The sequence below is a fragment of the Aeromicrobium sp. 50.2.37 genome, assembly GCF_024655735.1.
GTDB lineage: Bacteria > Actinomycetota > Actinomycetes > Propionibacteriales > Nocardioidaceae > Aeromicrobium.
This window is the reverse complement of sequence record NZ_JANLGG010000021.1, coordinates 1-57671: the sequence shown is the minus strand read 5'-3', so window position 1 is coordinate 57671 and position 57671 is coordinate 1. Positions and strand designations below refer to the sequence as shown.

Genomic DNA, 57671 nt, shown 5'->3' with positions numbered 1-57671 from the left:
TTCGTCTCGACGTCCTTGATGTTCTGCTCGATCTCGAACGCGGCGGCGTCCTCGGCGGCCTTCTGCACGACGGCCTGGTCCTCCGAGGAGATGGAGTCCCAGATCTTGGCGTTGATGACGTAGCCCACCGCGCTGTAGGAGTGGTTGGTGACGGTCATGTGCTTCTGCACGTCCCCGAAGCCGAAGCTCGCCGTCAGGTTGATCCCGTTCTCCTGACCGTCGACCAGGCCCTGCTGCAGAGCGGTGAGCACCTCGGTGATGGGCAGTGGCGTGACCTTGGCACCCAGCGCCTCGAAGAAGTCGACCAGCACCGGGACGGGGGTGACCCGGAGGTTCAGGCCCTTGATGTCGTCAGCGCCGGTGACGGGGCGCTTGCTGTTGCTGAGCGCGCGGAAGCTGTTGTCGCCCCAGGCGAGCACCTTGATGTCCTTCTTCGCGAGCTGCTCCGTGTTGTACTCCCCGATGAAGCCGCCGTAGTAGTGCTCCTTCACCTCGTCCATGTCCCGGAAGAGGTAGGGCAGGCCGGCGACGGAGATCTTGGGCTCGACGGCACTGAGGCCGAAGTCGGAGATGATCCCCGCCTCGAGCGTGCCGCGCTGCACGGCCTCCGACATCGTCGCCTCGTCACCGACGACGCCGTTGAGCTGCAGGACGACCTTGACGCGACCGGCCGTGCCCTCCTCGACGTCCTTCTTGAACTGCTCGGCGGACGGGGTCATGGCGTTGGTGGGCGCAGCAGCGGAGCCGAGCGACAGCTCCACGCTGTCACCGTCCTGCGCACCCCCTCCGCAGGCGGCGAGCGTGAGGGCCGAGGCGATGACGAGGACGAAGATGCGTCGTTTCACGGGTCTTCCTTACTGTTGGGGGGGAACTGCTGGGGACTGGTCACGTACGACGCGGCGCAAGATCTTGCCCGTCGGATTCTTGGGAAGCTCGTCGACGAACTCGACGACCCTCGGGATCTTGTAGGCGGCGAGCTCGCGGCGGCAGTGCGCCTGGATCTCCTCGACGGTCGTCTCGCGACCGGGCCGCAGCGAGACGACCGCCCGGACGATCTCCCCCCAGCGCTCGTCAGGGTGGCCGACGACGGCGGACTCGGCCACCGCGTCGTGCGTGAGCAGGACCCCTTCGACCTCGGAGGGGTACACGTTCTCGCCACCGGAGATGATGAGGTCGTTCTTTCGGTCGGCCAGGAACAGGTAGCCGTCCTCGTCCACGCGGCCCATGTCGCCGACCGAGCACCAGCCGGACTTCTCCAACGTCGAGGCCGTGGCCGCCGGGTTGCGCCAGTACTCCGAGAGCAAGATCGTCTCGCCGCGGATCCACACCTCGCCGACCTGGCCGGCGGGCAGCACCCGACCGAGCGGGCCGCGGATCTCGACCTCTGCCCCGACGACGGGACGTCCGACGGACGCCTTCTTCTCCGGGGGGTCCTCGGTGCGGAGCGAGGAGACGATACCGGTCTCGGTGGCCCCGTATCCCTCACCGACCTCGCAGCCGAGCAGCTCCTCTACCGATCGCTTCAGGTTCACCGAGATGGGAGCGCTGCCGCAGAGGAAGTGACGCAGGTGCGACAGGTCGCGTCCGGCGACGGCGTCGGGGCCGAGGTCGACGAGCAGCTTGAGCATCGTCGGCACGACGGACGTGTGGGTGATGCGCTCGCTCTCGAGGAGCGCCAGGACTCGGCTCGCGTCGAAGCTGAGGTCCGGGCTGATGACGTTCGTAGCGCCGGCCATTGCACACGTGACGCCGAACCACGTGCTGTTGGAGTGGAACATCGGCATCAGGGTCAGGAAGCGGTCGTTGCGCTCGCTCGGGGCCCGGTACTCGAGCATGAGCGACAGGCTGTTGCGCACCAGGCTGCGGTGCGGCACGACGGCACCCTTCGGTCGCCCCGTGGTGCCCGAGGTGTAGCCGATGAAGAACGGGGACTCCGGGTCGACCGTGCGCGCGTCGATCGGCGACCCGGACCCGGCCGCGAGCCAGTCGTCGTAGGTGTCGGCCCACTCGGGCGTCTCCTCCGGCGTGCCGAGGACCACGAAGCGCACGTCCAGCTCGGGGTCGCGCTCGCGCGCGGCGGCGGCGACCGGCAGGAGGGCGGGCTCGACGAGCAGCAGGCGCGGCTCCGCGTCGTGCAGCACGTGTGAGAGCTCGCGCTCGACCGACCGGAAGTTCACCGGCACCGCGACGACGCCAACCCGGGCCACGCCGAACCACAGGTCGACGACCTCGCCCCGGTTGCGCAGCAGGAATGCGCACCGGTCGCCCTTGTCGAGCCCTGACATGAGCAGGGCCCGTGCGACGGCGGCAGCCCGATCGACGAGCTCCAGGTAGGTGACCGCGCGGGCACCGTGGACCCACGCCTGGCCCTCGGGGTTCTTGGTGGCCGACTGGTCGAGGTGGTCCGACAGCGTCAGGAGCACGACCCACTTCCTTCCTCAGACACTTCAGGCAGTCTCGAACAAACGGAACGATCGTTCGGCGTCGCTACAGAGTGCCCCGCGCGTCGTGGTGATGTCAATCACTTTCCCTTAGAGGATCCCCTGTGTATGGTGCCGAGTAGGAGGCGCCACGCGGTGGCGACCGATTCAACATTCGCTCGCGAGTGTTCAAAAAACCTGAACAAAGCGAGCGCCGTGTTCACCGCCCTGCGAGGTGCGGGGCGGCTGACGAAGGGACTGCACGATGAAGAGGTACTGGCCGGCCGAGCTCGCCGCGCAGGCACTCCGGCGCGAGGACGTGACCGCGATGTTCGGCCTTCTCGGTGGACATATCAACCCGATCCAGGACTTCGCGTACCGCACCGGCATCGAGATCTTCCAGGTCCGCCACGAACAGGCCGCTGTCCACGCCGCCGACGGCTACGCACGCGTCACCGGACGCCCCGGCGTGGCCTTCGCCACCGCCGGTCCCGGCATGACGAACACCGTGACCGCCATGCACATGGCGTACGGGGCTCACAGCCCCGTCGTCCTCCTGCTCGGTGGGCACAAGCTCCGCGAGGAGGGCCGTGACACCGCCCAGGAGGCCGACGCGCAGTCCGTCCTCGCCTCGGTCACCAAGTCCTTCCGCCGCGTCACGATGCCCGAACAGGCGGACCTGTTCATCAAGCAGGCGTTCCGAGAGGCCATGACCTACCCCTACGGGCCGGTCGCGATCGAGTTCCCCGTCGACACCTTCAACTTCGAACCCATCGCCGCCACGGACCAGCTCGGCTACGTCGACCGCGGCGCACCCGTGGGTCGCCCCCCGCGCTCGGCCGGGGACGCGGAGGGCGTCGCGAAGGCGTTCCGCATCTTGAGCGAGGCCGAGCGGCCGGTGGTCATCGGCGGTGACGGCGTGCACTGGGATGGGGCCGCGGAGGAGCTGCAGAGGTTCGTCGAGCGGTTCGCCGTGCCCACCAACCTGCGACGCCACGCCCGCGGCGCGATTCCCGAGAGCCACCCGCTCGCGGTGCCGTCGGCCGTGCGCAAGGGCGTGCTCGCCGACGCCGACGCGGTCATGCTGCTGGGGCTGCACCTGAACTACTTCGAGGGCTTCGGCGACTGGAAGTCCGACGCCCGGTTCATCCAGGTGAGCCGACACCCCAGCGACGTCGGCGTGAACCTGCCGACCGACGTCGAGATCACGGGCGACGTGCGCTCGGTGCTCGGCCAGCTCAACGCGCTCGCGCAGGACCTCCCCGCCCGCGGGTCCACGCCGTGGTCGACGGAGGTCGGGGCGCGGACGGCGGCGTGGCGCGAGCAACGTGACGCCGAGACCGAGAAGCACCGAGACCCGGAGCGGCGCATCCACCCGACGGTGTTCTCCGAGGAGCTGTGCGCGGCCCTTCCGCAGGGCATGCCCGTGGTCCTGGACTCCTTCACCGCGTCCGGCTACGTCGTCCAGCACATCGACCCCGTCCAGACCGGGCAGGTCATGGACGCCGGCCTATCCGCAGCCTTCGGCCACGGTGTCGGCATGGCCATCGGCGCATCGGTGGGGCGGGGGTACACCCCCGTCGTCTCCGTCCTGGGCGATGGTGGTGCAGGTCTCGGCGGCGGCGACATCGAGACCGCCGTGCGCTACGGCGTGCCGGCCGTGTTCATCGTGTACAACAACAGCGCCCTCTGCGGCGGGCTCGAGAAGTACGCCTACGGCGAGGACTACGCCGTGCTCGGACCGAACGCCCGTGGCGGCTTCGACGTCACCCGCGACATGCCCTACGAGAAGATGTGGGAGCTCATCGGCTGCCACGCCGAGCTCGTGACGGCCCCGGGCGAGCTGCCCGCGGCCCTCGAGCGGGCCCTCGCGTCGGGGCGGACCGCGGTCGTCAACGTCCTCTCCGACCGCGACGCGACGCCTGGCCTGTACGAGACGCACCACGCCCGGGACATGTTCTGGCACCTCCCGGCCGACGAGGTGCAGGCGCCGGCGCGCAGCCGTCACCACGAACAGCTCTACGAGCGCTTCCACGACGGGCGCAAGCTCGCCGAGGACCTCCTGGGCGGCGAGGGGTGAGGGTCCCGTGCGCATCGCGCTGCTGACGACCTGCCTGGCGGACGCGATGCACCCGCGCGTGCCCGAGGCGGTGCAGACCCTCCTGCGTCGCCTCGGGCACGACGTCGTGGTGCCCCCCGGGCAGACGTGCTGCGGGCAGATGCACCTCAACACCGGCTACGCCCGCCAGGCCGTGCCCGTCGTTCGTCACCACGTCGAGACCTTCGAGTCCGCGAGCTACGACGTCGCCGTCGTCCCGTCCGGATCCTGCGTCGGCTCGATCCGGCACCAGCACGGCAGCGCGCTCCGCCGCCTCGGCCACGAGGGCCTCGCCGACCGGGCGGACGCGGTCGCCGGCCGGACGTTCGAGCTGTCCGAGCTGCTCGTCGACGTGCTCGGCCTCGACGACGTCGGCGCCTGGTTTCCCCATCGCGTCACGTACCACCCCACCTGCCACTCCCTGCGGATGATCCGCGTCGGGGACAAGCCGACCACCCTGCTGCGCGCGGTCGACGACCTCGAGCTCGTCGAGCTCCCCGGCCAGGACCAGTGCTGCGGCTTCGGTGGCACCTTCGCGCTGAAGAACTCCGGCACCTCCACGGCGATGCTCGAGGACAAGGTCGCGGCCGTCTCCTCGACGCGCAGCGTCGTCTGCACCGCCGGTGACTCCTCCTGCCTGATGCAGATCGGCGGAGGACTCTCTCGGGCCGGCGACCCCACGCGCACGGTCCACCTCGCCGAGATCCTGGCGAGCACGCGCGAGCGGCCGTGGTCACCGTGAGTGCCGTCTTCCTCGGCCTGCCCGGCGGCCTCGGCAACATCTCCGCCGAGCGCGCCTTCCCCGCGGCGGCGGAGGACGCCCTGGCCGACAGCCAGCTGCGCGCGAACCTCGCGCACGCCACCGGGACCATCCGCGAGCGGAGGCTTGCCGCCGTCGCCGAGGTCGCCGACTGGGAGGATCTGAGACGCGCGGGCGAGGCCATCAAGACCGACGCCATGCGCCGCCTGCCCGAGCTGCTCCAGCAGCTGGAACGCTCCGTCGTCGCCCGAGGCGGCCATGTCCACTGGGCTCGGGACGCCGACGAGGCCAACCGGATCGTCACCGACCTCGTCCGAGCCGCCGGCGCGGACGAGGTGGTCAAGGTGAAGTCGATGGCGACGCAGGAGATCGGCCTGAACGAGCACCTCGAGACCGAGGGCATCCGGGCGGTCGAGACCGACCTGGCCGAGCTCATCGTCCAGCTCGGCGACGACAGGCCGAGCCACATCTTGGTGCCCGCGATCCACCGCAACCGACACGAGATCCGCGACATCTTCGCCGCCCGGATGCCGGGCATCCCGCACGACCTCGGCGACGACCCGCACGAGCTCGCGATGGCGGCCCGGCGGTACCTGCGCGAGAAATTCATGACCGCGCGGGTCGCGGTCAGCGGCGCGAACTTCGCCGCCGCCGACACGGGCACGCTCGCCGTGGTCGAGTCGGAGGGAAACGGGCGGATGTGCCTGACCCTCCCGCAGACGCTCATCTCGGTGATGGGCATCGAGAAGGTCCTGCCCTCGCTCACGGACCTCGAGGTCTTCCTGCAGCTGTTGCCGCGCTCGTCGACCGCCGAGCGGATGAACCCGTACACATCGCTCTGGACGGGCGTGCACCCCGGGGACGGACCGCAGGACGTGCACCTGGTGCTGCTGGACAACGGGCGCAGCCGGGTCCTGGCCGACGAGGTGGGTCGCGCCGCCCTCAACTGCATCCGCTGCAGCGCCTGCCTCAACGTGTGCCCGGTCTACGAGCGCACCGGTGGACACGCGTACGGCTCGGTCTATCCAGGACCGATCGGAGCGATCCTCTCCCCCATGCTCACGGGGATGCAGCCGGGCGACGTCACGAGCACCCTGCCGTTCGCGTCGACCCTGTGCGGCGCCTGCTACGACGCGTGCCCGGTGCGCATCGACATCCCGTCGATCCTCGTGCACCTGCGCACCGAAGCGGTGGAGAGCGGTGCCGGGGCACCGCACCGCGGGCAGGACCTCGCGATGGCAGCGGCCTCCTGGACCATGAGTGGTTCGCGGCGCTGGCAGCTCGCGCTGCGCCTCGCGTCCTGGGGCCGGTTCCTGGCCCGCGCCGGACGGTTTCGACGGCTTCCGGGCCCGCTCGCGGCATGGACGCGCTCGCGCGACCTCCCGGCGCCCGCCCACCGTCCCCGCCGCCGCGACCGAAGGACGTCCCGATGACCCCCACCGCCCGCGACGTCGTGCTTGCCCGGCTCCGCACGGCGCTCGACGGCGCTACGCCCCTGCCGCCTCACCCGCGGACGTACGACCGGGCCGAGCTCGTCGGCGCCAGCGACGTCAACAGGTTCGCCTCCGCGGTGGAGGAGTACCGCGCGCGCGTGCACAGGACGAATCCCGAGGACGTGCGGGCCACGATCGAGTCCCTCGTGGGTGGCCGGGCGCACGTCGTGCCCCACGACCTGCCGACCGACTGGCTGCCGGTCGGACACGTGGTCGATCCTCCGCTCGCGCCGCTCGCGCCGCTCGAGCTCGACGCGCTGGAGGCCGTCGTGACCGGCGCACTGCTCGGGATCGCCGCCACCGGCACGATCGTGCTGGACGCCGGGCCGGGTCAGGGTCGCCGGGCCCTGACCCTCGTGCCGGACCACCACGTCTGCGTCCTCACCGAGGAGCAGGTCGTCGACACCGTGCCCCAGGCCGTGGCCCGGCTGGACCCGGGACGCCCGATCACCTTCGTGAGCGGGCCCAGCGCCACCAGCGACATCGAGCTGCAGCGCGTCGAGGGCGTCCACGGTCCACGCCGACTGGACGTCGTCCTGGTCGGGCGACGCCGTTGAGGGTCGGTCAGCCGGCCGCCCCCGGTGCGCGGTGGACGCAGAGCGCCTCGACCTCGGCGAGGACCATCCCGTCGGTGGTGACCTCTCCGCGGACGAACCGCTTGCGTCCCTCGACGCGCTCGAGACGCAGCGTGTAGTCGAGCCATTCATCGACCGGCGTCAGCCGCCGGTAGTCGACGTGCAGGTAGGCCGTCCGCGCGAAGATGCCCTCCGGCGCGTTGGCCAGCCGACCCACCATGTCGTCCAGGAACAGGGCCAGGGACCCGCCGTGGACCGATCCCACGCCGGCGAAGTGCGGACGGAACCTGACGTCGCCGCTCAGGACTGAGCCGTCCTCCTGCCGCACGCGGAACGGCGGCTGCAGTGAGCGGTCCCGCACACCCGTCCTGGGGTCGGCGCCGGCCGCCGCCACGGGGTCGCCGGTGCCGGTGTCGGCCACCGGGAGCGAGGAGGACATGGCTTCCACCGCGCGCTCGAGGCGCTCGGCGTGGGCCTCGAGCTCGCCGGCGTCCCCTCCGCACCAGACCAGGACGTCCTCGAGCCGGGCGCACACCGCCACGAGCCGTCCGTAGGCGGCCCGGGTCGCGGCTGTCGTCGCGGCCATCAGTTCACCGCCCGGTCCGCGCCGGCCCAGTGCGGGGCACGGATCGCCTTCTTGTCGACCTTCCCGTACGGGGTGAGCGGGAGCGACTCGACGATCGCGTAGTCCTTGGGACGCTTGTAGGCCGCGAGGTGCTGCCGGCAGTGGTCCTCGAGCTCGGCGATCTCCACCTGGCCCCGTGGGACGACCACGGCGTGCACCCGCTCGCCCCACTCGTCGTCCGGCACCCCGATCACGGCCGCCTGCGCGACGCCCGGATGGAGCGAGAGTGCCGCCTCCACCTCGATGCCGAAGACGTTCATGCCCCCGCTCACCACCATGTCGGCGAGCCGGTCGACGAGGAACAGGTACTCGTCGGCATCGAGCCGCCCGATGTCACCGGTGCGCAGCCAGTCGCCGTGGAACCGCTCCGAGAACCCCTCGGGATCACGCCAGTAGCCGACCATGACGTAGGGGCTGCGCAGGCAGACCTCGCCCACCTCTCCGGCCGGCAGCGCGGCGCCGTCCGGTCCGCGGACGGAGACCTCGCACATCGTCGAGGCGCGGCCCGCCGACGCCAGCAGCTCCGGGCGGTCCGACGCCAGGACGTGGTCGCTCTTGCGCAGCAGCGTGGCGTACTGCGGGCACTCCGTCTGGGCGTAGAGCTGCTGGAGGACCGGGCCGAGGACGTCGAGCGCCCGGCGCAGCAGCCCGGGGGACATGGGGGCAGACCCGTACTGGAAGGTCCGCATCGAGGTCGGCGCCCACCCGTCACGCTCGGCGACGTCCAGGATCCGCTTCACCATCGTCGGCACCCCGTAGGACCAGGTGACCTCGTGCTCGTCGACGAGGGCGACCCAGCGCTCGGCGTCGAACCTGGGCTCCACGCGGACGTGGGCGCCGCCAAGCAGTGCGGCCTCGGTGAACAGGCCCGCGGAGTGCGGCAGGGGCGTCGTCAGGAGCAGGTGCGAATCGGCGTCGATGCCGGCGTCCAGAAGGTGCGCCCACAGGTTGTGCAGGACGGTGTCCTGCGAGTGGACGATGCCCTTGGGGCGCCCGGTGGTGCCGCTCGAGAGGTAGATGGCAGCAGGATCGGCGAGGGTGACGTCGACGGGTCCGGGCAGCACGTCGCCCGCCCCGACGTCGGCCACCCAGCCGGGCGCCAGCTCGACCACCGCCGTGCCGGCGGGGACGTCGCTGCAGCGCTCTCGTCCCTCGGCGTCCACCACGACGACGACCGGCTCGACGAAGGCCAGGGCACGCCCCACCTCAGCCGGAGCCATCATCATGTTCAGAGGCGTCTTGACGGCGCCTCTGGCCATGATGGCGAGGTCGGCCGCCACGAAGCCCGGCCCGTTGCCGAGCAGGAGGGCGACGCGGTCACCCGCCCCCACCCCGTGGGCCGCCAGCAGGCCGGCGACGTGTCCCGCGGCGGCTCCGAGCTCTCGGTGGCTCCAGGTGAGGCCGGGCGTGCTGAGGGCGGGGCGGTCACCGCCACGAGCCAGCGACCGGCGGAAGGCGCTCCACAGATTCATGTCATGACTCCTTGGTCGGTTCGATGTCGGTCTGTACCGAGCGGGCCCGGACGACGAGCACGACGCACGTCGCCAGGAACGGCAGCGCGGCGAGGACCAGGACCGCCGTGCCGGGCCCGAGGACGGGCCCCAGCCCGGCGATCGCAGCCCCCCCGCCTCCGCCGACGAAGAACACCAACGTGGCGATGCCCACCGCCGAGGAGCGCACGCGCGGCTGCGTCGAGGTCGCGACGGCGGCGCCGAGGGCCGGCTGCCCGATCGCGAAGGCCAGGTTCACCGGCACCATCGCGGCGATGAGCAGCACCTCCGCGTGCGAGGCGCCGATGGCGGCCATGGCCAGGCCTGCACAGGCGAGGCCCGTGGCGAGGCCGATCGCTCCCAAGGGGCCCGTGCGCCGGATCGCGTGCGCCGCCACCCGGGGCGCCAGGACCCCGACGAGGGCACTGGGCACGAGCGATGCGCCGATCGCCACGGCGCTCCACCCGCGGTCCGCGAGCCCACTGGGGATCACGACGAGCAGCCCGAACCAGGCCGCCGGGACCGTCGAGGCGGCCAGCGCGGGCCAGACGAACTCGCCGGTGCGCACCACGGCGAGCGGGACGAAGCCGTCGGGGCGACGCGACGTCCAGATCACGAGCAGCGGCGCGGCGAGGAGCATCGCGCCCACGGCAGCCCTGAGCAGGGCACCGGAGTCCGCGTCGAGCACGGTCTGCAGCACGACGACCACGGCGCCCGCCACGATCATCACGAGCGCGGCCCCCACGACGTCGATGCGCACGGGCGACCCGGTCGTGGGGAGTCCCGGCCAGAGCACGAGGAGGACCAGCGGCGCGAGGGCCGGCAAGCACATGACGAGCCGCCAGCCGCCGACGATCTCCAGCAGTCCCCCGAGCAGTGGACCGGTCGCACCCACGAGGATGGCCGTGCCGCTGAGCCGGGTGAGCCCCCGGGTCAGCACCTCCCCCTCGAACCGTGCGGTGACGAGTGCAACGACCAGGACCGGGACCGCCGCAGCCCCGACACCCTGGATCGCGCGAGCGGCGATGAGCAGCGGGAAGGTCGTGGCGAAGGCCGCGAGGACGGCGCCGGTCGCCATCATCCACACGCCGATCGCGAGGGTCCGGCGGATGCCCCACCGGTCGGCCATGCGCCCGTGCACCGCGGTGCCCATCGCGAGCGTCACGGCGTAGGTGCTGATGACCCAGGAACCAGCCGCCCCTCGGACCTCGAGGGCGTCGGTGATGGACGGCACGACCACTGCGACCGCGGCGCTGCCCGTTCCGGTCAGCCCGAACAGGATGCCGGCCAAGGTCGCGACCCGCAGAGCCCCACCGAGCTCGCCGTAGCGGTCAGCGCGCATCGCGCGGGACGTGCTCGACCATCCGTAGTGCAAGCTCCACGTACTGTCGGGCGATCACCTCGGGCGGCTCCGGACCGTCCACGCGGAACCAGTAGACGAGGCCGACGCACATCAGGATGACCGCGCGTCCCGCCACCCGGGGCGTCGACGTCGCGAAGGTCGCCTCGTCGCGACCCCGCTCGACGAGGTCGAGCAGGCCCTTCTCGACCCTGATCCGCTTGTCGCGGATCCGCACGGCGGCGTCTCCCTCGAGGCTGCGCTGCTCGCTGCGTCCGAGGAAGCCCCAGTCGCGCCGGAAGGTGTGGAAGAGCGCCAGGCACTCGACGGCGTGCACGAACTGTCCCTGGAGGTCGTCGGCCTCAGCGACGGCAGCGTCGAAGCGCCACAGCAGGTCGTCCATCGTGTGATCGAGGATCCGCACCAGCATCTCCTGCTTGCTGGCGTAGTGGTGATAGATGCCGGGCACCGAGAGCTGGGCGCGGCGCGCGATGTCACGCATCGTCGAGCCGTGGTACCCGACCTCCATGAACGCCTCGAGGGCGGCCTGGAGCGGTCCGTCGAAGGGAGCGGGCTCGAAGACCCGCCAGTCCCACGCGGTGTCGTCCGGCGCGTTCGCCGCCCCTGCCTCATCGCGCTCGTCGCCTGTGAGGAGCCGGTCCACCGGCACGTCGAGAAGGGCCGCGATCTCGGTGAGACGGACGGCGCTGACGCTCGTCCGTCCGTTCTCCACGGCGCTCATCGTGGCCGGCGAGACTCCCAGCTCGGCCGCGAGCTCGCGCAGCGTCACCCCGCGGGCGTTGCGGGCCTGTCGAATCCGTCCGCCGAGTGCCACCGCCAGGTCGTCCTGGTCCCGCACCCGCCCCCGCAGCGCCTCAGACATTTCGTGCTCTTTCCTCGCTTCACGACTCTCGTCGTCGTGAAATGTTTGGTTGGGTCGAACAAAGCATACCACCGCTCGGTTTTCTGCAGCGTCATCCTTCTGACCGTTCTGCCCTCCCAATTGGCGCAATTCATCCTGCGCTTGTGATTGACATCACCACGAGAACCCTGCATATTGCAGATGTTGAACTTTGCCGAACGATCGCTCTGTCTACACCGAGGACGACCATGTCGCTACTCCACGAACGCGCGGAGGACCTGCCCCCCGCCTGTCGGGCCCCGCGGCTCGATCGCGTGCTGGCCGTGGTCAGCGGAGCCATCGCTGCGGCGTGCACGTGGCTCGTCGCCGCGATGCTCACGATCATGCTGGTGTGCGTGCTCCTGCAGGTCCTGAGCCGCTACTGGTTGCACTTCCTCGGGGGCGGACCTGAGGAGATCGCCCGGCTCTGCATGGTCGGCGCCGTCTTCCTCGCCCTGCCGGCTCTCGCGCAGTACTCCGAGAACATCCGCCTCGACGTGGCTCAAGAGCTCCTGAGCAGCGCGGCGGCACGCGAATGGCTCACCCGCCTGGCCCTCGCCGCCGAGGTCGTCTTCCTGACCGTGCTGAGCGTGCTGGCGATCGACTTCGTCCAGACCCTCTCGTTGTCCTCCCAACGCAGCCCGTCACTCGAGCTGCGTCTGTACTGGAGCCGCATGCCTGTACCGGTCGGAGCCGGCCTCGGCGCGCTCGTCAGCGCGTGCGTCCTCGTCCGGCGCTTCCTCGTGCGTGGACTCCTCCCCGCCTCGGCCCCCGCGCCCGCCTCCACGGATCGGAGCACCCTCGCATGATCGTCGCCGTCCCCCTCGTGCTGGTCGTCGTGCTGCTGCTCGTCGGCGTGGCCGTCGCGGCCGCGTTCGGGCTGGGCTCGATCGTCGGGCTCGAGATGCTCGGCCAGGACCTCGCCGCTGCGCCGGCGATCATGTTCGCCGGCGTCGACTCGTTTCCCCTGATGGCCGTCCCGTTCTTCCTTCTCGCGGGCACGCTCATGAAGGACGGCGGAATCTCCACCCGACTGGTGCGCTTCATCGGGTCGATCATCGGTCGCGTCCGCGGCAGCGCCGGGCTCACCGTCATCTATGCGAGCGCCTTCTTCGGCGCCATCTCCGGCTCCTCCGTCGCCACCGTCTCAGCCATGGGCTCGATCCTCTCCCCGGAGATGCGTCGCGACGGCTACCCGAGCCACTACATCGGCGCACTCACCGCCGTGTCGGGGACGCTGGGGATCCTGATCCCACCGAGCATCCCGATGATCGTCTTCGGCATCGCGACGGGCACGTCGATCGGGGACCTGTTCCTCGCGGGCATCAGCGCCGGCGTCCTCCTGATCATCGCGCTGACGATCATCCATCTCGTGCTCACCCGGCGGTTCCCCGACGTCCTCACCCAGGCGACGATGACCACCGAGGAGCGCGACTCGCGGCGCCTGCGGCGGACGTTCGGCCCCGCCGTCCCGGCCCTGACGCTCCCGTTCCTCATCCTGGGCGGCATCTACGGCGGCGTCTTCACGCCGACGGAGGCCGGAGCGGTGGCCTGCCTGGCAGCCATCCTGCTGGGCTTCCTCGTCTACCGCACGCTCACGGTCCCCTCCCTCTCCAAGACGATGCGCGAGGCGGCGATCACGACCGCGAGCCTGCTGATCATCCTGGCCGCTGGCACGCTCTTCTCACGCTTCCTCACCCTCTCTCGGGCCAGCACGGAGATGGCCGAGTGGGTCGCCGAGCACGCGTCCAACCCGCTCGTCTTCCTGCTCCTGGCCAACATCGTCATCGCCGCCGTCGCGCTCTTCGTGGAGGAGAACACGACGATCATCATCCTGGCGCCGCTGCTGGTCCCCATCGCTGTCGCTCTCGGGATCGATCCGGTCCACTTCGGCGCGATCATGGTCGTCAACATGGGCATCTCGCTCTCGACCCCACCCATGGCGCCCAACCTCTTCATCGCGGCCAAGGCCTGCGATGCCTCGTTCACCCAGATGACCAAGCCGACCCTGATCTTCCTCGGGTTCGGCGCCCTCCCGGTCCTGGTTCTCGTCACCCTCTTCCCCGACATGGTCCTGTTCTTCCGCTGACCACGATCCAACCCCCTCGAAGGAGTACCCATGAAGATCCGTAACGCGCGCGGTGCCGCGACCATCACGGCAACCGCCCTCGCGATGTCACTCGGCCTCGCGGCCTGCGGCGGCGGAGGTGGCGAGGGCGACTCGGTCACGATGCGCCTCGGCCACGTCTTCCCCGAGGGCTCAGAGATCGACGAGGCCGCCGACAGCTTCGCCGCTGCGGTCGAGGAGCGCACCGACGGTGCCGTCACGATCGACGTCTTCGCCGGCGGCCAGATCGGCAGCGACGAGGAGATGGCCACCGCTCTGAACAGCGGCACGCAGGAGGCCGCGATCCTGAGCCAGGGTTCCGCAGGCTTCGGCGATCCATCCCAGCTGGGCAACCTCCCGTACCTCGTCAGCAACTCCGAGCAGGCCGACGAGGTCTTCTTCGGCGACGGCTTCATCGCCGAGTGGGACAAGAAGACGCTGAAGGAGAACGGCATCATCGGCCTGGAGTTCGTCGAGAACGGCTTCCGCGCCCTGAGCAACAGCAAGCGCAAGGTCGAGTCGCCCGACGACGTCAAGGGTCTCAAGGTCCGCGCTCCCTCCACGGACATGATCATCAGCATCTTCGACACCTGGGGGGCCCAGGCCACGGCCATCCCGTTCCCCGAGCTCTACACGGCGCTCGAGCAGGGCACCGTCGACGGTCAGGAGAACGGCGTGACCCTGTTCAGGGACTCCAAGTTCGGCGAGGTCCAGAAGTACTTCACCGACACCCGCTACACCTTCGCGACCGCGGTCTTCTCCGTCTCCGAGACCACGTGGAACGGACTGAGCGAGGACCAGCAGTCGATCCTGCAGGAGGAGGCCGAGAAGGCGAGCCTCCAGCAGCGCAAGGACGTCCGGGCCAACGTGCAGGCCGCTCTCGACGAGCTCAAGGGTCAGATCGACGTCACCGTCCTGTCCGATGAGCAGCTCGAGGAGTGGAAGGCCAGCACGCAACCGGTCTACGAGCAGGCCCGCAAGACGTTCGGGTCGGACACCATCGACGACCTGCTGGCCGCCGTCGACGCCGCCCAGTCCTGAGCACGACCAGTCCTGTGCACGAGGCAGGGGGCCGGCCACGCCGGCCGGCCCCCTGCCGCTCTTCCGGGGAGATCACCAGATGAACCTGCGCCACGCCTCGATCAACGAGATGCTCGACCACCGAGCCACGCACGACGCCGACCGCCCCTTCGTGCGCGACAGGGACGGGGTCGTGCGCACCTACGCCGAGACCCACGTGGCGGTGCGACGCGTTGCCGGTGGTCTCGCCGGACGTGGCGTCGACGCCGGCGAAACGGTCCTCATCATGCTGCCCAACGGGCTGGCCATCGTCGACACCTGGCTGGCGTGCGCCGCCCTCGGGGCGGTCGAGGTGCCGGTCAACGTCCACCTGCGCGGCGACTTCCTGCGCCACGTCCTGGAGGACTCCAAGGCCCGCGTGCTCGTCGTCGCGGCCGACCTACTTCCGGCCGTCATCGAGGCCGGCCTACCCGAGCGGATCTGCGACGTCGTCGTCGTGGAGCCCGGCGACGGCGCCGTGGTCCCGGGGGTGGCGGTGCACGACTACGCCGAGCTCGCAGCGGCGGCGCCCGTGTCGACGCTCGCCCCCACCTCCGCGGGCGAGATGACCGGCATCTTCTACACGTCGGGGACGACCGGCCCTGCCAAGGGGATCATGTTCACCCACGGCCAGGGTGCCGCCACCGCCCGCAACTACGTGGACGCCACCGGCGCCGGTCCCGACGACGTCTTCTTCTGCTGCATGCCGTTGTTCCACAGCAACGCCCAGGTGCTGCAGGTCGTTGCACCGATGATGATCGGCGCCCAGGTCAGCATCTGGCCGCAGTTCACGGCGACGCGCTGGTTGGACCAGGTCCGCTCGGTGGGTGCGACGATCTCCAACACCCTCGGTGTGATGGCCGAGTTCCTGTACCGCCAGCCACCGCGACCCGACGACGCCGACAATCCCCTGCGGGTGCTGCAGACGATCCCGGCGCCGGCCGGTCTCGTGTCGAAGATCGAGGAGCGCTTCGGCCTGACCTGCATCGACGGCTACGGCCTGACCGACGTCGGGATGATCGCGTTCCGCCGCCACGACCAGCCCCTCGTGCCCGGCGCGAGCGGACGCGTCGTCGCGAGCGACTACGAGGTGGTCGTCGCCGACCCGGAGACCGACGTCCCCGTGCCCACGGGCCGCGTCGGCGAGATCCTGGTGCGTCCACGGGTCCCGGGCGCCTTCATGCTGGGCTACTGGAACCGTCCCGAGCTCACGTCCGCCGCGTGGCGCAACCTGTGGTTCCACACCGGCGACTCCGGACGCTTCGACGAGGACGGCAACCTGTTCTTCGTCGACCGGCTGGGCGACTCGATCCGCGTGCGGGGCGAGAACGTCTCCTCGGCACAGATCGAGGCCGTCGCCGTCGAGCATCCGGCGGTCGTCGCCTGCGCCGCCGTGGCCGTCCCCTCCGACGTCGGCGACTACGACGTGCTGCTGGCCGTCGTGCCGGCTCCCGGCGAGCATCCCGACCCGGCGTCACTCGTGCGGCACTGCGAGGGACGCATGCCCTACTTCGCCGTGCCTCGCTACGTCGACGTGGTCAGCGAGCTGCCGATGACGGCGACCCAGAAGATCCGCAAGATCGAGCTGCGACGCCGAGGCGTCCCACCCACCGCATGGGACCGCGCCGCTGCCGGGATCGTGGTCGCTCGATGAGCGGCCTGGTCCCGCACCGGGTCCGGACCGCCCTCGCCGCCGGCCGCCTGGCCCACGGCACGTGGGTGCAGACCGCCAGTCCCGAGGCGTGCAGCGCCGCGGCGGCCACGGGCTACGACTTCGTGGTGGTCGACCTCCAGCACGGCGCGAGCACCATGACGACCCTGACCAGTCTCGTCACCGCCGTGACGCGGTACGGCGCATCGCCCGTCGTGCGGCTGCCCGACCCGTCCCCCGAGCACGTGCCGCACGCCCTCGACGCCGGCGCCCACGGCGTCATCGTCCCGGAGCTGCGCAGCGCCGCACAGGCGCGAGCCGCGGTCGCGGCGTCCCGCCACGCCCCCGAGGGCACACGCGGCTCCTGCCCCACCGTCGCCGCCACCGCTCACGGAGCGATCGGCTGGGACGAGTACCTGGCGTGGTGCCGGACCGAACCCACCGTGTGGGGGTTGGTCGAGACGCGAGAAGCCGTCGAGGACATCGCCGGCATCGCTGCGTCGGGTCTCGACGCCCTCGTGCTCGGGCCGTTCGACCTCGCGATGGACCTCGGCCTCGACGGTGATGTCGACCACCCCGAGGTGGTCGCCGCGATGCGCAGCGTGGGCGAGGCTGCGCACGAAGCCGGCATCGAGACCGTCGCGGTGCTGTTCGAGACCGTCGACCGTGTCGCGGAGGGCGCGGGCCGTTGGGTCGAGCAGGGCTGCCGGATCCTGACGGCGTCGTCCGACCGCTGGCTTCTGACGCAGGGCTGGTCCGCTGCGCTGTCGGGGTTGCGCAGCGTCCCGGCCGTCCGTCAGGACAGGTAGAGCCCGCCGTCCACCCGGACGTGCTGGCCCTGGATCATCTCGAGCCCGGGTCCGCTGATCCGGTGGACGAGCTCTGCGACGTCCTCCGGACTGGTCCCCCGGCCGGCCGGCGTGCGCTCTGCCATGGCCTCGAGCCGCGCGTCGGCATCGGCGAACACCTCGCGGTAGGCGTCCGTGCCGATCGGACCGCAGGACACGGTGTTGACGCGCGCCCCGCGCGGTGCCAGCTCGACCGCCAGGTAGCGCACGATGGCCTCCGCGGTGGCCTTGGCGACCCCGATCGCGCCGTACCCCGGGACGACTCGTTGGGCACCGAGGCTGGAGAGGAAGAAGACGGCGCTGCCCGCGCCGAGGAGCCCATCCAGGACGCGCACCAGGTGCAGCAGCGAGATGCCTCCGGTGCGGATGGCCTCCTCGACGTCCGCGGGGGCGTGGCCGAGGAGCGGCCCCGGCAGCGGGCGCACGGCACCGTGGACCACGACGTCGAGCCGGTCGACCTCGGCCGCGACGGCAGACCCGATCTCGGCGCACCCCTCGGAGGTCGAGACGTCGCCCAGGACCACGACCGGTCGGGCACCGCGCTCGGCGACCTCGGCCGCCGTCGCGCGCGCGGCCTCCTCGTCGCGGTGACCGACCAGGACGATGGTGCGACCGGGCGCGCTGAACCTCAGCGCGATCGCTCTGCCGATGCCCTTCGTGCCGCCCACGACCAGGACGGCGCCCAGGGCGCTCACAGGTCCAGCACGAGCCGCGGCCCGCAGGATCGGGAGATGCAGATCATCATGTAGTCGTTCGCCGCACGCTCGTCCTCGTCGAGGACGGAGTCGCGGTGGTCGGGGACGCCCTCGAGGACCGCCGTCTCGCACGTGCCGCACGTGCCCTCCTGGCACGCCGACAGGGTGGGGATGCCGGCCTCGCCGACCATCTCGAGGATGCTGCGGTCGACGGGCACCTCGAACGTGACGCCGCTCTGCCTGAGCTCGACCTCGAACGGCTCCTCCCGCACGGGCGCCCCGACCTCCTTGGGGCTGAAGTGCTCCACGTGCACCGAGCCGCTGCGACGCATCGCGCTCCGCTCGGTCACCGCGTCGAGCAGCGGCTCGGGCCCGCAGCAGTACACGGGCACGCCCTGCGCCTCGTCGATCCACTCCGCGAGGGGTAGTAGGCCGCGCTCGTCCTGCGGCACGACCTCCACGAGGTCGCCGTAGGCGGCGAGCTCGTCGAGGAACGCCATGGAGCTCCGCGTCCGGCCGCCGTAGAGCAGCCGCCAGCGCGCACCCAGTCGCTGTGCCTCGGCGATCATCGGCAGGATCGGGGTGATCCCGATACCGCCGGCGACGAAGAGGTAGTCGTCGCTGGGCTCGAGGGCGAAGTGCCGTCGCGGACCGCGCATCGACCACGCGGACCCCACCGACGCCTCGCGGTGCAGGGCCCGGGAGAAGCCGCGCCCCTCGATCTCCTCGAGGATCGCGACCCGGTAGGCCGAGCGGTCGTCGGTGGAGCCGCACAGCGAGTACTGCCGGGACTCTCCGGTGGTGTCCACCAGGTCGACGTGCGCGCCCGGCTCCCACGACGGCATCGGTTCACCGTCCACGCGCTCGAGCCGCAGCACCACGACCCCCTCGGCGGCGAGGTGACGGTCAGCCACCACGACCTCGTGGACCTGCTCCTCCTGCATGGTGCTCCTCTCAGGCGACGAGGTAGCCGCCGTCGACGCGGATGACGTCGCCGGTGTGGAAGGACGCCGCGGGGGACGCCAGGTAGACGCAGACGCCGGCGACCTCGTCGGGCACGGCCGTGCGCCGCGCGAGCGTCCGGTCCTCCAGTCGGGTCCGGAGTGCATCGTTGCCGAGCTCCGGCGAGGACATCTCGGTCTGGATCCAACCCGGAAGGACCGTGTTGACCTGCACGTCGTAGCGGGCGAGCGCCGCAGCGGCGCTGCGCGAGAGGCCGAGCAGACCGGCCTTGGCCGCGGAGTAGGCGGGCGCGCGGGACATGCCCGTGACCGCCCCGATCGACCCGATGATGATGACCTTGCCGGAGCGCTGCTCCTTGAAGCCCGGGACGACGGCTCGGACGCACCGCCAGACCCCCGTCAGGTTGGTGTCGATCACGTCGGCCCACAGGTCGTCGTCGATCGCGTCGAAGGCGATCCCCTCACCGGCCCGGCCGGCGTTGGCGACCATCACGTCGATGCCGCCGAGCTGCTCGTTGGTCCGGCGCGTCGCCTCCTCGACGGACTTCGTCGACGTCACGTCGCACGAGACGGCGATGCCACCGATCTCCTCGGCCAACGCCTCTGCGGACGCCATGTCCCGGCCCCAGACCGCCACTCGCGCGCCGGCGCCGGCGAGCCGACGCGAGATCGCCGCGCCGATACCCTTCGAGCCTCCGGTCACGACGGCGTTGCGGCCCTCCAGGGAGAATCCTGCGTCTGCGGCGCTCATCGCTGCTCTCCTGCCGCCGTCGATCCGACGGCCGGCTCGCTGCCCACCCGGGCAGGCACGACGAAGTCGACGAACCGTCGACTGAGATCCGTGAGCGACAGGTCCGAGGACGGGTCGTACCAGAAGAACGCCTGGTTGACCGCGCCCAGCAGGAACAGGCGCAGGAGGGGGTCGTGCGGCAGGATCCCTGCCTCGGCCCCCTCGTCCAGCACCTCCTGCCAGAGGGCTTCGTAGGCATCACGCACGCGGACGACGCGCTGGCGTTCGTCCTGCTCGAGACGGTGGAACTCCTGGGTGGCGACCGTGCTGAAGGGTCGCGAGGTTCCGTGCAGGGTCTCCAGGTGGGCCTCGACGAGGGTCTCCAGGCGCACCCGTGCGCCCGTGACGTCGGCGAGCCGCTCGGTGACGTGCGTGAAGGCCTGCATCGTGCCCTCGGCCACGACGGCGACGAGCAGGTCGCGCTTGCCCGCGTAGTGGTGGAAGAGGCTGCCGGTCGACATCTGGCAGCGATCGGCGACCTGGCGGACCGTGGCACCCGCGAAGCCGTGCTCGGCGAATGCCTGTGCCGCCGCCAGCAGGATCTTGTCCTCGCTCGGCCCGCGCATCAGGAGGTCTCCTCGTAGAATCCGGACCCGGTCTTGCGACCGAAGTGTCCTGCCGCCACCAGCTGCTCCAGGACCGGCGGCGGCGCGAAACGGTCACCCCCGTAGTGCTCGGTCAGGGCAGTTGCGACCTTCAGGGCCGTGTCCAGCCCGGCCAGGTCGAGCGTCGTGATCGGACCCATCTTGTGCCCGTACATGAGACGTGCCACGGCATCGACGTCCTCCGCGGAGGCGACGCCCTCGTCGACGAGTCGCGCTGCTTCCATGAACAGGACGGTGCTCATCCGGTTGGAGATGAAGCCCGGGACGTCCTTGCGGCAGACCACGTGCTCACGCCGGCACGAGTCCAGGAAGGCAACGGTGGCCTCCAGGGACGCGTCGCTCGTCCTCTCGCCGAGGATGACCTCGACCAGCATCATGAGCGGGGGCGGGTTGGACCAGTGCATGCCGATGACCCGCTCCGGGGTGTCGCACGGCTCGGCCACGCGGCCGATCTGGAACTGCGACGTGTTGGTCGCCAGCACTACGGACGCGTCGCACCAGCGGTCAAGCTTCTCGAACAGCTCCTGCTTGGGTCCTAGCTCCTCCACGATCGCCTCGACGACGAGATCGGCCGCGCGGGCCGCGGTCTCGAGGTCGGTCGTGGGCTCGATTCGTCTCCGCGCCGCGTCGGCGGCATCCTCCTCGAGCCGTCCGGACCGGACGAACCGGGCCAGGCTGTCGTCGATGCGGGCGAGACCGCGCTCCAGCGCCTCGTCGGTGGTGTCCACGAGCGAGACGGTGAAGCCACCCTGCGCCGCGACCTGGGCGATTCCGCTGCCCATCAGGCCCGCACCGACCACCAGCACGCGACGCACCTCGCGACGCACCTGCTCGCTCATCGGTCGAGCTTCGATCCGAAGAGGGCGATGAAGCTGATGAACTCCCCCGGCAGGCCCCCCATGTTGTGCGCGAGGCCCAACGTCGGGTCGTCGAGCTGACGCGTGCCCGCCTCTCCGCGGAACTGCAGCCACAGCTCGTACATCATCCGCAGGCCGCTCGCGCCGACCGGGTGGCCGAAGGACTTCAGCCCGCCGTCGGGGTTGACCGGGAGCGCGCCGTCGAGGTCGTAGCGACCGTCGAGGATGTCCTTCCAGGCCTCGCCGCGCGCGGAGAAGCCGAGGTCCTCCATCAGGATCATCTCGGTCGGCGTGAAGCAGTCGTGCACCTCGGCCATGTCGATCTGCGTCCGAGGATCGGTCACACCGGCCTCGGCGTAGGCCACCTTGGCGCACGCCACGACCTCGGGGAAGCTGATGTGCCGCTGCCCGCCTGTCGTCGACCCTTCGCTCGCCCCGGCGTGCAGCGACATCCCCTTGAGGTACATCGGCCTGTCGGTGTACCGGTGCGCGTCCTCGGCGCGGACGATGATCGCCGCCGCCCCGCCGTCAGCGACGCCGGAGCAGTCGAAGACACTCAGGTCACCTGCGACGCGGGGGGCCTTGTCGATCTTCTCCTTCGAGACCACCGAGGTGTACTGCGCCCGGTCGTTCCGCGCACCGTTGCTGTGGTTCTTCCAGGCGATGTGCGTGAGGGCGTCGCGCAGCTCGCCGGAGTCGACGTCGTAGTGCTCGCTGTAGGCACCCGGCAACATGGCGTAGGCCGCCGGGTTGCTGATCTCCGGCATGGTGTTGTCGGTGGGCGCCTCGGCCAGGGTGAGCCCGGAGAATCCGGAGTCCTTGAGCTTCTCCACGCCGACCGCCATCGCGACGTCGTAGACACCGGCGGCGACGGCGAACGCAGCGTTGCGGAAGGCGTCGGACCCGCTGGCACAGAAGTTCTCCACGCGGGTCACGGGCGCCTCGACCTTGAGGGCCCGCGCTAGCGGCAGCCCCGAGTGCCCGGTCGCCAGGGTCGAGTACCAGAAGGCCTCGATGTCCTCCTTCACCAGCCCCGGCACGGAGGCGATGGCGGCCTGGGCCGCCTCGACGGCCAGGTCGTCGGCGGAGGTGTCCCAGAGCTCTCCGAACTTGGTGCACCCCATACCGATGACGGCGATCCTGTCGTGCAGACTCCTGCTCATCGCACTGCTCCGTTCACTCGACGTGCCTTCCAGAAATAGTTGGGTACCCCGCCGACCTCGTACGTGCGCCGGAAGACCGGCTCCACGACGTCGCCCGCGGACGTGCCCCCCGGGGTGGAGTCGGCGATCTCCATCATGAGTCGGCCACCGCCCTCGAAGTCGACCATCGCCGCGATCGCCGGAGGCGCCGGCGTGTCGGTGACGCCGTCGGTGCTGATGGCCGCGACGGTCCCCTGGTGGCCGAGGACGGAGTAGGCCTCCATCGTGTCTGTGGCGCCGCACCCCCCGCACACGCGGTGCGCCGGGAGGTAGACCTTGCCGCAGTCGGTGCACCGGCCACCGACGAGGGCGTACTTCCATCGCGCGTTGCGCGTGGCGGGCGGCGCCGCGACACCTGGCTTCTCGGGGCGACGGGCCGGCTCGCGCTCGACCCGGCCGCGCCACGTGAGGTACTCGACGTACCCGATGGAACGACGCGCCGAGAGGCGCTCGGTCCACGAGGTCGCACCGGGACCGTCGCGCAGGACCGTCAGCAGCATCGCGTCGACGCTGCCGACGGCGTCGACGACGAGGATCGTGTCGCCGGCGGTGGCCGTGTCCAAGGCGCGGGCGAGCAGCACACCGATGTCCGCTGCGCCGCAGTAGCCCACCTGGGCGCGGTGGTCGGCGAGCACGGTGGAGCCACCCTTGGCGCCGATCGTGGCCGCGCTGCTCAGCGCGAAGCGGCGCTGCGGCGTGGAGACGAGGGTGGTGGTGGGGGTGTCGGTCATGCCGCTGCTCTTGCCGACCTCGGAGACCACCTGCTGCAGGGCGCGCGCCAGCACGTGCTGGGAGAATCGCTCCTCCCACACCTGGGCGTTCTCGGACCCGGGGACGCGCCAGATGTCCATGAGCTCCAACGACACGCACGCGGTGGCGAGCACCTCGGCCACCCCGCCGTCGCCCTCACCGAAGAGGAACGCCGCTCCCGCGTCCCCGCCATCGACCTCGTCGCCCGAGCCGGTGCGGCCGTGGCGGTGGTCACCCATGGCGGCGACCCCCCCGGTCACCGAGGCGGTGGCCAGCGCGGCGAAGCCGCTGCGGAGTCCCGCGAGGTCCGCAGTCAGCAGCCACTCGTCCCAGCCCAGGGCCGCGCGCACCACGGTGGCGTTGGTCTTGTCCAGGAAGGGGGGCATCGAGGTGGCGAAGTACAGGGGCACGCCGGACGGGACGTCCACGAGACCCTGGGCCGCTGCGACCGCCATGGTCACCGAGTCCTCGTCGTACCCGGCGACCGAACGGCCGCCGGAGCCACCGCGACCACCCGTGGCCTGAGCCATCGTGGTCTGCTCCAGCGTGTTCGCCGGGACGTAGGAGGAGTAGGACAGGAGGTTCATCGACATGGGGTCACTCACTTTCCGGGACGAACCCGAGTTCGACGGAGATGGCACTGACCGGACAGCTGTCCTCGGCCTCGAGCAGGTCCTCGGCCCGGACGGCCTCGGGGTCCTCGACGACGACCTTGCCGGTGGCATCGAGGGAGAAGGCACCAGCCGCGAGGTTCACGCACCACCCGGATCCGACGCAGGTGTCCCGGTCGGCCTGGACGGTCCTGGTGCTCACGACGCCGCTCCACCGCGACGCCGCACCGGCAGCGCCGACATGCCGTGCAGGATGAGCGTCCGGTGCCAGGGGAGGTCGGCCCGGTCGACGGCGAGCTCAGGCCGCTCGACGATGCTGACGAAGGTCCGCAGCCCGGCCACCAGCTCCATCCGCGCCAGGGAGGCGCCGAGGCAGAAGTGGATGCCCTGCCCGAACATGAGGTGCTGGTTGTCCCGGCGGTCCAGCACGAGCTCGTCGGAACGTTCGAACTGGCGCGGGTCGCGGTTGGCGGCGCCGGTCAGCAGATAGACGCGGTCGCCGGCACGAATCTGCTCGCCACCGATCTCCATGTGCTTGTCGGCCCGCCGGACGATGACGTTGCCGGGACCCATGAACCGCATGAACTCCTCCACGGCCGTCATGGCGAGCGCGGGCTCCGTCGCGAGACGGTTCCAGTCCTCCGGCGAGTCCATCAGGAGGTACAGGGCATTGGTCATCGCCGTCTGGATGGTCTTGTATCCCGCGTCGAGGATGAGGGTGCAGGTGGCGAGCAGCTCGAGCTCGGTCAGCGTCCCGTCCTGGTCGTTGGCCTCGACGAGTCCGGACAGGATGTTGTCGGCGGGCTCGCGACGGTACTTCTCGATGAGCTCGAGCAGGTAGACCTCGAACTCGCTCATGGCCTGGGCGACCCGTTCGTTGCGATCGGGGTCGCGCAGGGCGCCGTTCACGAAGAGACCGAGCTCCTCGGCCCAGTGCTTGAGTCGCACACCGTCCTCGACGGGCACCCCGAACATGCCGGCGATCATCTGGCCCGGCAGGGGCATGCAGTAGTCGGCCATCAGGTCGACGGTCTCGCCCGCGGCCAGCTTCGCCTCGACGGCGGTGGCGAGGTCGGTGGCGATCTCCTCGGCCTTGGCCTGGAGGGTCTTGACACGGCGGGGGGTGAACGACTTGTGCACGAGGCCGCGCAGTCGTGTGTGGTCCGGCGGCGAGAGGAAGACGAGCCAACGGGCGAGGATCGCGAACATCCGCTCGAAGCGCTCACGGTCGGCCTCCGGGATCCGGCTCTGCAGGTACGGCCCCACGCGATCGCTGCCGAACGAGTCATTGCGCAGCGCCTGGGACACATCGTCGTAGCGGGAGATGAACCAGGCCTTCTGGCGCGTGTTCCAGAGCACCGGCGCGTCCTCGACGAGCTGCCTGAAGTAGTCGAACGGCTCCTGCGACATGTCGTCGCCGACCAGGCTCACCTCGGCGAGCTCGGCGACTGAAGTGGCACCAGATGTCATCGGAAGTCTCCTCGGTGTGCGCAGCGGACCGTCCGCCGGCGTCTCATGAAAGCACCGAACGCACGCTCGGTCAACCGTCCTTGACCGATCGTGCGTTCGGCTCTACTGTCGAGCGTGCTTCACGTCACAGGCATCTCATCCCAGGAGGCGGTCGTGCACCAGCGCGTCGTAGTCATCGGAGCGGGTCTGGCAGGCACGCGGACGGCCCAGGCCCTACGCCGCGCCGGGTACACCGGCGACGTCCTGCTCGTCGGAATCGAGCAGCACGCCCCCTACGACCGACCGGCCCTCAGCAAGCAGATGCTCGGCGGCACGTGGCGGCCCGATGCGCTGCAGCTCGTCGAGGAGGGCGCGCTCGCCACGGCCGGGATCGAGCATCGAGTCGTCGAGTCGGTCCGCCTGAGCACTCCCGACGAGGTGGACCTCGACGGCGAGCTCGTACCGACGGACTTCGTCGTCCTGGCGACCGGTGCTCACCCCCGCCGGCTACCGGGCCAGCCGCTCGACGCCCGAGTGGGCGTGCTGCGGACCATCGAGGACTCTGCCGTCCTGCGCAGCGCCCTGCGCGGCCGAGGCAGCCTCGCCATCGTGGGAGCGGGTCTGATCGGCGGCGAGGTCGCCACCGTGGCTCGAGACCTCGGGCTGGTGGTGACGCTCGTCGAGGCCGGCGCGCCCTTCGAGCGCGCGCTGGGCGAGGCGGGAGCGGCCCACCTCGCCGAGCTGCACCGCGCGCGCGGGGTCCGACTCCTGGACCATCGCCGGGTCGTCGCCTGGGACCTCGAGGACGAGGCGACCGTCGGTCTGGTCCTGGACAACGGCAGCCGGGTCGACGCCGGCACCGTGCTCGTGGCGGTCGGCGCGCAACCCGCGACCGGCTGGCTCGACGGTGCGCTCCCGACGAGCAGCCTGCCGCAGCACGGCGGACCCCTCCTGTGCGACAGCGACGGACGCGTGATCGGGCAGTCCACGCTCTACGCCGTCGGCGACGTCAGCGCCTGGCGCGCCGCCGGATCGGCGATCCACACCCCCGGCGGTCACTGGACGCAGGCGGTCGAGCAGGCCGGCATCGTCGGCGCCGTCATCGCCGCCCGCACCGATCCGACGAGCGACCACGCGATCCCCGAACCGGGCGTCCGGTACGTCTGGAGCGACCAGGCCGGCACCAAGGTCCAGGTCGTCGGCGACCCGCTCGAAGCCACCGACACCGACGTCCTGAGGGTCCCGGGCGGCGGGACGGTGATCGTGGCGTCGGAGCACGGCACGGTCGTGGCCGTCACCACCTTCGGGCTGCCACGACTCCTCCGGCACGTCCGACCGCTCGTGCAGGAGGCAGCGGACCGACCCACCGCACTCCAGGTCCTGTCAGGCCTCCTCGGCGTGGTGAAGACCCCCCGTCCCACCACCCAGCGGTAGGAGCACGATGTATCCCGGAACGCACAGCGCCGCACGACCCGACCATCCTGCCGTCATCCTGGCGGGCAGCGGCGTCGTCATGACGTACCTCGAGCTCGAGCGGGAGTCCGCCCGGCTCGCCCGCCACCTGCACGACCAGGGGCTCCGCCCCGGCGACGGGCTCGCGACGATCTGCGGCAACGAGCCGCAGTTCTTCATCACATACTGGGCCGCGATCCGCAGCGGGCTGTACTTCACGCCGCTCAACACCCACCTCGCCTCGCGCGAGGCCGTCGCCGTCCTGCTGAACTGCGCCCCCCGAGCGATCATCGTGTCCGCCGAACAGGCCGATCTCGCAACAGCGGTGCTCCCCGACCTCCCGTCGGTGGAGGTCGCGCTCGCCTTCGGCGGTCCGGTCGCCGGGTGCCGGGACTACGACGAGGAGCTGGCCGCCACGTCCGCCGAGCCGATGGTGGAGCAGCCCCGCGGCCAGGACATGCTGTACTCCTCCGGCACGACCGGTGGCACCCCGAAGGGGATCCGGCCGCCGTTGCCGGAGCGTCTGGTCCACGAGCGGGGCGACGCCCTCGTCGAGACGTTCGGTGCGCGCTTCGCCTTCGACGAGGACGCGGTCTACCTCTCCCCCGCGCCGCTCTACCACGGCGGGCCGCTGCGCTATGCGATGCTCGTGCAGGCCCTGGGTGGCACCGTCGTCGTCCTTGAGAGGTTCGACCCCGAGGCCGCCCTCGCCGCCATCGACACGTACCGATGCACCCACAGCCAGTGGGTGCCGACGATGTTCGTCAGGATGCTCAAGCTCGACGAGTCCGTGCGTCGACGCCATGACGTGAGCTCGTTGCGATGGGCGATCCACGCCTCGGCGCCTTGCTCGGTCGAGGTCAAGCGAGCGATGATCGAGTGGTGGGGCCCGGTGCTCCACGAGTACTACGCCTCGCAGGAGTCGGCGGGGATCACCATCATCTCCTGCGAGGAGTGGTTGGCTCATCCCGGCTCCGTGGGACGAGCGCACCTGGGGGAGGTCCAGATCTGCGACCCCGTCTCGGGCGAGGTGCTCTCGGAGCCGGGCCGCACCGGCAAGGTCTTCTTCGCACGCGACGAGCTGCCCTTCGTCTACCACCGCGACGAGGCCTCGACCCGCGCCGCTCAGCACCCCGCCCACCCGACGTGGACGTCGCCCGGCGACATCGGGTACGTCGATGAGGAGGGCTACCTGTACCTCACCGACCGCCAGTCCTTCATGATCATCTCCGGCGGCGTCAACATCTTCCCCCAGGAGGTCGAGAACGAGCTGACGCTCCACGAGGCCGTCGACGACGTCGCGGTGGTCGGCTCCCCGGACCCCGACCTGGGGGAGGTGGTGGTGGCGGTCGTCAAACCCGCTCCCGGCCACGAGCCTGGACCCGAGCTGGAGCGACGACTCCTGAGCGCCCTGGCCGGACGGCTCTCGCGCTACAAGATCCCGCGGCGGGTCGACTTCGTCGAGGCGCTCCCCCGGACACCGACCGGGAAGCTGGCCAAGACCGAGCTCATCCGCCGCTACCGCGAGACCACCGCCGACGTTTGACCGGGCGGCCCGGAGATCAGTCCTCGACCTCGGCCCCACGGTGCAGCTCACGCAGCCGCAGGTAGGTGCGGCCGTTGCTGCGCACCGACTCGACCTCTTCGTCGGACAGCTCCCGACGGACCTTGGCCGGGACGCCTGCGACGAGCGAGCGGGGCGGGACGACGGTGCCCTCGGTGACCAGGGCCCCGGCGGCGACGAGCGAGTTCCGGCCGATGACGGCTCCATTCATGATGACCGCGCCCATGCCGACCAGCACGTCGTCCTCGATCGTGGCTCCGTGGACGACCGCGTTGTGACCCACCGACACACCCTCGCCGACCGTGACAGGCAGGCCGGTGTCGACGTGAAAGGAGCAGTTGTCCTGCACGTTGGACCGGGCTCCGATGACGATCGGCTCGTTGTCGCCACGCAGAACCGCCCCGTACCAGATGCTGGCCCCTTCTCCGAGGGTGACGTCGCCGACGAGGGTCGCGCTGGGCGCGACCCAGGCGTCGTCGGGCACGCTTGGGGTCCGGGCGCCGAGTGAGATCTTCATGCCGACACCCTACCGAGCCCCTGCCGCGACGAGATCACGTCAGCCAGCGCGTGATGGGGTCGATGGCGAAGTAGACGACGAACAGCACCGACACGACCCACATCAGCGCGTGGACCTCGGCGATCTTGCCGCGGGTGACCTTGAGCAGCACGTAGGCGATGAACCCCGCGCCGATGCCGGCGGTGATCGAGTACGTGAACGGCATGAGCACGATCGTCAGGAACGCCGGGATCGCGATGTCCGGGTCGTCCCAGACGATGCCCGTCACCTGGGTCATCATCAGGAAGCCCACGAGCACCAGCGCCGGGACGGCCGCCTCGTTGGGGATGTGCTGGACGAGCGGGGCGAAGAACGTGGCCAGCAGGAACAGCACGCCGGTCACGATGCTCGCCAGACCGGTGCGTGCGCCGTCGCCGACGCCGGACGCCGACTCGATGTAGGAGGTGTTCGACGAGACGCCCGCGGCGCCACCGGCTGCGGCGGCGAGGGAGTCGACGACGAGGATGCGCTGCGCGCCCTCGGGCGAGCCGTTCTCGTCGTTGAGCCCGGCCTCGGCGCCGATGGCTGTCATCGTGCCCATCGTGTCGAAGAAGTCGGCCAGCAGGAGCGTGAAGACCAGCAGCGAGGCCGCCACGACGCCGACGCGCTCGAAGGAGCCGAACAGCGAGAACTGGCCGAGCAGGCCGAAGTCGGGCGTGGCGAAGAACGAGTCGGGCCACGACGGGACGTTGAGGTTCCAGCCCTTCGACGTCGGGTCGCCGTTGCTGCCGGGGGTGTCGGTGATCGCCTGCACGATGCCGGCGAGCACGGTCGTGGTGGCGATGCCGATGAGGATCGCCCCGGGGACGCCGCGCGCGTGCAGGGAGATCATGAGCAGCAGGCCGATGCAGAAGACGAGCACGGGCCAGCCGGACAGCTCACCACCGATGCCGAGACCGATCGGCGGGGCCGCGTTGCCCGTGGTGCGGACGAAGCCGGCGTCGACCAGGCCGATGAGCGTGATGAACAGACCGATGCCGACCGCGATCGCGGTCTTCAGCTGAGCGGGCACCGCGTCGAACACGGCCTTCCGGAAGCCCGTGAGCACGAGCACCAGGATGATGAGGCCCTCCAGCACCACGAGCCCCATCGCGTCGGCCCACGTCATCTGCGAGGCCACCGAGTACGCCACGAAGGCGTTGAGGCCGAGGCCGGTCGCGATCGCGAGCGGGAAGTTCGCCACGGCGCCCATGAGGATGCTGAGCACGCCCGCCACCAGCGCGGTGCAGGCGGCGATCGTGGTGAAGCCCGATCCCGGCTCGGAGCCGCCCCCGAGGAACGAGCCGTCGGCGTCGGGGACGCCGGCGAGGATGATCGGGTTCAGGACGATGATGTAGGCCATCGTCAGGAAGGTCACCACGCCACCGCGGACCTCCCTCGCCACGCTGGAACCGCGGTCGGTGATCTTGAAGTGGCGCTCGAGAACGGTCGTCATGGCACCGCAGCATGCCAGACCGGCCGGGGACGTTGATGTCGTGCCTGGGTCGATCGGGTTTCAGGACGGGTCGGCGCCGGCCGGTGGCGTCGGCGGTCGGGTCAGTCGTCGTCCTTGCGGGTGATCCAGACGCCGACGAGCGCCAGGAGCAGCACAGCGAGCCCACCGGAGACCACGACGAACCACGGCCGGCCGAGCTCGCCGGGCTGGTCCGCGGCGGTGGCCGACGGGGAGGACGACGGCGTGGGGGTGGCGCTGGGTGCGGCCTGCCCCGCCTCGTCGGCCGAGAACCCGACCCGCACCAGCTCCCAGGGCGATCCCTCGCTGCCGATCAGGTAGGAGCCGCCCGAGGGCTCGAACGCCACCGTCTCGCCCTGCGGCTGCTCCGGCAGGGCCTCGCTGCGGACCAGGCTCAGGTCGCGTGCGTCGAGCACCGCTGCCGCGATGTAGTTCCGCACCACCACGAAGCGTCCGTCGGGGCTGGTCGAGGCGTCGGTGGCCATGAGCAGGGTGGGCTCCCCCACCGGCTCGGGCACGTTGGTCTCCTCGGTCGACAGCTCGGCCGGCAGGCGCAGGATGCGACCGGCCAGGAGCTCCTTGGTGACCAGGAGGAAGCGACCGTCGGCGTCCACGGCGAGCGACTCCACGTCGGCCGGACCGTCGGCGTAGCCGACCGGGTACCGCGTGGAACGGGCCGAGCCGTCGTCCGGACCGGGCTCGTCGATCGCGTAGAGGGCGGCGTCCTGGCGCTGCGCGAGGTTGTCGCCCACGTCGGCCACCCACAGCCGGCCGTCGTGGAGCATGAGCGCCTCGGTGTCCTGCCAGGCCGTGCCGGTGACCGTGGTGGTGCCCACGACCTCCCCGGTCGAGACACGCACCGCGAAGACGACGTCGGCGTTGCCGGAGTCGTTGATCGTGTAGGCGAGGTCGTCGTGCACCGTGCTGACCGCCAGGCCGCTCGACTCGGCGATGCGGGAGTCGGTGACCGTGCTGACCACCCGCGAGTCGACCGGGCTGTCCTCGCCGTCGGCCCCCACGGCCGCGTCGGCGTCGCGGGTGAACGACACGACGGCGGCCACCACGATCAGGGCGACCAGGAGGGCCGGGAACAGGAGCCGGCGGCGACGAGGGTTCATCGGCTCCATCCTCCCAGCGTCACGCCCCTGGAGCCCGTCGAGGGTCGACCCGGGCCCAGGGGCGCCACGGTCGACCAGCCCGCCCGACGGGCCGGGTACCCTGGGCGCTGTGAGCGACGAGTCGGAGTGGGCGGTCCGCGACGGCGACGGACCCGAGACGATCGAGCGCAAGCTCGGACACCGTGAGCGTGCCCGGCTGGAGCGTTCGGCCCGTCGTCACGAGCTCGGCCGCCCCGAGGTCACCGAGCTCGAGATCGGCCGCACCACCCACAAGGTCGCCCAGGTCGAGCCCATGGACCTCGACGGCGTGCGCACCATGACCGTCGGCACCATCCTCTGGGGCGTCGTCGCGGTCGCGCTGGTCCCGTTCCTCGGCACCCTGCAGGACGACGGCCGCACCTGGTGGCTGTGGACCGCCCTGGCCGGGTTCGGCCTGGGGCTCATCGGCATCGAGTACTGCCGGCTGCGCCGCAACGCCCTGCGCCACCAGCCGGGCCGCCGACGCTCGGAGTAGCGCACCGGGCCCGTGGCCCGTGCAGGACGGAGCCGGGTCAGCTGGTCTCGAGGCCGTCGACCGCAATGGTGTCCCACACCGGCGGCGGGAGCTTCTGCGGGCCGGCCGAACGACTCAGCTTGGCACCGGAGTGCGCCCCGCAGCCATGCTCGAAGGACACGACGCGGCCGTCGTCGTTCGCCGACCCGTTGGCGCACACGCCGAAGCGGTCCGCGAGCGGTCCGGCCAGGCTCACCAGGAAGCCGCAGGAGTGGCACGTGCCGGGCGCCTGCTGGGCGAGCGGCGTGTCGGGGCCCTGGTCGCCGTCGTGCCAGCGCTGCGCCGCGAGGTCGCGGCCCTCGAGCGACAGGACCCAGGGGCGTCCCAGGCCGACCTCGCGCGCGAACGCGCGGTCGACGGTCTCGAGGTGGTCGCCGGCGGACCACGACGGCACGAGCCGTGCGTCGTCCTCCTCGGGGGGCAGCAGGTCGCCGGGGCTCAGGTCGCCGGGCTGGATGCGGTCGCGGTAGGGCGTCCAGGCCGGCGCCACCACGGCGTCGTCACCGGGCAGCAGCACCACGTCGTTCACGCTGACCGCACCGTCGTCGATCGCCGCCGAGAGGCTGACGGCCCACGTCCAGCCGCGGTATCCCGGTCCGGTGCAGGCGAACAGGTGGGTCGCGAGGCGCTCGCCGTCGTCGACGACCCGCAGGTGGTCTCCCACCGTGGACTCGTCGGTGGCCTCGAGCAGCGCGGTGCGAGCCACGTCGTGGGCGGCGGCCAGAACGGCGTCGGTCGTCATGCCCCCGATTGTCCCTCATCGACCCCACCTGCGGGCACCCACCCGGGACGGGCCCGGCTCGACGGCGAGCCTCGGGCGGTCGAGCCCCGCCGCGTGGGGCAGGATGACTCCATGGCCCAGACGAGCGACGGTGGAGACCGCGCTCCCGGTCCCGACTGGCCGGGTGCGCACCCGCACGGACCCACGGGACCCGACACCCTCGACGACCTCGACGCCGGCCCCGACCCTGGTCCCGGCCCCACCGGCGAGCCCGACCCGCCCGGTCGGCTGCCGCGCGCGGCCCGGATCTCCCACGGCCTGCGCCGCACCGGTCGCACCGTCGCGCGTGGCGGCGTGGGCGCCTACTCCGGAGCGCGCCGCTTCACGCACGCCGGTGGCGCGGGCGAGTCGGGCCTCTCACGGCTGCTCGAGCTGCACGCGTTCAACACCGCCGGCGACGCGGCCATCGCCGTCTCCCTCGCCGGCACCCTCTTCTTCACCGTCCCGACCGAGCAGGCGAGCGGCCAGGTGGCGCTGTTCCTGGTGCTCACGATGCTGCCGTTCGCGTTCGTGGCGCCCCTCATCGGCCCGTTCCTGGACCGCTTCCGTCGGGGCCGTCGGTGGGCCATCGGCAGCACCCTCGCGATCCGCGGGTTCTGCTGCTGGGTGCTCGCCAGTGCCGTCGCCGACGAGTCCGCGGCGTTCTACCTCGCGGCACTGGGCTGCCTGGTGGCCTCGAAGGCCTACGGCGTGACCCGGGCGTCGGCCGTGCCGCGGCTCCTGCCCGAGGAGTTCACCCTGGTGAAGGCGAACTCGCGGATCTCGCTGACGGGCACCGCCGCCGCCGCACTGTCGGCCCCCATCGCGATCGGTGCCGCGACCATCGGGGCCGAGTGGTCGCTGCGGTACGCGTTCGTCCTCTTCGTGATCGGCACGGTCCTGGCCATCCTGCTGCCGGCCCGGGTCGACTCCAGCGAGGGCGAGGAGCAGGTCGACCTCGCCGACCTCAGCGGCCGCACGCCGCGAGGCGGGATCGCCGTCTCCCGGCACGTGGTCGACGCGCTGCGCAGCAACGCGGGGCTGCGGCTCATCACCGGCTTCCTGACCATCTTCATGGCGTTCACCCTGCGCGAGCCGCCGGCGTCGCTCGGCTGGACCGGCAACGCCACCGTGCTGATGGGCCTCGTCATCGGTGCCGCCGGCGCCGGCAACACGCTCGGGGTCGTCATCGGGTCCTGGACCCGCTCGCGCAGCCCGCACCGCGTCGTGCTCGCCGTGCTGCTCGTCGACATCACGGTGCTCGTGGTGGCTGCGGCGTTCTTCCGCTGGCCGGTCGCGGCGCTGCTCGGCCTGACCGTCGGCCTGTGCCAGTCCCTGGGCAAGCTGAGCCTCGACGCCCTGATCCAGCGCGACATCCGCGAGGAGGTCCGCACGAGCATGTTCGCCCGGTCCGAGACCCTGCTCCAGCTGTCGTGGGTGATCGGCGGGCTCATCGGGATCGGGCTGTTCACCCTCGACACCGACGTGGCGCTGGCCATGTTCGTCACCGCCGGCATCGTCGTCGCCTGGGGCGCCTTCGTGCTCACGCGGGCAGTGCAGTCCCGTGGACCGGTCGGCCCGGCCGCGCCACCCCACCCCTGAGGAGGTCGCGCCGCCGGACCGCTCAGACGGTCACGAAGCTGCGCATGCCGATCGAGCCCATGTCGACCGTGGTGTTGAAGAACCGGATCTCCTCGTCGTCCTCGAGCAGGCTGAGCGAGGCGACCATCGGGCGGTAGTGGTCGTCCGTGGGCACGGCCAGGCGGGCCTCGCGCCACGTCCCGTACGGGTCGAGCAGGGCGTCGACCCGACGTTCCACGAGCGCCTGGGCCGTGTCGGCGTCGAACTGCTCGGCCCAGTCCCAGGCCTCCGCTCCGGGCTCCCACCGGGCCCGGCCGAGGGCGTGCACGATGTTGCCGCTGCCGATGAACAGCACGCCCTGGTGCCGGAGCCGGCGCAGCCGGGCGTAGAGGTCGTGGAGCCGGGGCAGCGGCAGCGTGTCGTCGATGCTGATCTGCAGCACCGGCACCTGCGGCTCGGGAGCCAGGTACTTCAGGATCGACCAGGTCCCGTGGTCCAGGCCCCACTGCGCGTCGAGGGCGGCCTCGTACTCGACCAGCTGGTGGGCCAGCACCTGCGCGACGGCGTGGTCGCCCACGGAGTCGTAGCGCACCCGGTAGAGCTCGTCGGGGAAGCCACCGAAGTCGTAGATGACGCGGTTGCGCGGTGCGTCGGTGATGTGGGTGCGACCGGGCGTGAGCCAGTGAGCGCTGACCACGACGATCGCCTGGGCCTGCGGCAGCTGTCGACCCTCGTGCTCCCACGTGCGCGTGTAGTCGCTCTCACGGATCGCGTGCATGGGGTTGCCGTGACCCACGAAGAGCACCGGCATCCGCTCGCTGGGCCGCAGGCGCGACTCGAGGTCGGCCACGGAGTAGGCGACGCCCGGGCCCGACGTCGAGGGGGTGCTGGTGGTCATGGTCGCTCCAGGTAGTAGATGCTTCAACTACCAGTGTACGCCCTGCTCCCCCGCGCTCGACCGCCGTGACCTGACCGAACCGGCCCGACCGCCTCGGCCGGGACGACGACGGCCCACCCCTCCCCCTCGCGGGGCGGGATGGGCCGACGTGCGCAGCCTCGGGCGCGAGGCCTTCTCAGGCGTCGAGCTCGGTGGCCAGGGCGCGCAGCAGCTGGGCCACCGGCTTCGCGGAACGCGAGTCAGGGTGCCGGCCGTGGCGGTAGCCCTCGCCGAGGTCGTCGAGCAGACGGATGAGGTCCTCGACGATCGTCACCATCTCCTCGGGCTTCTTGCGCCGGGCCCGCGCCTGCGTGCGCGAGACCGGAGCCGCGCCCTCGAGCACCCGCACCTGCAGCGCCTGGTCACCGCGACGCCCCTGCGCCACGCCGAACTCGACGCGCGTGCCGGACTTCAGCGCCGGGACGCCGGACGGCAGTGCGTCGGAGTGGACGTAGACGTCGCCGCCCTCGTCGCTGCTGATGAAGCCGAAGCCCTTCTCGGTGTCGTACCACTTGACCTTGCCCGTGGGCATGCGCGTGTCCTTCTGTCAGGGGGGGGTGGAGCTCTCTGCGTCCAGCCTAGGCGGTGCCGGGGCGAGCCGAGGCGGGCTCGGGTGGCGTCGACGGTGGCACCGCCCCGTCGGACTCGTCGTCCTCGTCGGCGGGCTCGTCGAGGGGCTCGTCGTCGGGCTCGTCGTCGGGCTCGTCGTCGGGCTCGTCGTCGGGCTCGTCGTCGGGCTTGTCGAACCGGGCCTCGATGACCTCGAAGCCCTTGTGCCGCTGGGCCTTCGCGTAGGCGGTGTAGGCCCGCTTGTCCGCATCGGTGAGGTCGACGTTGTCGGTGAACGGCGTCAGCAGCGCCCGCGGGTACAGACGTCGCCGCAGGACGACGTTGAGCTCCAGGCCGAGCACGGTCATGACGGCGGCGACGAAGATGAAGGCCACCAGGCCGAGCACCAGCGCGAACGTCGGGTCGACGGTCCGGCTGGCCCGGTTGATCACGTTCGTGACGTACGTGTTGCCCGCCAGCTGCAGCACCTGCCAGCCCACGGTGGCGAGGAGCGCCCCGGGCAGCACCGACCGGGTGGAGGCACGTCCAGCGCTCACCAGCCGGAACAGGCCCACGAAGATGGCCGCCGTGAGCACGAAGCCGACGCCGCGGACCAACGGCCCGGTCGCCGGCCCGACGGTGCCGCCGAACGCGTCCGGGTTCGCGAGCACCGACGTCGCGATCGCGAGCGCGAGGATGCCGAGGCCGGCGATGGCCAGGAAGATCAGGCTGCGCAGCCGCATCAGGAACGGGTTCGCGCGGCTGTTGCGCGGCACCGACCAGGCGATGTTCGCCGCGTTCTGCGCCGCCTGGCCCAGTCCCATCGCACCGTAGGTCGCGACGATCGAACCGACGACGATGGCCGACGTGCTGCCCTGCAGCCCCTGCTCGCTGGCGAGCTGGTCACCCACGATGGGGAACTGGCTCAGCGCCGTGTCGAGCAGCCGGTCGCGCAGCTGGGGGTCCCCCTGCAGCACGAAGCCGAGGATGGAGGAGGAGATCAGCAGCAGCGGGAACACCGCGATGAAGGCGTAGTAGCTGACGATCGCCGCGAGGTAGGGGCCCTGGTCGTCGAAGTACTTGTAGATGACCGCCAGCGGGAACGCCAGGACCGGGTGCCGGCGCTGGAACCGGTCGATCGCGTCGATGACCTTCATGCGGGGCGCTGGCCGGGGTCGGGCCGGCCGAGGTCGAGCAGGTGCCCCCGTGCGGCCGCGAGCACCGCGTCGTAGCGCGCCTCGTCGAGCACGGCGCCCTCCCGGCGCACCGCCGTGGGGTCGAGGTCCAGCAGCCGGTCGAGCCGCACCTCGCTGGGGCGTCCGCGCGAGTCCCACCCGCCGGACCCGAGGTCGAACCAGAAGCGGCCCTCGCGGGCCTCCTGCGCGGCGTCGCGGTCGTGGTCCTTCGACGTGAGCATGAGGCCCACCAGCCGTTCGCCCTCACGCCCGATCACCAGCACCGGACGGTCCTTGCCCTGCGCGGGGTCGTCCTCGTACGCGACCCACGTCCACACGACCTCGCCGGGGTCAGGACGGCCGTCCGGCTTCGGCGCGTACGTGAGGTCCACGGCGCAAGCGTCCCACATGCACCACACCGCGCAGGTCGTGACGCACGGGGCCCTCCGACGGAGCGCCCTCGGGCTCAGTCGAACTCGGGGAGCTCGCGCTTCATCACCTTGCCGGTGGGGTTGCGCGGCAGCTCGTCGAGGAACTGGAGGCGGCGCGGCACGGCGAACCGCGCCACCCGCTCCTTGGCGTACGCCACGACCTCGTCCTCGTCGAGCGACTCGCCGTCCTTGACCACCACGTAGGCGGCCAGGCAGTGGCCCCAGTCGTCGTCGGGGATGCCGACCACGACCACGTCGGTGATCGCGGGGTGACCGATGAGGGCGTCCTCGAGCTCGCGCGGGAACACGTTCTCGCCGCCGGAGATGACCATGTCGTCGTCGCGACCGGCCACGAACAACCGGCCGCCCTCGTCGAAGTAGCCGAGGTCACCGGTGTGCATGAGACCGTCGCGGAAGTCCTTGGTGTTGCCGTCGGTGTACCCGCCGAACTGCATCTCGTTGCCCACGTAGATGACGCCGGTCTCGCCCGGCGGCAGCTCGTTGCCGTCGGTGTCGAGCACCTTGACGACGGTCCGCCAGGGGACGCGGCCCGCCGTGCCCGGCGCGGCACGCAGGTCCTCGGGCGAGGCGACGGACACCCAGCCGGTCTCGGTGGCCCCGTAGAAGTTGTAGACCGAGTCGGTGAAGCGGTCCATGAAGTCGGTGGCCAGCTCGCCGGCGAGCGCCGAGCCGCTCGACGCGGTGATGCGCAGGCTCGACACGTCGTGCCGGTCGGCCTTCTCCCGGTCGAGGTTCACCAGGCGCTGGATCATGAGCGGCACCACGACGAGCACCTCTGCGCGGCGCTCCTCGATGTCGCGCAGCACCTGCTCGGCGTCGAACTTGCGACGCAGCACGTACGTGGGCACGGTCGACAGGCCGAAGCCGAAGTTGAGCAGTCCCCACGAGTGGAACAGCGGAGCGGCCAGCACGACGGTCGAGTTGCCGCCGTACGGGATCGAGCCGAAGAACGTGAGCAGCGGGTCGAGGTTCTCCGGCTCCTTGCGGTTCGCGCCCTTGGGCAGCCCCGTCGTGCCGGACGTGAAGATGACGATGCCACCGGGCTTCTCGGGCTTCTTGTGCGCCTTGCCGGGCTGGCCCTGGGCGATCTGCGACAACGTCGGCAGGCCGTGGCTGTCGTCGTCGGACCACGCCACGACCACCATGTCGCGGTCGATCTCGGAGGTGACCTCGAGGAACTCCTGGTCGACGATCGCGAACTTGGTGTCCTCGCGCCGGGTCAGCTCACCGAGCTGTGAGGCGCTGGCCATCGTGTTCAGCAGGAGGACCTTGGCGCCGATCTGCATGATCGAGACCATCGAGACGACCATCCAGCGGTGGTTGCGCCCCATGAGGGCGACCGCGTCGCCCACCTGGACGCCGCGCTCCTTCAGGGCGGCGGTGGTGCGGTTGATCTCGTCGCTGAGCTCGGACCAGGTGATCTCGCCGGCGTCGTCGACGATCGCGGTCTGGTTCGGGTAGCGCGCCGCGGCCGCCGCGACCGCCGCCGGGAAGCCCGGGCCCCAGGTGGCGAGCTTGACGCCCGCCTTGAGCAGCCGGTGCGGCAGCTGAGGCTTCAGCAGGCCGATCTGACGCAGGACCTTCAGCTTGTAGGCGATGTCACTCATGCGGTCCGGCTACTCCTCGTGGTGCGGGTGCGGGGATGCGTCACAGTAACAGCGAGTGACAGTCCGGTGCGCGTTCAGAGAGCGCCGTCACGTGCCACCACGGCACGGACCGTGCGGAGCAGGATCGTGGCGTCGAGCCGCAGGCTCCAGGTGTTCACGTACTGCAGGTCGAGCCGGATCGACTCCTCCCAGCTGAGCTGTGAGCGGCCGCTGACCTGCCACAGACCGGTGAGCCCGGGGCGGACGTGCAGACGTCGCCACACCCACTGGCTGTACTGCGCCGTCTCGCGCGGCAGGGCCGGACGCGGTCCCACCAGCGACATGTGTCCCAGCAGCACGTTCACCAGCTGGGGAAGCTCGTCGAGCGAGGTGCGACGCAGCAGCCGACCCACCGAGGTGACCCGGGGATCGTCGTCCAGCTTGAACAGCGGCCCGGCCCCCTCGTTGCGCACGACGAGGTCGGCCAGCCTCTCCTCGGCGTCGACGACCATCGTGCGGAACTTGAGCATGGTGAACGGCTTGCCGTCGCGGCCGGTGCGCTCCTGGCGGAAGATGACCGGCCCCGGCGAGGACCCCTTCACGGCCACGGCGATCGCGAGCAGCACGGGCGACAGGACCAGGAGCCCGCCGAGCGCGACGACACGGTCGAAGACCGTCTTCGCCGCGACCGAGACGAGGTGCTCGTTGGGCGGGCGCATCGTGAGGGCGAGCTGGTCGGCCACGATCTGCGGACGCATGTACTCGACGTGGTCCTCCATGTCGGCCAGCACCAGGCACTCGACGTCGGCGCGCTGCAGCGCCCACGCGAGGTGGCGCAGCGACGGGGTGGTGAGGGCGTGGTCGGAGGCGATGACGACCGACCGCGCGCGGGACCGGGCCACCGCCGCCAGCACGTCGGGCACGATGCGCGAGAGCGAGCCGGGCGAGCCGAGCGGGACCGACTCGGCCTGGCCGCGCCACACGCAGGACGAGACCACGGCGACGTCGCTGCGGTCGCTCCAGCGCTGGGTGAGCCGACGGACCGTGCGCTCCTCGCCCACGAGCACCGTGGGGGTGCGTCGGCGGGCGACCCGGTGCACCGCGCCGTAGCCGACGAAGGTGGCCACGGCGAGCAGCGCGACGAGCAGGGCACTGCGCAGGCCCACGGTGTTGTTCGCACCGAGCAGGAGCGCGGCCACGAGCATGGTGCCGACGAACGACAGGAAGCGCACCGCCGGCTTGAGCGACGTGGCGCGCTCGTAGGCCGCCTGGGCGAGCCAGCTGTAGACGAGCCACACCAGGACGCTGACGACCACGACCCGCCCCGACACGGGGCCCACGGCGAGCCGGCTGCTCAGCATCAGCGTGACCGCGAAGGTGAGCACGTAGCCCAGCAGGCCCTGGCGGACCGCGTCGGCGAGGACGCGGAACGGACCGCGCCGTCCCCGCTGCTCACGTGCGGCGAGGAACTCCTCGCCGGCCGGCAGCCGGTTGCTGCGCGGCAGGCCCAGCCGGGTTCGACCCTCGTCGTCGCGGCGGGCCTCGGGCAGCTCTCCGAGCAGGCGGACGGCCTCGACGACGCCGGGCGTGGGCTCGACCTCGCCACTGCGGGTGGCGACGGTCCCGTCGGCCGCACCGTCGAGCAGCGCATGGAGCTGCTCGCGCGTCTCGGCGACGTGGACCAGGCCCATCTCGGCCAGGCGGCGCGCCAGCACCACCTGGTGGTCGTCGACCACCTCGTGGCCCACGGGGACGCGGGGCACGACGATCGGGATCCGGCCTGCACGACGAGCGTCCATCACGCCGCCGGCACCACCCTGCAGCACCACGACGTCGGCACGCCGGTAGTGCTCGAGCAGCTCGTCCGGCGCCATCATCGTCCGGTTGGTCGCGCCCTCGATCGGCCTCGTGGACCCGTGCTGGAACACGACCTCGGCGCCGTGCTCGCCCGTCCAGGGCTCCAGCCAGTCGACGAAGCGGTCGAACGGGTGGTGGTACGTCCCGACGCTCGCCACGAGGGTGAGGTCGTTCGTCACAGCACGAGCCCCACGGTCTGGGCGCGCGGGAGCTTCTCGCTCAGCTGGTCCCACTGGGTCAGGTACTCGTCGACGAAGGGGTACACGAGCCGGCCGGTCAGCGACGGCTTGTCGATGCGGTCGATCGTCTCGAGGAAGATCGACCGCGCCCCGACGCGACGCGCCTGGCGCAGGAAGGGGACGGCGACGGCCGCCCCGGTGCTGAAGACGACGTCAGGACGCCACTCGTCGATGACACGTCGCGCCAGCATCATGTTGCGAGCCAGGTTGGGCAGGTTGCGCTGCGTGGGCCAGGCGCACTCGATGACCCGCTCGTCACGCAGCTTGAGGCGGGCGTCCTCGGTGGGACCGGTCACCCAGAGCCGCTCGTGCTGGCCCCACCAGGGCTCGAGCGCGAGGGCCTGGGCGAGGTGCCCGCCGGAGGAGCAGGCGATGAGGATGCGCATGTCAGATCCCCTTTCCGAAGCGTCGGGCGACGGTCACGACGGCGCCGGTGGTCGCCAGGCGCAGGCCGATGACGAGCGCGAGCCAGGCGCGGAGGTTGGTGCGGCGCAGGGCGATGGCGCGACGGGCGTGTCGCCGACCGGCCGCGCGCTGGCCCGACGAGACCTCGCCGAACGCGATCTGCGAGAGCATGCGCGAGTGCGCGGCGTCGTCGTCGGCGAACTCCGGGTGCTTGGCCAGGAGGTAGGTGAGCGCCGCCGCGTAGTCGGCCCAGCGCCCGAAGAAGTAGGACTGGCCCTGCCAACGAACACGCACGAGGGGCTCGTTGACCAGGCGGACCGGCGCGAGCCGCGAGGCGCCGAGCAGGACGTCGGTGTCCTCGGCGTAGCCGCGGGGCAGGTCCTCGTCGATCATGCCGATCTCGTGGACCAGCGCCTCGCGGCGGAACACGAAGCTGCTCGAGTGCAGGCCGCCGAACCGCTCACGCACGAGCTCGGCGTGGGAGACCACGTCGCTCGGGACGAGACGGTCGGTGAGCCGCTCCCCGTCGTCGACCTGCATGGCCGTGGCCACGAGGCGGACGTCGGGGTGGTCACGGAAGAGGGGCATCTGCGCCGCGAGCTTGCCGGCCAGCCAGGTGTCGTCGTCGTCGAGGAACGCGACGAAGTCGTGGGAGGCGGCGAGGATGCCGCTGTTGCGGGCACCGGCCAGGCCTCGGGTGCGCTCGTTCACGACGGCGCGCAGCGTCTGCGTCGGGCCGGTGACCACGGCGGGGAGCACGGGGTCGCAGGCGTCGAAGACGACGACGACCTCGAGGGGACCTGCGTACTCCTGGTTGAGCACGCTGCGGACGGCCTCGGCCATCAGCTGCGGTCGGTCGTGCGTGGGCACGACCACCGTGACGGCCGGGGCGTACCCGACCGTGTCGTCCTCGACGGCGTCGTCGGTCGTGCGTCGGTCGACCCGCGAGGCGTGGACGGTCGGCACGCTCACAGCTGACCCTCGAGCTCGGCGCCGGTGAGGTGGGCGCGCAGGATCGTGCTGGAGGTCTGGCGGGTGTACGGGTAGTAGACGACGTCGACGCCGATCGCACCCATCGACCGCTCGAGGCGGTAGCCCTTCGGGGTCCCCTGCCAGTCGTCGCCCTTGAAGATGACGTCGAACGGACGCTGGTCCCAGACCATCTTCTTGTCCTCGGAGCGGTCGATGACGACCTCGTCGACGATCCCGAGGGCCGAGATGATGTCGATGCGCTCGTCGCACGGGACGACCGGGGGCCGACCCTTCAGCAGCTCGACGTACTCGTCGCTGGCGACGCCCACGACGAGGTGGTGGCAGCGGTGCCGCGCACGGCGCAGCAGGTTGAGGTGGCCCACGTGGAACATGTCGAACACGCCGCTGGCGTACCCCACGTCATAGGTCTTCCGGTCGATGGTCACCATTTCTCCGATCCCCTGGATGTGACACTCACCCAGAAGGAGCAACGAGGGTGCGCTCCGTGACGCCGGATGGGACACCGGTTCTGGTGGCGCTCGTCACGATCGCCCGCGCGGGGCCCCGGGACGGCTCAGGTGCGCGGTCGGTAGACCCGGACGTGGTCGACCTCGAGCGTGGCGGGGAGCCGGGTGGACCCGGGCCGCTCCGGGTCGAGGCGCCCCCAGTACCGCCCGCCGACCTGGAGGTTGAGCCGGATGTTCAGCTCGTCGTCGAGCGCGGCGGCCAGGCGCGGCTCCCGGCTCAGGTCGACGTGACCGGTCGTGCGACCGTCGAGGGAGAAGCGCAGGCAGCCGGGCACCCAGTCGACGGCGAAGACGTGGAAGTCGTCGGCCAGCGGCCCGTCGGCCGAGCCCCAGCCCCCCACGCGTCGGTAGCCCTCCGGGGCCTCGGTGTCCTCGTGCACGGTCCAGGCGTACTGCGACGCCATGTCCTCACGCGGGCGCGCCGCCGGCGTCCCCCACGCCTCCACCACGTCGATCTCGCCCGGCAGGTCGTCGGCCCTCAGCCAGAACGCCGGCCAGAGGCCGCGGGACTCCCCGGGGGCCACGGGCAGCCGGGCGCGCACCTCCCAGCGGCCGTACTGCTGCGAGAAGTGGCCGATGGTGTCGACGTAGCCGGTCGTGACCGGTCGCAGGCCACTCGGGTCGCCGGCGGCGTCGTCACGTGCGGTGATCCGCAGCGTGCCGTCGGCGACGGACACGTTGTCGGCCCGGATCCTGGCCTGGTCGAACGACAGGGTGGTCGCGTCGCGCACCGTCCAGCGTCGTGGGTCCAGACCTGCGGTCCCCTGCCCCGCTCCGTCGAACTCCTCGGACCAGGACGGCTCGCCCTGGTCCGGGTCGGACAGGTCGAGCGCATCGACGTCGCCGACGGCGCAGCGCACCGAGGACGCGTCCGGCGGCACGTCGGCCCCGTCGTCGCGCACGACGAGCAGCCCGGCGACGGCGGTCGTGACCACGACCGCCGCACCGAGGACCAGCGGACCGCGTCTCACCGGTGCGGCGAGGTGGTCAGCCGCGCGCTGCGGCGACGACCGCCGCAGCAGCGACGATCCCGGCCGTCGCGCCGGCCACCGTGCTCATGCCGTCGGCGAGCCCGGTGGTGCCGGTGGGGGCGACCACGCGCGCGTTGACGTCCTCGATCTCGAGGTAGCTGGCCATGCACGCGGGGCAGGTCTCGAGGTGGGCGTGGATGCGCTTCTGCTCACGCATGCCGGCCGTGCGTCGCACGAGCGAGGCGAGGCGGGGCCGCACCTGGCGACACTCCTCGGTCTCGGACCCGGTGTCGACGGCGACGTGCTGGGCGAGGTAGGCCTCGCGCAGCCCGGCCCGCGCCCGGTAGACGAGAGCGGAGACGCTGTTGGGCTTGAGGCCGAGCCGCTCGCTGATCTCGTGCGGCTTGAGTCCCTCGACGTCGAGGTACCACAGCACGGTGCGCCAGCGCTCCGGCAGCGACTCGAACGCCGTGCGGACGAGGTCGCGCTCGAAGCTGTCGAGCTGACCGTTGCCGAACGGGACCGCCGTGTCGATCTTGGCGAGGTCGTCGGTCGGCTGGACGCGCTGACGCAGTCGACCCCGACGTCCGGCCTCGTGGCGCACCGAGGTGAGCACGTAGGCGCGGAAGGCGTGGTCGGGGCCGTTGCCCCGACGCAGCTGGCCGAGCACCTGGGCGAACGCCTCGGACACGGTGTCCTCGGCGTCGCCGTGCGACGACAGGCGTCTGGCGAGACGCAGGGCCACCGGGCGGTAGCGGCGGAAGAGCTCGGCATAGGCGTCGTCGTGACCGTCTCTGGCGAGCCCGAGCAGATGCGCGTCGTCCAACGTCGAGGTGGACGCGCGCACGGATGTGCACGAGTTTTCAGACATGTATTTCCCCTGGATGAATTCCAGCCGTCTCTCGAGGTGACGAGGTCCCGGCCGGACCACCTGCGCTTTTTGACACAGGCGGTTACAACGAGCCCCATACTAGCGGCAGACCCATGAGGGTCAATGACGCACGTCACAGGGGTACGCACCGGTACCCCGGCGTCATGAACGCCGGCCACGGCACTCCTCTTGCATGATGTCCCGGTCCCAAGGAGTCAGTTCCATGCAGCCCGCACCGCCCCAGCCCGTCCAGCTCAGCGAGCTCGCGGGATCGTTGCGCCGTCGCTGGCGCGTCCTCGCGCTCGGCGCCGCCGTCGGGCTGCTGCTCGGCGTCCTCGCCTGGGCGGTCCTGCCCGTGACCTACACGGCCACCACGTCGGTGCGGGTCTCCTCGGTCGACGTGCCCTCCTCGGGGTCGAGCGCCACCGCCGCCCTCGACGTCGCGACCGCCGCGCAGCTCGTGACCTCCGGCGACGTGCTGGCTGCCGCGGCCGACGACCTGGGCACCACGCGAGGCGAGCTGAAGGACGGTGTGCGCGTCGAGAACCCGCCCGACACCGCCGTGCTGAACATCACCTACACGGCCTCCTCCGCCGACGCCGCCGCGACCGGGTCGCGTGCCGTGGCCGAGGCCTTCCTCGGTGTGCGCGGCAAGACCGCTGCCGACGAGGTGCAGGCCCAGCAGGAGGCCACCTGGGACCGCGTCTCGATGCTCGAGCGCTCGGCGCAGCGCTACCCGGCGGGCTCGCCTGCCAAGGCCTCGATCCTGCGCCAGGCCGAGTCGCTGGGCGACCGCGCGGCCGAGCTCGCCACCGCCGACACCACGCCCGGCCAGATCCTCGGAGCCACGGCCACACCCTCCGGCCCGTCCTCGCTCGGCGTGCTGCCGCTCGGCGTGGCCGGCCTCGCCCTCGGCCTGCTCGTCGCGGTGCCGGTCGCCCTGACGCGTCGCACCGCCGCGAGCGCCGGCATCGGCGACGTGGGCGGGCTCGGCTCGATCCACGAGGCGGCCGTCCTCGACGGCACCCGTGACCCGCGACCGCAGGACACGTGGGACATCGCGGCCCTCATGCTCAAGCTCCCGAGCGAGCTGCCGGCCGACACCGGCTACACGCTCGTCGTCGACGGGTCGGTGGGCACCCAGCCCGGCGCGGCCCTCGCCGAGGCGCTGCGCCGTCGCGGTCGGGCCGTGCGTCACGTGGACGCCGCCGTCATCAACGAGGGCAAGCTGGCCCGCGGGTGGCCCACCCAGCGCAAGCAGGCGACGTGGGGCGGCGAGGTGGTCGTCATCGACTCCTCCGAGCTCACGTCCGACGCGCTCAAGGTCACCCTCGCCACCCGGAGCGACCAGATCGTCCTGGCCCGCTCGGTCGACGACGACGCGCTCGCCGCACGCCGCCTCCGCGGGCTGCTGCGCGCCCAGGGTGTCGACGTCGCGCTCACCGTGCTGCTCCCGCAGCGCGACGCGCGGCCGTGACGGAGCGGCTGCGTCGGCTCAGGCTCCGCGGAGCCTGACCAGGTCCACCAGGCCCAGCCGTCGGCGCAGCAGTGCTCCGACGGCCAGGTAGACGACGGCGAGGGCTGCCGTGGTGGTCACGGCCACCCGGGCGCCCGTGCCCCACGTGGCGGCCACCAGCATGCTCGGCGCCAGCACCAGGACGGCCGGCAGGGCCGCGGCCAGGAGGATCGGCCCCCACGGCGGTCGCACGCCCATGAGGACCTGCACCTGGTAGCCGACGACCGCGGTGTCGACGACGATCGTGACCGCCCAGGCGACCGCGGCACCCTCGATGCCCCAGTGCGGCACCAGCACGAGCAGCAGCACGACGTCGAGGGCGAGGGCGCCGGTCTTGTCGGCGAGCTGCCAGCTGCTTCGACCGGCCATGAGGAGCACGCTCTGCACCGCGCCCGCCGCGGTGGCGACCGCCATGGCCGCCGCCAGCACGCGCAGGGAGGGGGCACCGGAGTCGAACCCGTCGCCGAAGATGCCCAGCACCGGCTCCGCGAACACCGCCAGGACGGCGTAGAAGGGCCAGGCCGCCCACACCATGGCTGCGGTGACGACGCCGTACAGACGTCCGACCAGGGCGTGGTCGCCCCGAGCCGACGCGGCACTGATCGCCGGGCCCACGGCAATGCGTGCCGCCTGCTGCACCACCTCGCCGGCCCGTGCGCACCGCGTCACCACGGCGTAGACACCCGCCTCGGCCGGGGAGGCGAAGACGCCGACGATCACCACGTCGACCCACTCGAGCACGATCTCGACGCACGCCGTCGCGCCGCGCGCGGCACTGAACCGCCAGAAGCCGGGGTAGGCCGTCCGCGCCCGGCCCTCGATCCGGGCGCGACCCGTGACGTGACGCGCGGCGAGCGCCGTCGCGACGACCAGCACGAGAGGCACCGGGAGGAGCCAGGCCGCGACGACCTCGCTGACACCCCAGCCCGCCAGCACGGCCACGCCCACCGCCACCATCCGCCCGGCCGGCAGCAGGATGTTCTGCACCAGCGGGAACGCGAGCGGGTCGCCCGCACCTCGGGTGATGCCCAGGGCCAGGGCCGTCAGGGAGGCCAGCACGGTGAGCGGGACGGCCGCCACGACCACGACCGGCGAGAGGCCCGAGGGCGCGACCGCGAGGGCCAGCGGGGTGCCGAGGGCCACGACGACGGCCCCGCCCACCAGGACGGGGACGACGGCCGTCCGGACGATCTGCGCCGTGTCCTCCGGGCGACCCAGCGCCCGAGTGGCCGCGACGAACCGCACCAGACCCGTGTCGGCACCGAGCTCGGCGCTGTTGGCGACGATGAGGAAGACGGCGACGACCAGGAAGTAGACACCCGACCCCTCGGTCCCCAGGTGCCGGCCGACGAGCGCGGCCAGCACGAGGTTGACCATCGCACCGAGCGCACCCCCCACGAGGTTCGCGACGGCTGCCGTGCCGAGGCCCGACCGACCCGACGTGACCTCAGTCGTCATCGTCGAGGCCGTAGCGACGCCTCAGCAGGATCGCCGCCACGAGCGCGATGGCGAGGAGCTGGATGATGTCGAGGCCGTACACGATGATCGCGAGGCTCGAGACGACGAGCGTCGCGTGCAGGGCCACGTCGACGTCGTCGCGGCAGTACCGGGTGCGCCAGGTCGAGCCCCAGAGGAAGGCCAGGAACAGCGCCAGCCCGACGAAGCCGAAGCTGAACATGAGCGTCCAGATGTAGCCCTGCGTGCCGACCGAGAGCGCCTGCTCGGCGGAGGGCCGGGGTGCGCCGTACCCCAGGAGCGGCGACGCCAGGGTGCGCTGGATCGTCTCGGCGTAGAGCGTGAAGCGGGCGCCGTTGGACTGGCCGTACTCCTGACGCACCTCGAACTGGGTGAACAGGCCCTGCCAGACCAGCACCCCTCCGGCAGCCAGCCCGAGCAGGGTGAGCGTGATGACCGGTGCCGCCCGGTCGCGCAGCGCGTAGCGCACCAGCACGTAGGCCCCGGCCAGGGCGAGCGCGGCGAACATGCCGCGGTTCGACGTGGCCATGGCGGGGAAGATCATGACGCCCGCACCCACGATGATGGCGCACCGCAGGAGCCACGACCGGGTCATCATGAAGCAGGCGAGCGCGATCGGGGTGAGCACGAGGATCGCGACACCCCAGCTGTTGGCGTACGGGAAGGGCGCCGAGGGACGCACGAACGGCTCGGGCGCACCCCAGGGGTGCTGCACCTCGGCGAACGGCGGGAAGAACAGGTCGCGCACGTACGAGTTGCCGCTGATCGACGCCGGCAGGAGCATGCCGACGGGCGTCGTGAGCCGGGTGCCCGGCAGGAGCATGCCGAGCACTCCGCCGACGATCACGAAGAACCACAGGAACGTGAGTCCGTGCACGAGCCGCCGTCGCGTGAGGCGCGTGCGTGCCGCGACCGTGTACACGAAGGCGATCGCGACGAAGGACATGATGGCCAGGCGGAAGCCGAAGCCGAGCATGCGCGGGCCGGTGTCGATCATGACCGCCGACGCCGCCATCCACAGGCACAGCCCGACGAGCGCCCCCACGCCCGGGACCCAGAGGGCGTAGCGCCGCACCAGCATGAAGCCGAGCATGACCACGGCCATGGTGACCGCACCCGGCACGACGGTGAGCCCGAGGACCCACATGAGCGGGAAGCCCCAGAGCATCGTGAGGAGCGGCCAGGCCGGCAGGGGGTCGGACGGCAGCCGCCGGGTCGGCTCGGTGCCGACGAGGTCGGTCCACGACATCTCGCGCACCCTCATCGCTGCCACCGCACCATGCTCGCACGCAGCCCGACGGCCGGCCCGCGGTTCGACCCGAGCGGGCTCATCCGAGCGCGCGCAGCGCCCGGAGGCGGCGGCGCAGGGTCATGACGAGCAGGAGCAGGTTCGCCGCGGCGAGCAGGCCGTACCCCACCAGGAAGGCGCCCGGGAGCGGCCAGAGCAGGAAGACCAGGTTCTGCACCCCGACGTCGGCCGGCAGCTGGACGATCGAGGAGTACCGACCGGCCGACGCCGCCCGGTCGCTCCTGCGTGGCGCGAGCTGCTCGGCGAGGATCTGGGCGAAGAACCGCACCGAGGCGACGAAGGCGAAGCCCAGTGGCAGGAGTGCCCACGCCACGTCGAGGTCGGTGTGGCGCAGCAGCGCCACGGCCACGGCCAGGTGGAGCGCCAGCGTCCGGGCGGCATCGACCGTGTGGTCGAGCCACTCCCCCGCCACCGACCCGCTGCCACGCAGCCGCGCGAGCTGTCCGTCGGCCGCGTCGAAGGCGAACGCACCCTGCAGCAGCAGCGTGACGGCCACGCCCGTGAGCACGCTCGGGGCCGGGAGCACCAGCACGGCGAGGGCGGCCACGACCAGCAGGGCGCTGACGGCCGTCATCTGGTCGGGGGTGGCCCCGAACCGGTGCGCCACCGCCGCGATGCCGCGCCCCAGCCGTCGATTGACCGCACGCATGTACAGCGGCACACCGGTGCCGTCCTTCTGGGCTGCGGCGAGCCGGTCCCAGGAGGTGCGGACGTCGAGTGCGGTCATGGGGATCCTCAGCGGGAGGCGACGATGTTCGCGTCGAAGCTCGTGTTCGGGGTGCTCCGGTAGTTGGAGTGCACCTCGGCGGTGATGACGTTCGACCCGTCCCGCAGGGCGGAGAGCGGGATGTCGATCGTCACCGGGTTCGCGGTCGCGGTCGTCGTGCTCGGCGCGGCCGTGGCGTACGTGCTCGGGCCGACCGTGCCGGTGGGCAGGTTCACCCGGGCCACCTCGGTGCCGTTGACGTAGAAGACCATGCCGTCGTCGGCCCGCGTCGTGAGCCGGTAGCGGGTGAAGGCCGCCACGTCGGCGATGTCGACGGTGCGCCGGTAGTAGGACGTGAGGGCGCGCGTGCTGCCCGCCGCGACGTCGATGTTGGTCGCGATCGGACCGCTCCCCCATCCCAGCGGGGCGGGTCCGCTGCGCCAGCCGGAGGCGTCGAAGGCGTCGCCCTTCCAGTCGGTGGCCACCGGCGCGGTGTTGTCGAAGTAGTAGGACCAGGTGGCGCCGTCGGCCAGGACGGTCGCCGACTGCGCCGGCTTGGCGACGGCGGTGCTGGCCGACCAGTTGCCCTGCCCGTCGCTGGCCCGCACGAAGAACCGGTCCGCCGAGGTGGAGCCCGGCACCGAGACCGTGGTCGAGCTCGTCGTGGCGACCACCCGGTCGTTGCGCAGCACCTCGTAGGACACCCCGTCCGACGAGCTCGCCTTCCAGGACACGGTCGCCGACGAGCCCTCGACGACGGCCTTGGCCTCGCTGGGAGCCGACGGCGCCTTCGACGGCCGCGGCGCGAACCGCGCGAACCCGCCGGAGAACTGGTTGCCCCCGCCGTCCTTCACGCTCGTCTCGATCGACCCACCGGCCCACAGCGTGCCGTCCTTGGCCACCGACACCGCCCACACGCCGAACCCGCCGCGGGACTTCCACTGCGGCGCGAACGTCGTCACGAACGCACCGGTCGCGTTGTCCCACGCCCCGAGCAGGGAGATCTTGCTGGCCTGCTTCCAGGCGACGGACGTGGTGCCGGGGTTGAAGTTGTCGTAGTTGGTCGTGCCCTCGTAGTTCCAGTCACCGCAGTGGCAGCCGCCGTACACGACGTCGCTCGTGCCGTCGATCGCCTGCAGGTCGCCGCCGGCCTTGGTGATGTTGGTGTCCTTGAGCGTCAGCGTGGAGGTGTCGTAGGAGAACATGCTGTGCTGCGAGCCACCGAGCCACACCTTCGACCCGAGCTGCTTCACGGCCTGCTGGTAGCTGGCGCCCGAGGTGCTGTAGGTGGGGTCCCAGGCAGGGCTGGCGACCGGGGCGCCCGAGGCGGTGCTGATCGCGACACCCTTCTTCACGGTGGTGGAGCCCGAGGCGGTCATGTAGCCCGCGAAGTAGACCCGGGAGCCGTCGTCGGCGACGTCCATCGCGGCGACGGTGCCGTTGAAGTTGGGGTTCCACGCGGCGTCGCCGTTGCCGGTGGACAGCGAGATGCGAGCACCGTTGCGCTCGTACCAGGCCAGGTCGCCCTTGACCACGTGCGTGAACAGCCCACCGACGTACAGCTGGCCGTCGGAGACCTCGAGGCCCCGAACGCTGACCTTCCCCGACGATCCCCGGTTCTGGACCTCGGTGGTCCACGATGCGGAGAGGTCACCGCTGCTCGCGTCGAGGACGGCCAGACCGGAGCGCGCCTGACCGTTGGCCGTGGTGAACTCGCCCCCGACCGCCAGGCGGCCGTCGGGCAGGGCCGCGAGCGAGCGGACCTGGTTGTCGAAGGTGGGGCGGAAGCTGCTGATCCACTCCCCCGTGGTGGCGTCGAAGGCCGCGAGGTAGGGCTGCGCCACGCTCTGGGAGCCCGACTGGTTGCGCACGGTGGTGAAGTTGCCGCCCACGTACATCGTGTTGCCGATCTGGGCGAAGGTCTGCACCTCCGTGGCCAGCTCGCCGGTGCCACCGGCGCCCGTTCCGGTGACGCCCCAGGGCTGGGCCATGGAGCCGCTCCTGGCCACGGGCAGCGCGGTGATCGCGTCGGTGCCGGCGTCGGGGACGGTCGGGAACGACAGGTCGGACTGACGCAGCTTCGGGCGGATGAACACCTGCGTGAACGGCGTGGCGTTGCCGTTGCCCGTGGCGTACAGGTTGCTCGAGGCAGAGGTGGAGCCGGTGACCGCGCTGCCGTAGTTGAAACCACGGACCCACCCGTTGGTGCTGGACTCGAACGTCCAGACCCGACGCAGACGGTTGGCGGACGTCGTCGACGTCGTGCCGAAGTCGCGCGACGTGGCCCCGGAGAAGGACGTGCCGTCGAACGAGGCCGACGTGAGCGGGTGGCCGGCGCCGAACGCCCACGACCACGAGGCGAGCGACCTGATGCGCATCCGCACGTCCTGCCACGACGTCCCGTCGGCGTTCGCGGCACGACGCAGGCGGACCCCGTCGCTCAGCGCGTCCACACGCCCGCCGCCGAGCAGGGCGTCGACGGTGGCCGTCGACAGCTTCTTCGGCGCGAACGCCGATTGACCGGTCGGGGTCGACGCGATCTGCGCCGGGGTGCCCTGGGCGTCGCCGTCCCAGTTCCAGCCGTCGCGACCGCGGCCCACGAGCACCCACCCACCACCGTCGGTGGTCATGTCGCAGTAGAACTGCGTGGGCGTCCGCAGCTGCGGCGTCAGCAGCCAGTAGACGCCGTCGGTGGCCGAGGGCTTGACCTGCTTGACCTCCCAGCAGGAGGCGGCGGCCGACGCCTGGGTCGAACCGTCGGGCACCACCGTGGCCGCCTGCGCGGCAGGCACGACGCCGGTCAACCCGGTGACGACGACGGCGAAGGCGGCCGCAAGCGCGGCGAGGCTGGTCTTGGTACGCACGGAGGATCCTCGATCGGTTCGGAGCACGAGCCGGTCGTTCCCCCGACGGCTCACGGTCTGAAAGAGGGGCCAGACGCGCGACCATGACGCGACTGCTCCGACGGAGTTCGGGTGGGTCGCATCACACGTCCGACGGACCTGGTCAGGAGACGGCTGCTCGCACGACGGAGGTGCTCGCCGACCAGTTGCCCTGCCCGTCGCTGGCCCGCACGAAGAACCGGTCCGCCGAGGTGGAGCCCGGCACCGAGACCGTGGTCGAGCTCGTCGTGGCGACCACCCGGTCGTTGCGCAGCACCTCGTAGGACACTCCGCTCGACGCGCTCGCACCCCACGAGACCGTGGCCGACGAGCCCTCCACGACGGCCTTGGCCCCGCTCGGCGCCGACGGGGCCGACGCCGGCCGCTGTGCGAACCGCGCGAACCCGCCGGAGAACTGGTTGCCCCCGCCGTCCTTCACGCTCGTCTGGATCGACCCACCGGCCCACAGCGTGCCGTCCTTGGCCACCGTCACCGCCCACACGCCGAACCCGCCACGGGACTTCCACTGCGGCGCGAACGTCGTCACGAACGCACCGGTCGCGTTGTCCCACGCCCCGAGCAGGGAGATCTTGCCCGCCTGCTTCCAGGCCACCGAGGTGGACCCGACCTTCAGCGAGTCGTAGCTGGTGGCGCCGGTGTAGCTCCAGTCGCCGCAGTGGCAGCCGCCGTACACGACCCGGCCGTTGTCGCCGATCGCCTGCAGGTCACCGCCCGACCGGGTGATGTGCGCGACCTTCAGCGCCAGGGTGCTCGCGTCGTAGGCGAACATGCTGTGCTGCGAGCCGCCCAGCCAGACGCGGGACCCGACCTGCCGGACCGCCTGCTGGTACGTCGCCGTGCCCGTGGTGCTGTAGCGAGGCTTCCAGGCCGGCGAGGCGATCGGCGCCCTCGCCGCCGTGCTCAGCGCGAGGCCCTTGCGCACGGCACGACCGGCCGCCTTCGTCATGTAGCCCGCGAGGTAGAGACGCTTGCCGTCGGCCGCGACGTCGAGGTCGGCCACGGTGCCGTTGAGCTTGGGTGCCCACCGGGTGTCGACGACGCCGGTCGACGACGAGACCCTCGCCACGAACGGCAACGCAGTGGATCTCGAGCCCTTCCGCACGTGGGTGAAGCGGCCGCCGACGTAGAGACGGCCGCCGGCGACGTCGAGGGCACGGACCGTCGGCTTGCGGTCCCCCGTGGTCTGCACGACGCCGGTCGTCCAGCTCGGGTCGAGCGCGCCGCTGGCGGTGAACACCGCGAGGCCGCGGCGCGTGCTGCCGTTCACCGTGGTGAAGTCGCCGCCCACGGCCAGTCGATCGCCCGGCAGTCGCACCAGCGCTCGCACCTGACGGTTGAGCCGGGGGCGGAAGGACGGGATCCACTCCCCCGTGGTGGCGTCGAACGCCGCGAGGTAGGGCTGCGCCACGCTCTGGGAGCCCGACTGGTTGCGCACGGTGGTGAAGTTGCCGCCCACGTACATGGTGTTCCCGACCTGCGCGAACGCCTGCACCTCGGTGCCCAGCTCCCCGGTGCCGCCCGAGCCGGTCCCGGTGACGCCCCACGGCTGCGCGAGCGACCCGCTCCTGGCCACGGGCAGCGCGGTGATCGCGTCGGTGCCGGCGTCGGGGACGGTCGGGAACGACACGTCGGACTGACGCAGCTTCGGGCGGATGAACACCTGCGTGAACGGCGTGGCATTGCCGTTGCCCGTGGCGTACAGGTTGCTCGAGGCAGAGGTGGAGCCGGTGACCGCGCTGCCGTAGTTGAAACCACGGACCCACCCGTTGGTGCTGGACTCGAACGTCCAGACCCGACGCAAGCGGTTGGCGGACGTCGTCGACGTCGTGCCGAAGTCCCGCGACGTGGCCCCGGAGAAGGACGTGCCGTCGAACGAGGCCGACGTGAGCGGGTGGCCGGCGCCGAAGGCCCACGACCACGAGGCCAGCGACCTGACCCTCATCCGCACCTCCTGCCACGCTGTGCCGTCCTGAGAGGCGGCGCGGCGCAGGCGGATGCCGTCCTCGAGGGCGTCGACGCGGCGACCCCCGAGCAGGGCATCGACGGTGGCCGTCGACAGCTTCTTCGGCGCGAACGCCGACTGACCGGTCGGGGTCGACGCGATCTGCGCCGGGGTGCCCTGGGCGTCGCCGTCCCAGCTCCAGCCGTCGCGACCGCGGCCCACGAGCACCCACCCACCACCGTCGGTGGTCATGTCGCAGTAGAACTGCGTGGGCGTCCGCAGCTGCGGGGTCAGCAGCCAGTAGACGCCGTCGGTGGCCGAGGGCTCGGCCTGCTTGACCTCCCAGCACGACGCTGCCGCGGCCTCGGGAGAGGCGCCGTCGGGCGTGGTCGGCGCGGCCTGGGCTGCAGGCGGTGCCACGACCAGGGCGACGACCAGGGAGGCCGCAGCGAGCAGGCCGACGCGGGGGGTGCGACGCATGGGGGATCCTCTCGGGGCGGCGCGGAGCGCCGACATCCCCCACGCAGAGGAGGGTGGGCCCGGGTCATGACGCAGCTTCGTCGCACGTGCACGACACCGTCCCGGGGCGCAGCGCTACGTGACCGGCGTGAGGGCCGCGGTCTCCTCCTCGGTGAAGATCCGCGAGCGGATGATGAACCGCTGGCCCGTCGGGCCCTCGATGGAGAAGCCCGCACCGCGGCCCGGCACCACGTCGATCGTGATGTGCGTGTGGGACCAGTAGTTGAACTGCTCGCGCGAGATGTGCACCGGCACCACGCCCACCTCGTCGATGCCCGGCTCGGGACCGATGTCCAGGTCGCCGAGGTGCACGTCGGTGGGCCCCACGATGTAGAAGCCCTGGGTGAAGCACATGGGTGCGGACCCGTCGCAGCAGCCGCCCGACTGGTGGAACATCAGCGGCTTGCCGTGGGAGGCACGGAGCTCGCGCAGGAGGTCGGCGGCCTTCTCGGTCATCGCGATGCGCTCGACGGTCATGACGACTCCTTCGGGTGGTGCGGGTGGGAGGACGACCTCGAGGCCCGACCCTGGGGGCCGGACCTCGAGGCGTCAGCGCTGTCGGCTCAGAAGAAGCCCTGCGCGTTGTTGGAGTAGCTCACCAGCAGGTTCTTCGTCTGCTGGTAGTGGTCGAGCATCATCAGGTGGTTCTCGCGGCCGATGCCGGAGGACTTGTAGCCGCCGAAGGCGGCGTGCGCCGGGTACGCGTGGTAGTTGTTCGTCCACACGCGGCCCGCCTGGATGTCGCGACCGGCGCGGTACGCCGTGTTGGTGTCGCGCGACCACACCGCGGCACCGAGGCCGTAGAGCGTGTCGTTGGCGATGCTCATGGCGTCGTCGTACCCGTCGAACCCGGTGACCGAGACGACGGGGCCGAAGATCTCCTCCTGGAAGACGCGCATCTTGTTGTGGCCCTGGAAGATCGTCGGCGCCACGTAGTAGCCGCCCGACAGGTCACCACCGAGGTCGACCCGCTCACCACCGGTGATGATGCGAGCACCCTCCTGCACGCCGATCTCGAAGTAGCTGAGGATCTTCTCCAGCTGGTCGTTGCTGGCCTGCGCCCCGATCATCGTGTCGGTGTCGAGCGGGTTGCCCTGCTTGATCTGCTTGGTCCGCTCGGTGGCGGCGGGCAGGAACTGCTCGAGGATCGAGTTCTGGATCAGGGCGCGGCTCGGGCAGGTGCAGACCTCGCCCTGGTTGAGGGCGAACATCGTGAAGCCCTCGAGCGCCTTGTCGTAGAACGCGTCGTCCTTGGCCGCGACGTCCTCGAAGAAGACGTTCGGGCTCTTGCCACCGAGCTCCAGCGTGACGGGGATGAGGTTCTGGCTGGCCATCTGCATGATCAGTCGGCCCGTGGTGGTCTCGCCGGTGAAGGCGATCTTGCGGATCCGGCTGGAGGAGGCCAGCGGGGCCCCGGCCTCGGTGCCGAAGCCGTTGACCACGTTCACGACGCCCGGGGGCAGCAGGTCGGCGATCAGCTCCATCAGCAGCATGATCGAGGCCGGCGTCTGCTCGGCGGGCTTGATGACCACGGCGTTGCCGGCGGCCAGGGCGGGCGCCAGCTTCCAGACCGCCATGAGGATCGGGAAGTTCCACGGGATGATCTGGCCGACCACGCCCAGCGGCTCCTGGAAGTGGTAGGCCACGGTGTCGTCGTCGATCTGCGACAGGTGGCCCTCCTGGGCCCGGATCGCACCGGCGAAGTACCGGAAGTGGTCGACGGCGAGCGGGAGGTCGGCGGCCATGGTCTCGCGGACCGGCTTGCCGTTGTCCCACGTCTCGCCCACAGCGAGCATCTCGAGATTCTGCTCGATGCGGTCGGCGATCTTGTTGAGGACGACGGCACGCTCGGCCACGGAGGTCTTGCCCCACGCGGGTGCGGCGGCGTGGGCGGCGTCGAGGGCGGCCTCGATGTCCTCGGCGGTGCCGCGGGCGATCTCGCAGAAGACCTTGCCGTTGACCGGCGAGACGTTCTCGAAGTACTGGCCGTTCGCGGGGGCCTTGTACTCGCCACCGATCCAGTGGTCGTAGCGCGACTTGTAGGTGACGACGGAACCGTCGGTACCGGGCTGGGCGAACACGCTCATGGGGGCTCCTCGAAGGGGTGGGATCAGGTGAGCGTGACGCTAGTCACAGGACCGTTGCAACGACGTTGTGCCGACGTTGCGGGGTGGTTGCCCCGGTCGCTGGTGGGGCGCCGTGGGTGGGTCGTGGGTTGCTGCTGAGTCGCTCCGGCTGGGTCTTCTCGTGCGGCTGCGCTCCCGCGGGTGGGTCTTCTCGTGCGGCTGCGTTGCTGTGGCTGCGAGTCGACCTGCGGCCGCGTCCCTCGGGGTGGGTCGTTCCCTGCTGCTGCGTCGCTGTGGCTGCGAGTCGACCTGCGCTCCGAAAGGGCCTCGACCGGCAGACGGGTCCGGGGTCGAGCGAGCACTCGGAGC

Annotated in this window: 51 protein-coding genes (1 of these 51 running past the window's edge); 14 read left to right on the top strand and 37 right to left on the bottom strand. The window is 71.4% G+C overall.

The window, feature by feature from the left end; all coding sequences use genetic code 11:
• On the bottom strand, positions 1-845 hold the 5' portion of the coding sequence (locus NUV38_RS12345; protein ID WP_257729405.1) for a TRAP transporter substrate-binding protein. It extends 160 nt beyond the left edge of the window; 845 of the gene's 1005 nt are visible here — the first part of the coding sequence; it begins with the start codon at positions 843-845; the stop codon falls past the left edge of the window.
• A 9-nt stretch (positions 846-854) separates the two neighbouring features.
• Positions 855-2423, bottom strand: a complete 1569-nt coding sequence (locus NUV38_RS12340; RefSeq protein WP_257729404.1) for a class I adenylate-forming enzyme family protein — start codon at positions 2421-2423, stop codon at positions 855-857.
• A gap of 262 nt (positions 2424-2685) precedes the next feature.
• Between NUV38_RS12340 and NUV38_RS12335 the strand changes: the two genes are divergently transcribed.
• From NUV38_RS12335 to NUV38_RS12320, 4 genes are read left to right on the top strand one after another with little or no spacing between them, the layout of a single operon-like run.
• On the top strand, positions 2686-4500 hold the full coding sequence (locus NUV38_RS12335) for a thiamine pyrophosphate-binding protein (RefSeq protein ID WP_257729403.1): 1815 nt from the start codon (positions 2686-2688) through the stop codon (positions 4498-4500).
• A 7-nt stretch (positions 4501-4507) separates the two neighbouring features.
• Positions 4508-5260, top strand: coding sequence for a (Fe-S)-binding protein (locus tag NUV38_RS12330; RefSeq protein ID WP_257729402.1), 753 nt, complete (start codon positions 4508-4510; stop codon positions 5258-5260).
• Positions 5257-6711: a LutB/LldF family L-lactate oxidation iron-sulfur protein gene (locus NUV38_RS12325; protein WP_257729401.1), complete on the top strand. Its 1455-nt coding sequence runs from the start codon at positions 5257-5259 to the stop codon at positions 6709-6711. The genes NUV38_RS12330 and NUV38_RS12325 overlap by 4 nt, the downstream gene beginning before the upstream one ends.
• Positions 6708-7328 carry an LUD domain-containing protein gene (locus NUV38_RS12320; protein WP_257729400.1) on the top strand — a complete coding sequence of 207 codons (621 nt, stop codon included), beginning with the start codon at positions 6708-6710 and terminating at the stop codon, positions 7326-7328. The genes NUV38_RS12325 and NUV38_RS12320 overlap by 4 nt, the downstream gene beginning before the upstream one ends.
• Positions 7329-7335: 7 nt before the next feature.
• Here NUV38_RS12320 and NUV38_RS12315 read toward each other — a convergent pair whose 3' ends face one another.
• Genes NUV38_RS12315 through NUV38_RS12300 form a run of 4 tightly spaced genes read right to left on the bottom strand, consistent with a single transcriptional unit; the run spans position 7336 to position 11683 of the window.
• Entirely contained in the window at positions 7336-7932 is a 597-nt protein-coding gene (locus NUV38_RS12315) for a PaaI family thioesterase (protein WP_257729399.1), read from the bottom strand.
• Positions 7932-9443, bottom strand: a complete 1512-nt coding sequence (locus tag NUV38_RS12310; protein WP_257729398.1) for a class I adenylate-forming enzyme family protein — start codon at positions 9441-9443, stop codon at positions 7932-7934. The genes NUV38_RS12315 and NUV38_RS12310 overlap by 1 nt, the downstream gene beginning before the upstream one ends.
• A gap of 1 nt (position 9444) precedes the next feature.
• The gene (locus tag NUV38_RS12305; RefSeq protein WP_257729397.1) at positions 9445-10803 is read right to left on the bottom strand and encodes an MFS transporter; all 1359 of its coding nucleotides are present in this window, start codon (positions 10801-10803) and stop codon (positions 9445-9447) included.
• A complete protein-coding gene (locus NUV38_RS12300) occupies positions 10793-11683 on the bottom strand; it encodes a TetR family transcriptional regulator (RefSeq protein ID WP_257729396.1) in 891 nt (296 codons plus the stop codon). Before NUV38_RS12300 ends, NUV38_RS12305 begins: the two co-directional genes overlap by 11 nt.
• A 227-nt stretch (positions 11684-11910) precedes the next feature.
• On the opposite strand from NUV38_RS12300, the gene NUV38_RS12295 reads away from it, so the two are divergent.
• From NUV38_RS12295 to NUV38_RS12275, 5 genes are all read left to right on the top strand, one after another.
• Positions 11911-12510 carry a TRAP transporter small permease gene (locus NUV38_RS12295; RefSeq protein ID WP_257729395.1) on the top strand — a complete coding sequence of 200 codons (600 nt, stop codon included), beginning with the start codon at positions 11911-11913 and terminating at the stop codon, positions 12508-12510.
• Positions 12507-13790, top strand: a complete 1284-nt coding sequence (locus NUV38_RS12290) for a TRAP transporter large permease (RefSeq protein WP_257729394.1) — start codon at positions 12507-12509, stop codon at positions 13788-13790. The genes NUV38_RS12295 and NUV38_RS12290 overlap by 4 nt, the downstream gene beginning before the upstream one ends.
• A 30-nt stretch (positions 13791-13820) precedes the next feature.
• Complete coding sequence (locus NUV38_RS12285; RefSeq protein ID WP_257729393.1) at positions 13821-14849, top strand: TRAP transporter substrate-binding protein; 1029 nt, start codon at positions 13821-13823, stop codon at positions 14847-14849.
• Between the two features lie 79 nt (positions 14850-14928).
• On the top strand, positions 14929-16521 hold the full coding sequence (locus tag NUV38_RS12280; RefSeq protein WP_257729392.1) for an AMP-binding protein: 1593 nt from the start codon (positions 14929-14931) through the stop codon (positions 16519-16521).
• Entirely contained in the window at positions 16518-17327 is an 810-nt protein-coding gene (locus NUV38_RS12275) for an HpcH/HpaI aldolase/citrate lyase family protein (protein WP_257729391.1), read from the top strand. Before NUV38_RS12280 ends, NUV38_RS12275 begins: the two co-directional genes overlap by 4 nt.
• Here the strand turns inward: NUV38_RS12275 and NUV38_RS12270 are convergent.
• From NUV38_RS12270 to NUV38_RS12230, 9 genes are read right to left on the bottom strand one after another with little or no spacing between them, the layout of a single operon-like run.
• Positions 17315-18061 carry an SDR family oxidoreductase gene (locus NUV38_RS12270; protein ID WP_257729390.1) on the bottom strand — a complete coding sequence of 249 codons (747 nt, stop codon included), beginning with the start codon at positions 18059-18061 and terminating at the stop codon, positions 17315-17317. The genes NUV38_RS12275 and NUV38_RS12270 overlap by 13 nt on opposite strands.
• Complete coding sequence (locus tag NUV38_RS12265) at positions 18058-19005, bottom strand: PDR/VanB family oxidoreductase (RefSeq protein ID WP_257729389.1); 948 nt, start codon at positions 19003-19005, stop codon at positions 18058-18060. Before NUV38_RS12265 ends, NUV38_RS12270 begins: the two co-directional genes overlap by 4 nt.
• 10 nt (positions 19006-19015) lie before the next feature.
• Positions 19016-19774 carry an SDR family NAD(P)-dependent oxidoreductase gene (locus NUV38_RS12260; protein ID WP_257729388.1) on the bottom strand — a complete coding sequence of 253 codons (759 nt, stop codon included), beginning with the start codon at positions 19772-19774 and terminating at the stop codon, positions 19016-19018.
• Complete coding sequence (locus NUV38_RS12255; protein ID WP_257729387.1) at positions 19771-20379, bottom strand: TetR/AcrR family transcriptional regulator; 609 nt, start codon at positions 20377-20379, stop codon at positions 19771-19773. Before NUV38_RS12255 ends, NUV38_RS12260 begins: the two co-directional genes overlap by 4 nt.
• Entirely contained in the window at positions 20379-21257 is an 879-nt protein-coding gene (locus tag NUV38_RS12250; RefSeq protein WP_257729386.1) for a 3-hydroxyacyl-CoA dehydrogenase family protein, read from the bottom strand. Before NUV38_RS12250 ends, NUV38_RS12255 begins: the two co-directional genes overlap by 1 nt.
• Entirely contained in the window at positions 21254-22438 is a 1185-nt protein-coding gene (locus NUV38_RS12245) for an acetyl-CoA acetyltransferase (RefSeq protein WP_257729385.1), read from the bottom strand. The genes NUV38_RS12250 and NUV38_RS12245 overlap by 4 nt, the downstream gene beginning before the upstream one ends.
• Complete coding sequence (locus tag NUV38_RS12240) at positions 22435-23820, bottom strand: zinc ribbon domain-containing protein (RefSeq protein ID WP_257729384.1); 1386 nt, start codon at positions 23818-23820, stop codon at positions 22435-22437. Before NUV38_RS12240 ends, NUV38_RS12245 begins: the two co-directional genes overlap by 4 nt.
• A 4-nt stretch (positions 23821-23824) precedes the next feature.
• Positions 23825-24040, bottom strand: a complete 216-nt coding sequence (locus tag NUV38_RS12235) for a ferredoxin (protein ID WP_257729383.1) — start codon at positions 24038-24040, stop codon at positions 23825-23827.
• The gene (locus NUV38_RS12230) at positions 24037-25308 is read right to left on the bottom strand and encodes a cytochrome P450 (protein ID WP_257729382.1); all 1272 of its coding nucleotides are present in this window, start codon (positions 25306-25308) and stop codon (positions 24037-24039) included. The genes NUV38_RS12235 and NUV38_RS12230 overlap by 4 nt, the downstream gene beginning before the upstream one ends.
• Positions 25309-25461: 153 nt before the next feature.
• On the opposite strand from NUV38_RS12230, the gene NUV38_RS12225 reads away from it, so the two are divergent.
• Entirely contained in the window at positions 25462-26721 is a 1260-nt protein-coding gene (locus NUV38_RS12225; protein ID WP_257729381.1) for an NAD(P)/FAD-dependent oxidoreductase, read from the top strand.
• A 7-nt stretch (positions 26722-26728) separates the two neighbouring features.
• On the top strand, positions 26729-28285 hold the full coding sequence (locus NUV38_RS12220; RefSeq protein ID WP_257729380.1) for an AMP-binding protein: 1557 nt from the start codon (positions 26729-26731) through the stop codon (positions 28283-28285).
• A 16-nt stretch (positions 28286-28301) separates the two neighbouring features.
• Here NUV38_RS12220 and NUV38_RS12215 read toward each other — a convergent pair whose 3' ends face one another.
• The 3 genes from NUV38_RS12215 to NUV38_RS12205 all read right to left on the bottom strand — a co-directional run bounded on the left by NUV38_RS12215 (position 28302) and on the right by NUV38_RS12205 (position 31430).
• Positions 28302-28820, bottom strand: a complete 519-nt coding sequence (locus tag NUV38_RS12215; RefSeq protein WP_257729379.1) for a gamma carbonic anhydrase family protein — start codon at positions 28818-28820, stop codon at positions 28302-28304.
• Between the two features lie 34 nt (positions 28821-28854).
• Positions 28855-30294 carry an NCS2 family permease gene (locus NUV38_RS12210; RefSeq protein ID WP_257729378.1) on the bottom strand — a complete coding sequence of 480 codons (1440 nt, stop codon included), beginning with the start codon at positions 30292-30294 and terminating at the stop codon, positions 28855-28857.
• Positions 30295-30395: 101 nt separating this feature from the next.
• Positions 30396-31430 carry a hypothetical protein gene (locus tag NUV38_RS12205; RefSeq protein ID WP_257729377.1) on the bottom strand — a complete coding sequence of 345 codons (1035 nt, stop codon included), beginning with the start codon at positions 31428-31430 and terminating at the stop codon, positions 30396-30398.
• Between the two features lie 109 nt (positions 31431-31539).
• On the opposite strand from NUV38_RS12205, the gene NUV38_RS12200 reads away from it, so the two are divergent.
• A complete protein-coding gene (locus NUV38_RS12200; RefSeq protein WP_257729376.1) occupies positions 31540-31944 on the top strand; it encodes a DUF2530 domain-containing protein in 405 nt (134 codons plus the stop codon).
• Positions 31945-31981: 37 nt separating this feature from the next.
• Here NUV38_RS12200 and NUV38_RS12195 read toward each other — a convergent pair whose 3' ends face one another.
• Entirely contained in the window at positions 31982-32725 is a 744-nt protein-coding gene (locus NUV38_RS12195) for a DUF3027 domain-containing protein (protein WP_257729375.1), read from the bottom strand.
• 111 nt (positions 32726-32836) lie between these two features.
• Here NUV38_RS12195 and NUV38_RS12190 point away from each other — a divergent pair, with 111 nt between their 5' ends.
• Positions 32837-34345: an MFS transporter gene (locus tag NUV38_RS12190; RefSeq protein ID WP_257729374.1), complete on the top strand. Its 1509-nt coding sequence runs from the start codon at positions 32837-32839 to the stop codon at positions 34343-34345.
• 22 nt (positions 34346-34367) lie between these two features.
• On the opposite strand, the gene NUV38_RS12185 is transcribed toward NUV38_RS12190, so the two are convergent.
• The 11 genes from NUV38_RS12185 to NUV38_RS12135 all read right to left on the bottom strand — a co-directional run bounded on the left by NUV38_RS12185 (position 34368) and on the right by NUV38_RS12135 (position 44865).
• A complete protein-coding gene (locus NUV38_RS12185) occupies positions 34368-35222 on the bottom strand; it encodes a dioxygenase (RefSeq protein WP_257729373.1) in 855 nt (284 codons plus the stop codon).
• Between the two features lie 175 nt (positions 35223-35397).
• On the bottom strand, positions 35398-35793 hold the full coding sequence (locus NUV38_RS12180; RefSeq protein ID WP_257729372.1) for a cold-shock protein: 396 nt from the start codon (positions 35791-35793) through the stop codon (positions 35398-35400).
• Positions 35794-35839: 46 nt separating this feature from the next.
• The gene (locus NUV38_RS12175; protein ID WP_257729371.1) at positions 35840-36967 is read right to left on the bottom strand and encodes a YihY/virulence factor BrkB family protein; all 1128 of its coding nucleotides are present in this window, start codon (positions 36965-36967) and stop codon (positions 35840-35842) included.
• A complete protein-coding gene (locus tag NUV38_RS12170) occupies positions 36964-37377 on the bottom strand; it encodes a type II toxin-antitoxin system PemK/MazF family toxin (protein WP_257729370.1) in 414 nt (137 codons plus the stop codon). Before NUV38_RS12170 ends, NUV38_RS12175 begins: the two co-directional genes overlap by 4 nt.
• 74 nt (positions 37378-37451) lie before the next feature.
• Positions 37452-39044, bottom strand: a complete 1593-nt coding sequence (locus NUV38_RS12165) for an AMP-binding protein (protein ID WP_257729369.1) — start codon at positions 39042-39044, stop codon at positions 37452-37454.
• Positions 39045-39118: 74 nt separating this feature from the next.
• Positions 39119-41059, bottom strand: coding sequence for an exopolysaccharide biosynthesis polyprenyl glycosylphosphotransferase (locus tag NUV38_RS12160; protein ID WP_257729368.1), 1941 nt, complete (start codon positions 41057-41059; stop codon positions 39119-39121).
• The gene (locus NUV38_RS12155; protein ID WP_257729367.1) at positions 41056-41505 is read right to left on the bottom strand and encodes a UDP-N-acetylglucosamine--LPS N-acetylglucosamine transferase; all 450 of its coding nucleotides are present in this window, start codon (positions 41503-41505) and stop codon (positions 41056-41058) included. The genes NUV38_RS12160 and NUV38_RS12155 overlap by 4 nt, the downstream gene beginning before the upstream one ends.
• 1 nt (position 41506) lies before the next feature.
• A complete protein-coding gene (locus NUV38_RS12150; protein WP_257729366.1) occupies positions 41507-42496 on the bottom strand; it encodes a glycosyltransferase family 2 protein in 990 nt (329 codons plus the stop codon).
• Complete coding sequence (locus NUV38_RS12145; protein ID WP_257729365.1) at positions 42493-42945, bottom strand: adenylyltransferase/cytidyltransferase family protein; 453 nt, start codon at positions 42943-42945, stop codon at positions 42493-42495. The genes NUV38_RS12150 and NUV38_RS12145 overlap by 4 nt, the downstream gene beginning before the upstream one ends.
• A gap of 125 nt (positions 42946-43070) precedes the next feature.
• Positions 43071-43994, bottom strand: coding sequence for a glycoside hydrolase family 16 protein (locus tag NUV38_RS12140; RefSeq protein ID WP_257729364.1), 924 nt, complete (start codon positions 43992-43994; stop codon positions 43071-43073).
• A 16-nt stretch (positions 43995-44010) separates the two neighbouring features.
• Positions 44011-44865: a sigma-70 family RNA polymerase sigma factor gene (locus tag NUV38_RS12135; protein WP_257729363.1), complete on the bottom strand. Its 855-nt coding sequence runs from the start codon at positions 44863-44865 to the stop codon at positions 44011-44013.
• A gap of 223 nt (positions 44866-45088) precedes the next feature.
• Between NUV38_RS12135 and NUV38_RS12130 the strand changes: the two genes are divergently transcribed.
• Positions 45089-46342: a Wzz/FepE/Etk N-terminal domain-containing protein gene (locus NUV38_RS12130; RefSeq protein WP_257729362.1), complete on the top strand. Its 1254-nt coding sequence runs from the start codon at positions 45089-45091 to the stop codon at positions 46340-46342.
• Positions 46343-46360: 18 nt separating this feature from the next.
• On the opposite strand, the gene NUV38_RS12125 is transcribed toward NUV38_RS12130, so the two are convergent.
• The 7 genes from NUV38_RS12125 to NUV38_RS12095 form a co-directional block, all read right to left on the bottom strand.
• On the bottom strand, positions 46361-47839 hold the full coding sequence (locus NUV38_RS12125) for a lipopolysaccharide biosynthesis protein (RefSeq protein ID WP_257729361.1): 1479 nt from the start codon (positions 47837-47839) through the stop codon (positions 46361-46363).
• A complete protein-coding gene (locus NUV38_RS12120; RefSeq protein WP_374627056.1) occupies positions 47829-49121 on the bottom strand; it encodes an O-antigen ligase family protein in 1293 nt (430 codons plus the stop codon). Before NUV38_RS12120 ends, NUV38_RS12125 begins: the two co-directional genes overlap by 11 nt.
• Positions 49122-49185: 64 nt before the next feature.
• Positions 49186-49893 (bottom strand): CDP-alcohol phosphatidyltransferase family protein, encoded by a 708-nt coding sequence (locus tag NUV38_RS12115; protein ID WP_257729359.1) that lies wholly within the window; start codon positions 49891-49893, stop codon positions 49186-49188.
• Between the two features lie 8 nt (positions 49894-49901).
• Entirely contained in the window at positions 49902-52736 is a 2835-nt protein-coding gene (locus NUV38_RS12110) for a fibrinogen-like YCDxxxxGGGW domain-containing protein (protein WP_257729358.1), read from the bottom strand.
• 142 nt (positions 52737-52878) lie between these two features.
• Positions 52879-55197, bottom strand: a complete 2319-nt coding sequence (locus NUV38_RS12105) for a fibrinogen-like YCDxxxxGGGW domain-containing protein (protein WP_257729357.1) — start codon at positions 55195-55197, stop codon at positions 52879-52881.
• Positions 55198-55311: 114 nt separating this feature from the next.
• On the bottom strand, positions 55312-55713 hold the full coding sequence (locus NUV38_RS12100; protein WP_257729356.1) for a DUF779 domain-containing protein: 402 nt from the start codon (positions 55711-55713) through the stop codon (positions 55312-55314).
• Between the two features lie 86 nt (positions 55714-55799).
• On the bottom strand, positions 55800-57323 hold the full coding sequence (locus NUV38_RS12095) for an aldehyde dehydrogenase family protein (RefSeq protein ID WP_055964450.1): 1524 nt from the start codon (positions 57321-57323) through the stop codon (positions 55800-55802).
• Positions 57324-57671: the final 348 nt, after the last annotated feature.

Coding starts and splice junctions, on each gene's coding strand:
- NUV38_RS12130 (WP_257729362.1), top strand. CDS start 45,089: ATGCAGCCCGCACCGCCCCAGCCCGTCCAGCTCAGCGAGCTCGCGGGA.
- NUV38_RS12260 (WP_257729388.1), bottom strand. CDS start 19,774: ATGAGCGCCGCAGACGCAGGATTCTCCCTGGAGGGCCGCAACGCCGTC.
- NUV38_RS12145 (WP_257729365.1), bottom strand. CDS start 42,945: ATGGTGACCATCGACCGGAAGACCTATGACGTGGGGTACGCCAGCGGC.
- NUV38_RS12185 (WP_257729373.1), bottom strand. CDS start 35,222: ATGACCACCAGCACCCCCTCGACGTCGGGCCCGGGCGTCGCCTACTCC.
- NUV38_RS12290 (WP_257729394.1), top strand. CDS start 12,507: ATGATCGTCGCCGTCCCCCTCGTGCTGGTCGTCGTGCTGCTGCTCGTC.
- NUV38_RS12125 (WP_257729361.1), bottom strand. CDS start 47,839: ATGACGACTGAGGTCACGTCGGGTCGGTCGGGCCTCGGCACGGCAGCC.
- NUV38_RS12215 (WP_257729379.1), bottom strand. CDS start 28,820: ATGAAGATCTCACTCGGCGCCCGGACCCCAAGCGTGCCCGACGACGCC.
- NUV38_RS12155 (WP_257729367.1), bottom strand. CDS start 41,505: ATGCGCATCCTCATCGCCTGCTCCTCCGGCGGGCACCTCGCCCAGGCC.
- NUV38_RS12180 (WP_257729372.1), bottom strand. CDS start 35,793: ATGCCCACGGGCAAGGTCAAGTGGTACGACACCGAGAAGGGCTTCGGC.
- NUV38_RS12280 (WP_257729392.1), top strand. CDS start 14,929: ATGAACCTGCGCCACGCCTCGATCAACGAGATGCTCGACCACCGAGCC.
- NUV38_RS12175 (WP_257729371.1), bottom strand. CDS start 36,967: ATGAAGGTCATCGACGCGATCGACCGGTTCCAGCGCCGGCACCCGGTC.
- NUV38_RS12245 (WP_257729385.1), bottom strand. CDS start 22,438: ATGAGCAGGAGTCTGCACGACAGGATCGCCGTCATCGGTATGGGGTGC.
- NUV38_RS12250 (WP_257729386.1), bottom strand. CDS start 21,257: ATGAGCGAGCAGGTGCGTCGCGAGGTGCGTCGCGTGCTGGTGGTCGGT.
- NUV38_RS12240 (WP_257729384.1), bottom strand. CDS start 23,820: ATGTCGATGAACCTCCTGTCCTACTCCTCCTACGTCCCGGCGAACACG.
- NUV38_RS12255 (WP_257729387.1), bottom strand. CDS start 20,379: ATGCGCGGGCCGAGCGAGGACAAGATCCTGCTGGCGGCGGCACAGGCA.
- NUV38_RS12120 (WP_374627056.1), bottom strand. CDS start 49,121: ATGAGGGTGCGCGAGATGTCGTGGACCGACCTCGTCGGCACCGAGCCG.
- NUV38_RS12105 (WP_257729357.1), bottom strand. CDS start 55,197: ATGCGTCGCACCCCCCGCGTCGGCCTGCTCGCTGCGGCCTCCCTGGTC.
- NUV38_RS12210 (WP_257729378.1), bottom strand. CDS start 30,294: ATGACGACCGTTCTCGAGCGCCACTTCAAGATCACCGACCGCGGTTCC.
- NUV38_RS12230 (WP_257729382.1), bottom strand. CDS start 25,308: ATGACATCTGGTGCCACTTCAGTCGCCGAGCTCGCCGAGGTGAGCCTG.
- NUV38_RS12275 (WP_257729391.1), top strand. CDS start 16,518: ATGAGCGGCCTGGTCCCGCACCGGGTCCGGACCGCCCTCGCCGCCGGC.
- NUV38_RS12300 (WP_257729396.1), bottom strand. CDS start 11,683: ATGTCTGAGGCGCTGCGGGGGCGGGTGCGGGACCAGGACGACCTGGCG.
- NUV38_RS12135 (WP_257729363.1), bottom strand. CDS start 44,865: ATGTCTGAAAACTCGTGCACATCCGTGCGCGCGTCCACCTCGACGTTG.
- NUV38_RS12320 (WP_257729400.1), top strand. CDS start 6,708: ATGACCCCCACCGCCCGCGACGTCGTGCTTGCCCGGCTCCGCACGGCG.
- NUV38_RS12315 (WP_257729399.1), bottom strand. CDS start 7,932: ATGGCCGCGACGACAGCCGCGACCCGGGCCGCCTACGGACGGCTCGTG.
- NUV38_RS12285 (WP_257729393.1), top strand. CDS start 13,821: ATGAAGATCCGTAACGCGCGCGGTGCCGCGACCATCACGGCAACCGCC.
- NUV38_RS12335 (WP_257729403.1), top strand. CDS start 2,686: ATGAAGAGGTACTGGCCGGCCGAGCTCGCCGCGCAGGCACTCCGGCGC.
- NUV38_RS12195 (WP_257729375.1), bottom strand. CDS start 32,725: ATGACGACCGACGCCGTTCTGGCCGCCGCCCACGACGTGGCTCGCACC.
- NUV38_RS12265 (WP_257729389.1), bottom strand. CDS start 19,005: ATGCAGGAGGAGCAGGTCCACGAGGTCGTGGTGGCTGACCGTCACCTC.
- NUV38_RS12205 (WP_257729377.1), bottom strand. CDS start 31,430: ATGAACCCTCGTCGCCGCCGGCTCCTGTTCCCGGCCCTCCTGGTCGCC.
- NUV38_RS12305 (WP_257729397.1), bottom strand. CDS start 10,803: ATGCGCGCTGACCGCTACGGCGAGCTCGGTGGGGCTCTGCGGGTCGCG.
- NUV38_RS12095 (WP_055964450.1), bottom strand. CDS start 57,323: ATGAGCGTGTTCGCCCAGCCCGGTACCGACGGTTCCGTCGTCACCTAC.
- NUV38_RS12190 (WP_257729374.1), top strand. CDS start 32,837: ATGGCCCAGACGAGCGACGGTGGAGACCGCGCTCCCGGTCCCGACTGG.
- NUV38_RS12115 (WP_257729359.1), bottom strand. CDS start 49,893: ATGACCGCACTCGACGTCCGCACCTCCTGGGACCGGCTCGCCGCAGCC.
- NUV38_RS12100 (WP_257729356.1), bottom strand. CDS start 55,713: ATGACCGTCGAGCGCATCGCGATGACCGAGAAGGCCGCCGACCTCCTG.
- NUV38_RS12295 (WP_257729395.1), top strand. CDS start 11,911: ATGTCGCTACTCCACGAACGCGCGGAGGACCTGCCCCCCGCCTGTCGG.
- NUV38_RS12220 (WP_257729380.1), top strand. CDS start 26,729: ATGTATCCCGGAACGCACAGCGCCGCACGACCCGACCATCCTGCCGTC.
- NUV38_RS12165 (WP_257729369.1), bottom strand. CDS start 39,044: ATGAGTGACATCGCCTACAAGCTGAAGGTCCTGCGTCAGATCGGCCTG.
- NUV38_RS12310 (WP_257729398.1), bottom strand. CDS start 9,443: ATGAATCTGTGGAGCGCCTTCCGCCGGTCGCTGGCTCGTGGCGGTGAC.